This is a genomic window from Nonomuraea sp. NPDC050227 (genome assembly GCF_044459705.1).
Lineage (GTDB): Bacteria > Actinomycetota > Actinomycetes > Streptosporangiales > Streptosporangiaceae > Nonomuraea.
In genome coordinates this window covers 1-54,033 of record NZ_JBITJF010000001.1, presented here as the reverse complement: position 1 = coordinate 54,033, position 54,033 = coordinate 1, and the positions used below count along the sequence as shown (strand labels likewise).

Below are 54,033 nucleotides of genomic sequence, written 5' to 3'. Positions count from 1 at the left end.
GTCGCGGCTACGCTGGACGGATGCCGATAATTCAAGATATTTCGGCATCCATCGGGCAGTGGGCGGCGGCGCTCGCCCTGCCCGTCGTGGCACTCGCGGTTCTGGGGCTCTCATGGTGAACTCTCTGGAGGTCAGTGACCTGGCCTACGCCTACCCCGACGGCACTCAGGCGCTGTTCGGCGTGAATCTGGCGATCGGCCGCGGTGAGCGGGTGGCGCTGCTCGGCCCCAACGGCGCCGGCAAGACGACCCTCGTCATGCACCTCAACGGCATCCTCACCGCCGGGCACGGCAGCGTGGCCGTGGGCGGCGTCCCGGTGCGCAAGGACACGCTCAAGGAGATCAGGCAGCGCGTCGGCCTGGTCTTCCAGGACCCCGACGACCAGCTCTTCATGCCCACGGTCCGGGACGACGTCGCCTTCGGCCCGGCCAACGCCGGCCTCAAGGGCGCCGAGCTCGACCGGGTGGTCCGCGACGCGCTCGACCGGGTCGGCATGCTGGAGGCCGCCGACCGGCCGCCGCACCACCTGTCGTTCGGCCAGCGGCGCCGGGTGGCGGTGGCCACGGTGCTGGCGATGCGGCCGGAGATCCTGGTGCTCGACGAGCCGTCCTCCAACCTCGACCCGGCCGCGCGCAGGGAGCTGGCCGAGATCCTGCGTTCGCTGGACGTGACGGTGCTCATGGTCACCCACGACCTGCCGTACGCGCTGGAGTTGTGCGAGCGCTCGCTGATCCTGTCGGGAGGCGTGATCGCCGCCGACGGGCCCACGCGCGAGCTGCTGGCCGACGCCGAGCTGCTGGCCGGGCACCGCCTGGAGCTCCCGTACGGCTTCGCCGTCCCGGCCGGATGAGGCAACCTGGTCCCCAGGTCGCGGGCCGGGCGGCCGGCTGGGTAAGAACCCTCAGCGCCGCGTCCAGCGCGTGATTAGTCCGGTCTAGTCCTTCTGTATCCGGCTCTTCGTAGTTTGTGCATGCCCGCTATCCGGGGATGTCGAAGTACAGTGGCTCATCGAGGAGGGGCCAAATGAAGCTGCGGCTTGCGCGACACGCCCTGGGTGACGCCGTGGTGGTGGCCGTTGAGGGAGAGCTCGATCTGTTCACCGCACCGTTCCTCCGCGACGAGGTCCGCGACGCCATCAAGCAGGACAGCGCCAGGCTCGTGCTCGACCTGCAGCAGCTGTCGTTCATGGACTCCAGCGGTCTTTCGGTGCTGATCGAGGCCTGGCGGCTGGCCACGGGAGAGGGAGGCGGGGTGTCCCTCGCCGCGCCCCAGGCGCCCGTGGCGCGTATCCTGCGGACCACGGGGCTCGACCGGCGGATCAAGGTGTACTCCGACGTCGACAGCGCCGTGGGCGGAATTTAACCGGCCCCGAGTAGAACTTCATTCGGTTGGCGCGTTAAGGTCCGGGATATGGACGTCAACGGATCTGCAGCAATCATCTCCGGCGGTGCCAGCGGCCTCGGTGAGGCGACGGCCCGCGAGCTCGCCCGCGCGGGCGCCACCGTGGTCATCGCCGACCTCAACGAGGAGCGCGGCAAGGCTGTCGCCGACGAGCTCGGCGGCGTCTTCGTCAGGACGGACGTGTCGGACGACGATCAGGTGCAGGCGGCCGTCGACGCGGCCGTGGCCACGGGCAAGCCGCTGCGCGTGGTGGTCAACAGCGCGGGCATCGGCTGGGCCGAGCGCACGGTCAACCGCGAGGGCAAGCCGCACAACCCGGCCACGTACCGCAAGGTGATCGAGGTCAACCTGATCGGCACCTTCAACCTCATGCGCATCGCCGCGGCCGCCATCGCCGCCACCGAGCCGGTCGACGCCGACGGCCAGCGCGGCGTGGTCATCAACACGGCCTCCGTCGCCGCCCTGGAGGGCCAGACGGGCCAGCTCGCCTACTCGGCCTCCAAGGGCGGCATCGTGGGCATGACCGTCCCCGCCGCGCGCGACCTGGCGGCCATCGGCGTACGCGTGAACACGATCTGCCCCGGCATCATCGACACCCCCATCTACGGCTTCTCCGGCAACGCCGAGGAGTTCAAGGCCAAGCTCGTGGCCCCCGTGGTCTTCCCCAAGCGCATGGGCCGGGCCGACGAGTTCGCCCACCTGGTGCACTCGCTCGTCCAGAACGACTACATGAACGCCGAGGTCGTGCGCTTCGACGGCGGCATCCGCTTCCAGCCCAAGTGAGGTCCCGTGTCTGACGAAGTGCTCGTCGAGGAGTCCGGCAACGTCGCGGTCATCACCATCAACCGGCCGAAGGCGCGTAACGCGATCAACGGCGCGGTGGCCCGGGGGATCGCCGAGGCGCTGGACACCTTCGACGCCCGCCCCGAGATCTCGGCGTACGTGCTGACCGGCGCCGGGGGCACGTTCTGCGCGGGCATGGACCTCAAGGGGTTCCTGTCCGGGGACGTCCCGGTGGTCGAGGGGCGCGGCTTCGGCGGCATCGCCGAGGCGCCGCCCAAGAAGCCGCTGGTGGCCGCGGTCGAGGGGTACGCCCTGGCGGGCGGCTTCGAGCTGGCCCTGTCCTGCGACGTCATCGTGGCCTCGTCGGAGTCCACGTTCGGGCTGCCCGAGCCGAAGCGCGGGCTGGTGGCGGGCGCGGGCGGGATCATGCGGCTGCCGCGGCGGATCCCGTACCACGTCGCCATGGAGATCGCCCTGACCGGCGACCACTACCCCGCCTCCCGCCTGTACGAGCTGGGCCTGGTCAACCGGATCACCGAGCCCGGGGCCGCCCTGGAGGGCGCGCTGGAGCTGGCCCGCAAGATCGCCGCCAACGCGCCCCTGGCGCTCGCGGCGACCAAGAAGGTGATCATCGAGTCCCAGGACTGGCCCCTGGAGGAGATGTTCAAGAGGCAGGGCGCGATCATCAACCCGGTGTTCGGCTCCAAGGACGCCATGGAGGGCGCGGCGGCCTTCGCCGAGAAGCGCGCCCCCCAGTGGAAGGGCGAGTAACCCTCACCCGTACGCCGGCCCCTTCCGCACGTCCGGAAGGGGCCGCGTCAACGCGCGTGCGTGACCTTTCCTGCGTACGGTAAAGGGAGGAGACCACCACCAGGAGAGCGCATGAGCGACCATTCGGGTTCCAGGTTCGAGTCGGCCAGGCGCGGCGCCGGCACCTTCCTGTCGAGCGCGATCAAGGCGATCGTCATCCTCGGGTCCATGCTCGCCGTGATGTGGGTCCTGGAAGGCGTCGACTACGTGATGGGCGGCGCGCTCGACTCCTACGGCATCGCGGGCTGGGACGCCGACGGCCTGGTGGGCATCCTGTTCGCGCCGTTCCTGCACGGCGGCTTCGGCCACCTCATGGCCAACTCGCTGCCGCTGCTGGTGCTGGGCTTCCTGGCGGCGGTGCGCGACATCCGCAAGTTCCTCTGGGCCACGCTGCTGATCGTGCTGATCGGCGGCCTCGGCACATGGGTGTCCAGCCCCGGCGTGATCACCATCGGCGCGAGCGGCCTGGTCTTCGGCTACTTCGGCTTCGTCCTGGCCCGCGGCCTGTTCGACCGCCGCCTGGTGGACATCCTGATCGGCATCGGCGTGGGCGTGGCCTACTACTCGATCCTGTGGGGCCTGCTCCCCAACCAGCAGGGCATCTCGTGGCAGGGCCACCTGTTCGGGCTCCTGGGCGGCGTGGTGGCCGCCTGGGTGCTGCGCCGCAGGAAAGAGCTGCCGGCCCGCGTCTGAGCCCTACAGGTGCGGCTTGGTGTGCTCGGCCGGTGAGCTGGAGAGCATGCGGTCGATGAGCGCCAGGCCGATCGCCGAGGCCACGAACGCCAGGTGGATGATCGTCTGCCACATGATCTTGTCGTTGGGCACGTCACGGGCCCGGATGAACGTCTGCAGCAGGTGCACCGACGAGATGCCCACGATGGCCGTGGCCAGCTTGACCTTCAGCACGTTGGCGTTGACGTGGGAGAGCCATTCGGGCTCGTCGGGATGGTCGTTGAGGTTGATGCGCGAGACGAACGTCTCGTAGCCGCCGATGATCACCATGATCAGCAGGTTGGAGATCATCACGACGTCGATCAGCGCCAGGACCGTCAGCATGACGACGACCTCGGCCGACGTGCCGTCGCCGGTCGCCGGGTGCAGGAAGACGCTGCTGAGCAGGTGCCACAGCTCGGTCATGAACTGCCAGACGTACACCGCCTGCGCCACGATGAGGCCCAGGTAGAGCGGGACCTGCAGCCAGCGGCTGGCGAACATGAGGTAGCCGAGGCTGCGGGGCAGCGCTCGCCCCTGGCCGATCGGGGGTTGTTCGGGCAAGAATGTTTCCTACTGATCGAGCCGGAGGACTGGTTGAGTTGGCGAACCTGGGATCCCTGGAACGCGCGATCATGAACGTGCTGTGGGATGCCGGCAGGGCCATGCGCGTGCGGGAGCTCCTGGGCAGCCTCAACGAAGACCGCGACCTGGCGTACACGACCGTGCAGACCGTCGCCGAGCGGCTGGTGCGCAAGGGCCTGCTGGTGCGCACGCCCTCGCGCAACGCCTTCCGCTACGCGGCCGCCTGCTCAAGGGCCGAGCACGTCAGCCGCCTGATGCTGGAGGCCCTCGCCGTCAGCACCGACAGGCTGCCGGTGCTGACGAGGTTCGCGCAGAGCGTCGAGGAGGCGGACGCCCTGGCGCTCCTGGACGAGCTGACCCGCCGGACGGGCCGGCGCGCGATGGGCTAGAGGCGCTCGACCACGTGGTCGACGCAGACCGTCAGCGCCTCGACGTCGGACGGCTCGATGGCCGGGAACATCGCGATGCGGAGCTGGTTGCGGCCCAGCTTGCGGTAGGGCTCGGTGTCGACGATGCCGTTGGCGCGCAGCACCTTGGCCACCTCGGCGGCGTCGACGTCGTCGTTGAAGTCGATCGTGCCGACCACCTGCGAGCGGAACTGCGGGGCGGCGAACGGCGTGGCGTAGGACGACTTCTCGGCCCAGGTGTACAGGCGCTGGCTGGACTCGGCGGTGCGGGCGGTGGTCCAGGCCAGGCCGCCGTTGCCGTTCATCCAGTCGAGCTGGTCGGCCAGCAGGAACAGCGTGGCCACGGCGGGCGTGTTGTAGGTCTGGTCCTTGCCGGAGTTGTCGATCGCGATCGGCAGGCTGAAGAACTCGGGCACGTACCGGCCGGAGGCGGCGATCTCCTCGACCCTGGCCAGGGCGCGCGGCGACATGATCGCGATCCACAGGCCGCCGTCGGAGGCGAAGCTCTTCTGCGGGGCGAAGTAGTAGACGTCGGTCTCGGCGATGTCGACCGGCAGGCCGCCCGCGCCGGAGGTGGCGTCGACCAGCACCAGCGAGTCGTCGCCGCCCACGCGGGAGATCGGCATGGCGACGCCGGTCGAGGTCTCGTTGTGGGTGAGGGCGTAGACGTCGACGCCGTCCTCGGCCACCGCGGTGGGGTGGGTGCCGACGTCGGACTTGATCACGCTCGGGTCGGCCAGCCAGGGCGCCTTCTTGGCGACGGCGGCGAACTTCGAGGAGAACTCGCCGAACGACAGGTGCTGGGACTTCTCCCTGATCAGCCCGAAGGCCGCGATGTCCCAGAACGCGGTGGTGCCGCCGTTGCCCAGCACGACCTGGTAGCCCTCGGGCAGCGAGAACAGGTCGGCGAGGCCGGAGCGCACGCGGCCGACCAGGTTCTTGACCGGCTTCTGGCGGTGGGAGGTGCCCATGAGGCTCGCGCCGGAGGCGGCGAGCGCGGCCAGTTGCTCGGTGCGAACCTTCGAGGGCCCGCAGCCGAAACGGCCGTCGGCGGGCTTGATGTCAGCGGGAATCACGATGTCAGCCACGTGCCAAGCGTACTGAGGCCGTCCGGGTGACGTCGCACGGGTCCGCCGAATGAGACGCGGAACGGCCCGCCCTTGAGCGGGCGGGCCGTTCATGACACGGGCGAAAACGTGTCAGATCGTGCCGACAACCTCGGAGGCGCCGGGGACGTCGCTCAGCGGGCGCGAGGCCGGGCCGATGTAGTTGGCGCTCGGACGCACCAGCCGGCCCGTGAGCTTCTGCTCCAGGATGTGCGCGGCCCAGCCGGCCGTGCGGGCGCAGGTGAACATCGAGGTGAACATGTGCGAGGGCACCTCGGCGAAGTCCAGCACCACGGCCGCCCAGTACTCGACGTTGGTGGCGAGCACCCGGTCGGGCTTGCGGGCGTGCAGCTCCTCCAGGGCGGCCTGCTCCAGCGCCGCCGCGACCTCGTAGCGGGGCGCGTCGAGCTCCTTGGCGGTGCGGCGCAGCACGCGGGCGCGCGGGTCCTCCGCGCGGTAGACGCGGTGGCCGAAGCCCATGAGCCGGTTGCCCTTGTCGAGCTCGCTCTGGACGTACTTCTTGGCGTCGCCCAGCTGCTCCACGCCTTCGATCATGTGGAGCACGCGGGCGGGGGCGCCGCCGTGCAGCGGGCCCGACATCGCGCCCACGGCGCCGGAGAGCGCCGCGGCCACGTCGGCGCCGGTGGAGGCGATGACGCGGGCGGTGAACGTGGACGCGTTCATGCCGTGCTCGGCGGCCGAGGTCCAGTAGGCGTCGATGGCCTTGACGTGCTTGGGATCAGGCTCACCGCGCCAGCGGATCATGAAGCGTTCGACGATGGTCTTCGCCTCGTCGACCCGGCTCTGCGGCACCATCGGCAGGCCGAGGCCGCGCGCGGACTGCGCGACGAAGGAGAGCGCCATCACGGAGGCGCGCGCGAGCTGGTCGCGGGCCTCCTCGTCACTGATGTCGAGCAGGGGCTTGAAGCCATAGGCCGGAGCCAGCATGGCCAGCGCGCTCTGCACGTCTACGCGGATGTCACCGGAGTGGACAGGGATGGGGTACGGCTCCGCCGGGGGCAGGCCCGGCTGGAACTTGTTGTCGACCAGCAGGCCCCAAACGTGCCCGAACGGGACACGGCCGACCAGCTCCTCGATGTCGACGCCCCGGTATCGAAGGGCGCCCCCTTCTTTGTCCGGTTCCGCGATCTCGGTCTCGAAAGCTACGACGCCTTCGAGGCCGGGTTTGAAGTCGGACATGCTCGGCCGCCTCCCTTTCTTGCCATGTAACGGCAATGCCTTGATGTCGAGATACCGGCGGGTCAATTTAACCCCCTCCCAGGTCATGGTCGGTCTCGGGACCCGCCGAAACGTCAAACCCGCTGGTAGGGAGCCTGCTGTGGGCACGTGTCCCGCGACCTGCGTCAGGCCGCCGAACGCGCCCTAGCGTGGGATCTGCCACATGAGCGCGCAAGAATACCGTCTCGTGGATGCCACCCCGCGCCCGCCCCTGCTGGCGGCGCTACGCCGAACGTACGAGGGCGAGCCGTTGCTCGAGACCGACCTCGCGTCCGACCCCGTCGCGCAGTTCACCGTCTGGTTCCAGGACGCGCTCGACGCCGGCCTGCCCGAACCCAACGCCATGGTCCTCGCCACCGCCTCCGCGGGCGGCCGGCCGAGCGCCAGGACGGTCCTGCTCAAGGGCTACGACGAGAACGGCTTCGTCTTCTACACCAACTACGAGTCCCGCAAAGGCCGCGACCTGGCCGAGAACGGACGCGCCTCGCTGCTGTTCCCCTGGCACGCCATCCGCCGCCAGATCCGCATCGAGGGCACCGTCGCCCGCATCTCCCACCAGGAGTCGGCCGACTACTACAACTCCCGCCCGTACGGCTCCCGCATCGGGGCCTGGGCCTCGCGGCAGTCGGCGGTCGTGCGCTCGCGCGAGGAGCTCGACGAGCGCTACGAGGAGCTGTCCGCCCGCTGGCCGGAGGATCCGCCGGTGCCCGACTTCTGGGGCGGCTTCCGGGTGACGCCGACCGAGGTGGAGTTCTGGCAGGGACAGCTCGACCGGATGCACGACAGGCTGCGCTACCGGCGCACCCGACCCGGTTGGGCTTTGGAGAGACTTGCACCTTAAATTGCCTTAGGTGGCATTCGGGGAACTGGTCAAACGTCATCTTGTGGACACAAGGCCGCTGGCCGTGCCCGCGTACCGGCGGATCTGGTCCGGCCAGGCCGTCTCGAACGTGGGCGTCGCCGTCACCGTGGTGGCGGTCGGCCAGCAGGTCTACGACCTGACCCACTCCTCGCTCTGGGTGGGCCTGCTCGGCATGGCCAACCTCGTCCCGCTGCTGGTCTTCGGGCTGTGGGGCGGGGCCGTCGCCGACGCCTTCGACCGGCGCAGGCTGCTCGTCATCGGCTCGCTCATCACCTGGGCGGCCACCCTGGTCATCCTGGCGCAGGCCCTGCTCGGGCTGGGCAACGTGTACCTGATCTTCGCGGCGACGGCGGTCAACGCCACCGGGTTCGCGATCACCGGCCCGACCAGGGGATCGGTGATCCCGCGCATCCTCGACCCCGAGCTGGTGCCGGCCGCCAACGCGCTCAACTCGCTGGTCTACAGCCTCGGCGCGGTCGTCGGCCCGATGCTCGGCGGCGTGCTGCTGGCCACCGGCGGCGACCACCCCAACTACGCCGCCGCGTACGCGGTGGACGCCCTGCTGTTCAGCGGTGGCCTCTACGCGGCCCTCAGGCTGCCCACCCTGCCCCCGCTGGGCGAGGTGACACGTCCGGGAGCCCGGGCGGTCTGGGAGGGCCTCAGCTTCATCGCCAGGAGCCCGGTGCTGCTGATGTCGTTCGTCGTGGACATCATCGCGATGGTGTTCGCCATGCCGCGCGCCCTCTACCCCGAGCTGGCCGCCGATCGGTTCGGCGGCTCGATGACCGCGCTCGGCTGGGTGACCTCCGCCATGGCGATCGGCTCGGTCGCCGGCGCGCTGTTCTCCGGCTGGGTGGGCCGGATCTCGCGGCAGGGCGTCGCGCTCGTGCTGGCCATCGCCATGTGGGGGCTCGCCGTCGCGGCCGCGGGGCTGGTGCGCGAACTGTGGCTGGTCGTGGCGTTCATGGCGGTCGGCGGCGTGGCCGACGTGATCTCGTCGGTGTGGCGGCAGTCGATCCTGCAGCTCTACGCCCCCGACGAGATGCGCGGGCGGATGCAGGGCGTGTTCATGGTGGTCGTGGCGGGCGGCCCGCGCCTCGGCGACCTGCGCGCCGGCGCGACCGCGACCGCCTTCGGGCTCACCGGCGCCTGGGTGGGCGGGGGACTGGCGTGCGCGGTCACCGTGCTCGTCGTCGGCCTGTCGGTGGCCGGGTTCCGCAACTACCGCTCCGACACCCGCGCCGCGGCCCTGAGGTCGGAGACGAAGCCCGCGTAGGCCGCGTCCCTGTCGGGCGCGCGCAGCACCGCCGAGGGGTGGATCGTGGCCACCGCGAGCGCGTCGCCGAGCGGCACCGGCTCGCCCCGGTGCTCGGTCATTCGGAACGCCCTGCCCAGCAGCGACCTGGCCGCCGTCGCGCCGAGCACCACGACCACGTCGGGACGCACCACCTCCAGCTCCGCGCCGAGCCACGGCCGGCACGCCTCGATCTCGGCGACCGTCGGCTTCTGATGAATCCTTCTCTTCCCTCTGGGAGTGAAGGAGAAATGTTTGACGGCGTTCGTCAGATAAACCGCGTCCCGTTCGATTCCGGCTTCCTCCAGACCCCGATCAAGCACGCGTCCGGAGGGCCCCACGAACGGATGACCCTCGCGGTCCTCGCGATCTCCCGGCTGCTCGCCCACCAGCATGAAACGGGCCTGCTCGGGGCCCTCGCCGAACACCGTCCGGGTGGCCTTCGCGTACAGGTCGCAGCCCTCGCAGCGGGCGGCCGCCGTGCGCAGGGAGCCGAGGTCGCGCCGGGCGGGAAGGAACTCGGCCGCTCCGTTGTTGCCGTCCTTAACCATCGTCGGTCGTTCTCCCAATAGGGTTCCTGATGACTTCTGTGCCCGTAGCGGACGGGCTCAGTCCCCGCCACGACCGGCGTAGCATTTCAGTTGGGAGGAGCCTTGACCGCACACGGCCTGATCGACACGACGGAGATGTATCTCCGTACGATTTATGAGCTCGAAGAGGAGGGCATCGTCCCCCTTCGCGCCCGCATCGCGGAGCGCCTCCAGCAGAGCGGCCCCACCGTGAGCCAGACCGTCGCCCGCATGGAGCGCGACGGCCTCGTCCGCGTCGAGGGCGACCGGCACCTGTCGATGACCGACCTGGGCCGCACGCTGGCCACCCGCGTGATGCGCAAGCACCGCCTGGCCGAATGCCTGCTCACCCAGGTCATCGGCCTTCCCTGGGAAGAGGTGCACATCGAGGCGTGCCGGTGGGAGCACGTCATGTCCGAGTCGGTCGAGGCGCGGCTGGTGACGCTGCTCGACAACCCCACGGTCTGCCCGCACGGAAACCCCATCCCGGGGCTGGCCGAGCTGGGGGCGCAGGAGGTCACCGAGGGCGCGGCCAACGTCCTGACCTCGATGTCCGAGGCCGCCGGGCCGCGTGACATCCCGGTCGTGGTGCGCCGGATCAGCGAACAAGTGCAAAGCGATCCTGCTGTGATGCTTAAACTCAAGCAAGTTGGGATACAACCCGGACGCGAGGTGACGCTCGCGGCGAGCGACGACGGTGTGCGGGTGACAGGTGACGGTGACGCGAACGACACTCCCGCGGAGCTTCCGCGTGACGTTGCCGCGCACGTTTTTGTCTCCAAGCGCTGACGCGCGCGCAGCCACTTGGTTGAATCCCTCTTGGGGGGCCCTCCACTCTCCCCTGGCCAAGACAGTTGCAGGAGCACCCGTGGTCCGCTGTGCGCACAAGCCACCCCAAGGAGTGGTCTCCGGATGAAGCGATGGGGGGATCTGTCACAAGAAACGGCTGATCACCTTGGTGCCGGGTCCGTTCTGGACCATGCCGAAATGGCAGTGGTCGTGACAGACCGCTTCAGCAATCTCCTCTACTGGAATCCCTTCGCCGAGCAGCTGTTCGGCCGTCCCGGCAACGCGCCGGCGCGTGACGCGTCCGTCCTGTCCCTCGGGATCATGGAGAAGGACCACCCGCTGGCGATCGAGCTGGCCAAGCACGTGCTCAAGGGCGGCGTGTGGGAGGGCACGTTCGACGTCAGGCGCGGCGACGGCACGATCGTCTACGTCCGCGCCCAGGCCGTGCCGCTGCGCCACCCGTCCGGGTCGGTCACCGGCATCGTCATCCTGGCCCGCGAGGCCCTGCGCAGCAACGAACGCGAGAAAGACCGTTTCGGGCTCCTCGAACGCATCGGCGAGCGGCTGGCCGGCTCCCTCTACGTCGAGGAGACGCTCAAGCGGGTGGCCGAGATGCTCGTGCCGCAGTTCGCCGACCACTGCTTCATCGAGCTCATGGAGGGCGACCGGCTGGTCCGCCGGGTCTCGGAGCACGTCCAGGGCTGGACCCCGCCCGCGGGCACGTGGAAGCCGGTGGGCGCGGAGATCCGCTACCCCTCCGGCCACTACGCCGACACCGCGCTGCGCCGCCAGGAGACCATCCTCGTCGAGGACTTCTCCACCACCAGCTATCCGTCGCCGCACGAGGGCAGCGCGCGCCTGGCCAGTGAGATCGGCATGACCTCGGCCATCGTCGCCCCCCTGCTGGTGCGCGGCGAGACGCTGGGCCTGATGTACCTCGGCCTGTCCAACCTGACCGACCGGCGCAGCCCCCACTACGACGCCTTCGACCGCGACTTCGTGGGCGCCATCGCCACCCGCGTGGCCCTCGCGATCGACAACGCGCTGCTGTTCGAGGAGGAGCGCCACACCGCCGAGTCGTTCCAGAAGCACCTGCTGCCCAGGGCGCTGCCCCAGCTCGACGGCCTCGACATCGCGGTGCGCTACTACCCGGCGGCCCCGCTCGCCTCCCACGGCCAGGGCATCCAGACCCAGGTCGGCGGCGACTGGTACGACGTGATCCCGCTCTCGGCCGGCCGGGTCGGCATCGTGATCGGCGACGTCGAGGGCAGGGGCGCCAAGGCCGCGGCCATCATGGGCCAGCTCAGGGCGGCGCTGCGGGCCTTCGCACAGGACGACAAGTCGCCCGCCGACATCCTGGCCAGGCTCGACGAGTGGACCCGCATCATCGCCACCCCCGAGCAGGACGACAACGGCGCCGACGTCAGCATCCCGCCCATCGTCACCTGCCAGTACCTCGTCTACGACGCCTGGTCCCGGCAGCTCTCCTTCGCCAACGCCGGGCACGCGCCGCCGCTGCTGGTGGTCGACGGCCAGTGCCTGGAGATGGACATCGAGGAGGTCGGCCAGCCGCTCGGCGTCCGGGCCAAGGGCCTGCACGCCGACCTGGTGTACAAGGAGGAGACCCGCACCCTCCCGCCGGGCGCGGCGCTGCTGCTCTACACCGACGGCCTGGTCGACCGGCGTCCGGGCCGCGACGGCAGGATGCCGAGCGAGGAGGAGACGCTCGGCGTGCTGTGCGAGAAGCTCGCCAAGATGGCCGACGCCGACGTCGAGCGCATCGCCGACGCCGCCACGATCGCGGTGCCCGGCGAGATCGACGACGACATGGCGATCCTGGTCGTCCGCTCCAGCGACGTCGACCTCGACGTCGAGGAGCGCACCTTCCCGGCCCAGCCGATCATGGTCGGCGAGGCGCGCCGCATGGCCTCCGAGGCGTTCTCCGGCTGGAACGTGCCCGAGGAACGCGCCGAGCTGGCCTGCCTGCTGGTCTCCGAGGTCGTCACCAACGTGGTGCTGCACGCCTCCACCGCCAACTCCCCGCGCCGGGAGCTGGTCGTCGAGGGGCCGCCGCTGCCGTTCGAGGAGTCCTGGGACATGCCGGGCTTCGAGGAGGAGCCGGTCGGCGACAAGGAGTTCACGCTGAGGCTGCGCAGGGGCGAGGAGTCGGTCTGGGTCGAGGTCTTCGACCAGGACCTCCGCCTGCCCCGCATCCGCAGCGCCGGGGAGAACGACGAGGGCGGCCGCGGCCTCTACCTGGTCGACCAGCTGGCCAAGCGCTGGGGATCCCGTCCCACCAGGGAAGGCAAAGCGGTCTGGTTCGAGATTCCCACCCGGAGCAGGTGAGTGGTTCACTGGGCCGCATGGAGCTGGCCTTCGAACGCCGGGGCAGCGGCGAGCCGCTGATCCTCGTCCACGGCATCGGGCACCACTGGCAGGCGTGGTTGCCGGTGATGGACCGGCTGGCCGCCGACCACACGGTGATCGCGATCGACCTGCCCGGTTTCGGGGTGTCGCCGCGGCTGCCCGCGGGCATCCCGTACACCGCGGAGTCGCTGGCGGACGCGGTCGAGTCGTTCTGCGCGCTGCTCGGCATCCGGGAGCCGCACGTGGTGGGCAACTCGCTCGGCGGCTACATCGCGCTCGAACTGGCCTCGCGCGGCGTCGTGCGCGCGGCGACCGCGTTGTCGCCGGCCGGCTTCTGGTCGCGCTCCGAGCTGCTCTACTGCCAGACGACGCTGAAGGCCCTGCGGAACTCGGCGCGCGCGATGTCGCCGGAGCAGGCGGTCAGGGCGGCCGGTAACCCGGTCATGCGGGCGGCGTCCAGCGGGGTGCTGGTGGCCCGTCCGAGCCAGCTCGACCCCGCCGGGCTGGTCGCGGCCACGCAGGCGCTGGCGGGGGCGGCGGGCTTCGACGAGACGCTGGAGTCGTTCGGCGGGCTGATGCCGCCCGCCCCGCCGAAGTCGCCCATCACGATCGCCTGGGGCGAGCGCGACCGGTTGCTGCCGCGCCGCCAGGCCGTGCGCGCGGCGCGCTGGTCGGGGCAGCGGGTCAAGCTGCTCAAGGGCTGCGGGCACGTGCCGATGAGCGACGATCCGGAGCTGGTGGCCCGGGTCGTGCTGGAGGCGGACCGGGCGGCCTCCTAGCGTTCGGCGTTGGCCGCCATGCGGCGCAGCACCTCGACGGCGGTCCGGTACTCCTGCGGGCTCACGCCCTGCGTGACCTGCTGCCGGAAGCGGGTGACCCGCTCGGAGACGGCCGTGTGCACGGCCCGGCCCTCGTCGGTCAGCCGCCCGTCCGTCAGCCATCCCCTCGACGTCAGGCTCTGTACGGCCTCCTCCACCCCCTCGAACGGCGCCAGCGCGGCGGCGTTCTCCTCTTGGGCGGTGGCGTGGAGAAGCTGCCACTCCCTGCGCGAGGCGCCGTGGGTGGCCAGGGCCTGGCCCATCGCGTTCTCCAGCAGGTTGTCGAGGTGCTTCACCCAATATCCGATAGGTCTGTCCATGCATGTACAATAGCAACTACATGTATGAAGACAAGGAAATTGCCGCGATCGAGCGGGCGATGGTCGCGATCAGGCGCAGGCAGAGCAGGCGGGCGCTGGCCCGGCAGCACGGCGCGGCGGGCCCCGAGTTCGAGGTGCTCGACGTGATCGAGGCCGCCGGCGGGCGGCTCACCGTGTCGGCGGTCGCCGAGGCGCTCAACGTCGACCAGCCGCGGGCCAGCCGGCTCGTGACGGCCGCCGTGACGGCGGGGCTGGTACGGCGGGAGGCCGACCAAGCCGACGGGCGGCGGGCGTGGCTGGTGCTGACCGACGCGGGCGCCGCCGCGCTCACGCAGGCCCGGCAGGCCCGGCAGGCGGCCTTCGCGTCGGCCACCGCCGGCTGGTCGGCGGCCGAGCGGGCCGAGTTCGCCCGGCTGCTGACCCGGTTCGTGCAGGGGATGCCGGGGTGAGCCTTCCCGGCCTCAGCGCATCGTCTGGCCCCAGACGAGCAGCATGGCGATGATGAACACGATCATCACGCCCGCGTAGCCGACGGGGCCGAGCCGGAAGGCCCTGCGCACGCGGTTGAGCCCCCAGGCGAACAGTAACGCCAGGAAAACGAGGAGGATCAGGCCGCCGTCCATGCTGACAGTATGCGGCGCGGCCCGGCCGGGCGCGCGCCCGCCGTCAGAATCCGAAGGACCGGCCGATGATCTCCTTCATGATCTCGGTGGTGCCGCCGTAGATGGTCTGGACGCGGCTGTCCAGCCACGCCTTGGCGACCGGGTACTCCATCATGTAGCCGTAGCCGCCGTGGAGCTGGAGGCAGCGGTCGATGACCTTGTTCTGCAGCTCGGTGGTCCACCACTTGGCCTTGGCGGCGTCCACGACGGTGAGCTGCCGGGCGTTGAGCGCCAGGATGCACTTGTCCACGTAGTGGCGGGCGATCTCCGTCTCGGTCGCCAGCTCGGCCAGGACGAACCGGGTGTTCTGGAACGAGCCGATGTTGCGGCCGAACGCCTGGCGGGTCTTGCAGTACTCGATCGTCTGCTCCAGCACCGTCTCCGCCGCGGCCACCGCCGCCACGGCGATCGACAGGCGCTCCTGGGGCAGGTTGTTCATCAGGTGGAAGAAGCCCTCGCCCTCGTTCGGGCCGAGGCGGTTGGCGACGGGCACGCGCACGTTCTCGAAGAACAGCTCGGCGGTGTCCTGGGCCTTCATGCCCACCTTGTCCAGGTTCCGGCCGCGGTTGAAGCCCTCCATGCCGCGCTCGACCACGATCAGCGTCGTTCCCCTGGCCCCCGCCTCGGGGTCGGTCTTGGCGACCACGACCACGAGGTCGGCGTTGACGCCGTTCGTGATGAACGTCTTCTGGCCGTTGACCACGTAGTGGTCGCCCTCGCGGACGGCGGTGGTCCTGATGCCCTGCAGGTCGCTGCCGGCGCCCGGCTCGGTCATCGCGATCGCGGTGATGAGCTCGCCGGAGGCGAAGCCGGGCAGCCAGCGCTGCTTCTGCTCGTCGTCGGTGAGCTCGACGACGTACGGGGCCATGACGTCGTTGTGCAGCGAGAAGCCCAGGCCGGAGGCGCCGGTCCTGATGATCTCCTCGACGATCACCGCGTTGTAGCGGAAGTCGGTGATGCCGGATCCGCCGTACTCCTCGGGGACGCCGAAGCCGAACATGCCGATCTCGCCGGCCTTCTTCCAGACCTCGCGGGGCACGATGCCGTCCTTCTCCCACTGGCCGTGGTGCGGCACGACCTCGCGGGCCATGAACTCGCGCACGGTTTCCCTGAAGAGCAGGTGCTCCTCGTCGAAGAGGTCTCGCTGCATCGATTCGCCTCCCAGCAGGTGTCGTGCACGACAGAATACGATTCTGTTACCCGGAGGTATACCCGCTTTCGCGGCAGGGGAGGCGGCGGGGGACCCAGCAGGGGACACGGCTTCATCACAAGTGCTGGAACTTGGGGGAAACCGCCTGCGTTGCGGGTGTTTTCGACTCTAAGATCTACCCTCGGTCTATTTGTGATGATCGGAGTGTCCCGTGAGTCGGTGGCGCAAGTCGTTGCTCGCCGCGTCGATCGCATCGGTGGCGGCCGTCGGGGTCGTCGCGTTGCCCGGCGTCCCGGCCTCGGCCGCACCGGCCGACCTGGACGTGCAGTACGAATGCGTTCCCTCCGGCGCCGACAGCATCGTGCGGCACGCACCGGTACGCCTGAACACCCATCTCACCTTCGCCACCGACCTGGTGGTCGGTGACCCGCTCAACTTCACCTGGAAGCTCGACTACGCCGACCACGGACGGCTCCAGTCGCCCGGCTACTTCGCTCCGGGCGCCAACGTGCACGCCACCGGCAACGTCGAGCTGAGCAGCAGCTGGCAGGGCATCCTGCAGCCGAAGGGCTCGGTCGAGCAGAAGGGCAAGCTGCGCCCCGACGGCGAGCTGTCGCTGCCCGAGTCCCTGAACGACCCCGGCCTGATCGACAAGGTCGGGAACATCAGAGTCACGCCGAAGGACATCGAGCTCGACTTCACCCCGCCGGACGGCACGGTCGTCGCCAACGACGGCAACGAGACCGACAACCCGACCGACATGAAGATCACCTACGGCCCCGGCTGGACCTCGATCGACGACCGTCCGGGCTCCGAGAACCACGTGCACAACGACCTGCACGAGACCAACGACCTCGGGGCCTGGGCCGAGCTGAGCTTCACCGGCACCGGCGTGGAGTACATCGGGCCGCACGACAAGGACGCCGGCCCCGTGGACATCTACATCGACGGCGGCAAGGTGGCCACTGAGGACCCCTCGCGCTCCGACGACGACCTGCCCGTCAACGACGACCTCGACGGCGGCTTCACGATCTGGAAGTCGCCGGAGCTGAAGTACGGCAAGCACACCATCAGGATCGTGAACGCCTCCAGCAAGCCTGCCTGGCTCGACGCGTTCAAGGTGTCCACCAACACCGCCAAGATCCCGACGGGCTACCACGGCGCGAAGTGCAAGCTCGTCGGCGGGCCGGTCTCGGTGACGGTGACCGTACGGGAGAAGTCGGGACCGACCAACAGCCAGACCCCCGACCCGTCGCAGACCCCCACCACGACCCCCACCACGACGACCACACCGACGACCACCCCCACCAACACCAGCACGTCCACCGCGACCAGCACCCCCACGCGGAACCACTCGCGGCCCACGCCGAGCGGCGGGCTCGGGCACGTGGTCGTGGTGCCGGCGGTCACGGGGACGAGCACGGCCACGCCCACCGCGACCGGCCCGACGGCGACCACGTACGTCAGGGCGCAGGTGGCCAAGGTCCCCAAGGGCGGGGTGGACACCGGTGAGGCGCCCGACGAGCCGGACCGGCCGTACGGGCTGATGGCCAGTGGGGCGATGTTGCTCATGGGCAGCGCGGGCGGCGGGCTCGCCCTGCGCCGCCGCAGGGCCGCGCACGCGGGAGGAACGAAGTGATGGCCGAGCAGAAGACTCCGATGCAGCGGGCGATGCCCGGGCTGCTGATCGCCGGTTCGCTGGCCGGCGTCGGCGCGATCATGGTGGGCCTGCTCTCCGTGGCGCCCAAGGTGGACGACGGCTCCGGCACGCTGGCCGCCGCCGACCGGCCGACCGCCGTGCAGATCGAGAACGCGGGCGCGTTCGTGCTGCCCGCGACCGTGGGACCGGGCGGCAAGGGTGCGACGCTGACCCCGGCCCGGCCGGACGCGCCGCCGCCGCTGGCCGCGGCCCCGACCGTGCCGCCGATCCCCAAGGCCAGGACGAAGGCCGCCAAGGCCAAGGCGAAGCCCAGCCGGATCAAGATCCCCAAGATCAAGGTGAACGCCCCCATCGGCGGCGTCACCGTGGACATCAAGGGCAACCTGGGCACTCCGCCGCTGACCCGGCCCAACCAGACCGGCTGGTACCGCTTCTCGCCGGTGCCTGGCGAGCTCGGGCCCGCGATCATCAACGGCCACGTCAGCACCCGCAAGGGCCCCGCCGTCTTCGACCGTCTGCGCGAGCTGGCCAAGGGCGACCAGATCTACGTGTACCGGTCGGACGGGAAGGTCACTCGGTTCACGGTGAGCGGGATCGAGCAGGTCAGCAAGTCGGCGTTCCCGACGTCCCGGGTGTACGGGAACACCAAGGACTCGCAGCTCCGGCTGATCACGTGTGGCGGTGTCTTCAACAAGGAGGCGCACAGCTACACGGACAACATCGTGGTGTACGCGACGTTGTCGAAGAAGAAGGGCTGATGGGGTTTTTGGGGCGGATTTTGGGTTTTACGGGAAGTTGACAGGGACAGTTCGTAGGATCTCAACCGAACCGTGACCATCGGCTGGAATTCTGGCACGACTGTTGACACTGCGCTGAAACGGAGATGGACCCGTGCTTACGTCCCAGGCGTGGCGCCGCCTCGCCCACAAGACCTCCGCCTTGGGATTGATGGGCACACTCGCCGCCTTCTCCGGCTCGCTGGTCGGCTTGTCCTCGCCGGCCCAGGCCGCGGCCCCGAAGCAGTTCAGCTACACGTGCGCCGGAGGGCCGTTCACCTTTGGAGCCACTCCGCTCAGCGTGACGCTCACTGGTCCCGAATCGGTCACAGCAGGCGGTAGCTTCGACCTGTCGGTTGGGATTCCGGCGTTGACACAGACAACTCCGGCCACGCAAGCCACGTATGTGCAGGCCACGGTCGCGCTGACGCCGACCGGTGGGTCAGTCACTGACCCTGGTGCGAAGCAGGGAGCGGCTGTCGCGGCGAACACCGCTGCCATTCCTGCGGGCGAAGTGAAGTACAAGGTGTCTGTGGGCGCCACCACGACGGGCAAGGTGAGCATCAAGCCCGGAGAGATCCGTCTCGGGCTCCTGTCCAGCCCGAGCAGCGTGGCGACCTGCACTCCCTCCTCCACCACCGAGGTCCTCGACATCCCTATCGGGACTGGCGGTGGCACCGGGACCGACGTGGTCTCCTACAACTGCAAGCTCCCCAGCGGGACGGACGCCCTGTACCCCGCCACTGTCGACATCAAGGTCGCGATGACGACGCCCACCAATGCCAAGGCCAACGAGGATGCCTCCATCACCTGGACAGGCACCATCGAGACCACGAATGACCCGCTCACCGCGCCCACCGGGTTCCCCGTGAGCAGCAAGCTCTTTGCCACCATCAAGGCGACCGGCGCAGGCGCGCCCGCCACCGCCACCGGCGAGGCGACCCTCACCGGCGCCGTGGCCGGTCAGGACATCACGACGCTTCCCAGCGTCACCATCAAGATCAAGCCCACCACCGCCGGCACTGTGCAACTGACGGCGGGGGATCTGGCTCTGGGCACCTCCTCGACTGCCCCTGCGATCAAGTGCGAGCCCCCCACGACCGGGCTCAAGACCTTCAGCTTCCAGGTGGTGGCCGGCACGGGGACGACCCCGACGCCCACGCCGACCCCCACTCCCACGCCCACGCCGACCCCCACCCCCAAGCCGACCAAGACCAGCACCGCGACCGTGACCGTCACTCCGCCGGACAAGTCCAAGACGCCCAAGGCGGGGGCCGACACCGGGGCCGGGGGGATGGCGGGGCCTGACGGGCGGCTGTTCGTGCTGACCGGAGCCGTTCTGATCGCGGCCGCGGCGGCCGGTGGGCTGGTGCTGCGCCGGCGTACCGCCGGCAGGGGCTGAGCGGCGTGGCCGGGCAGTATCCGTACGGCGGCCCGCCACCGCGGGACCGGGGGAGCACCGCGCTCAGGACCGTGCTGATCGGCGCGGCCATCGCCGGGGTCGTCACGGTCGTGGCGGGCATGCTGATGGTGCTGCAGTCGCCCGAGGAGTACGGCATGGACAGGGACGCCCTGCCCGTGGCCGTGCAGACGCAGGCGTCCGGCCAGCCGCAGCAGGCGTTGTTCCAGGCCCCGCCGGACCAGCCGCCGCCGCTGCCGGAGATCACGCCGGCGCCGCCGATGCTGCCCTCGACGCCGATCCGGATCGTGATCAAGCGGCTCGGCGTCAACGCGCCGATCAGGTCGGTGGGGCTGGCCAAGGACGGGACGATCGAGGTGCCGCCGTCCGACAATCCCAACCTGGTCGGGTGGTACCGGAACATGTCCACGCCGGGCCAGGAGGGCCCGGCGGTGCTGCTCGGTCACAAGGACACCCGGACGCGCAGCGCCGTGTTCAGCCGCCTCGGCGAGCTCAAGCACGGCGACACCATCGAGGTCAAGCGCCAGGACAAGACGACCGCCGTGTTCACGGTCGGCGGCGTGGAGCAGGCGAGCAAGAAGACGTTCCCGACCGAGCGCGTCTACGGGAGCCGGGAGAACGCCCAGCTCCACCTCATCACCTGCGGTGGTGCCTACGATCGCACCATCGGCCACTACAACGACAACATCATCGTCTACGCGACGATGACGAGCTCCTATCGAAGCTGATTGGCGGAGGCGGGCATGGGCTGGCTGGCGAAGCGGAAACTGCGTACTGGCCCGACGGCGGCCCTGCCCGCCAAACCGGACCCCGCCGAATTGTTGCGGATCGTCCAGCTGGCCGACCCGGACGCCCGGCGCGAGGGCGACGACATCGTGGCGGCCGACGTGCGGGTGTACGCGCCGGTCGAGGCCGACGCCGAGCTGACCGGCGGGGTGCTGGAGAAGGCGTGGGCCTGCCGGGTCACCGCCGAGGGGCCGCTGCCGTTCGACTTCTTCGACCGCTACCTGGCCGAGGGGCTGGCCTTCCGGCTCAAGGGGCTCGCGGTGTGCCGGGGCGAGGTGAGCGATCCGGCCGACGGCGAGGAGGGCGGTCCCGCCGTCATCCTGCCGGTACGCCCGTCCGCCGACGATCTGGCGCCGCTGCTGGAGCAGGGGGAGGACGAGTTCACGTACACGTCGGGCGACATCCGGGCCGCGCTCGTGCCGCAGAAGGGGCAGCCGCCGGCGGTGCGGGAGCTGCTGCCCTTCGCCACCGAGCTGACCGCGATCGAGCTGCGCGGCGAGGAGCCCGTCAAGCTCGGAAGCCTGGCGCTGGAGCTGGCAGAATCGCTGAACGGCCTGGTGGTGGACCGGTGGCGGTTCAGGATCGACGCCGCGGAGGACCTTCTGGCCCCGGAGTGACGAGCCACAGAACGTCGTTCTGTTGTAGTCTCTCCTCAATAACCGAATAATGCTCGGTTTCCAGGAGGCACTGTGGCAGAGGCGTACATCGTCGGAGCGGTCCGTACCCCGGTCGGCAAGAAGAAGGGCGGGCTTTCCACCGTCCATCCCACCGACCTGGCCGCCCACACGCTGAAGGCGCTCATCGACCGCACCGGCGTCGATCCGGCGGCGGTCGAGGACGTCATCATGGGGTGCGTCATGCAGTTCGGCCCCCAGAGCATGGACATTGCGCGAAACGCCTGGCTGTCGGCGGGTCTGCCCGAGACGACGGCCGGCGTCACGATCGACCGGCAGTGCGGGTCGTCCCAGCAGTCGATCCACTTCGCCGCCCAGGGCGTCCTGTCGGGCACCCAGGACCTGGTGGTGGCCGCGGGCGTGGAGTCGATGAGCATCGTCCCGATGGGCGCGTCGATCACCGCCGCGCTGGAGAAGGGCATGCCGTTCCCGTTCGGCGACAAGTGGGTCGAGCGCTACGGCAAGCAGGAGATCTCGCAGTTCCGCGGCGCCGAGCTGATGTGCGAGAAGTGGGGCCTCCAGCGCGACGTGCTGGAGCAGTTCGCCTACGAGTCCCACCAGCGGGCCGCCAAGGCCGTCGCGAACGGCTACTTCAAGGACCAGATCGCCCCCGTCAACGGCGTCGAGGACGACGAGGGCCCGCGGCCCGACACGACGCTGGAGAAGATGGCCGGGCTCAAGACCCTCAAGGAGGGCGGCCGGATCACCGCCGCCACCTCCTCGCAGATCTCCGACGGCTCCGGCGCCGTGCTGATCGCCTCCGAGCAGGCCGTGCGCGAGCACAACCTGACCCCGCGGGCCCGCATCCACCAGCTCGCGCTCATGGGCGACGACCCGGTCTACATGCTGACCGCGCCGATCCCGGCCACGCAGCGGGCGCTGCGCAAGGCGGGCATGTCGATCGACGAGATCGACGTCGTGGAGATCAACGAGGCGTTCGCCCCGGTGCCGCTGGCCTGGATCAAGGAGCTGGACGCCGACCCGGCCAAGGTCAACCCCAACGGCGGCGCCATCGCGCTCGGCCACCCGCTGGGCGGCACGGGAGCGATCCTGATGACCAAGCTGCTGCACGAGCTGGAGCGCACGGGCGGCCGCTACGGCCTGCAGACGATGTGCGAGGGCGGCGGCCAGGCCAACGTCACCATCATCGAGCGGCTCTAGCGGAACCGGACCGGAAAAGGGTGAGCGCCGCCTCCCGGGCGTAAGAGGGGAGGCGGCGCTCGCTAACTACCATCCCGGTAGTTGTCTAGCGGCCCTTGGGCGGGATGATCCGCCGGGGCGGCACGACCGGGCGCTGCGGCATCTTGGGCAGTTGCCGGGGCGGCACGGGCGTGGCGGTCTTCTTCTTGGCTGAGCGAACTCGCATGCGAAGCTCCTTTACGCGAACTCAGGACGCGGCTCGGTGAGGGCCGGGCGTCGACGAGCACAGCGTGGCCGCGTCTGTCGGACGATGGACTGAGGTGGCTGCTGTCACAGGTAAAGGCGCATGTCCGACAAGCTACGGCCTGTCCGTGACGCCGGGCAACCGAATTAACGCGGCGCCGCGAGCTGCTGCTCGAAGCCCGACACCATGGCCCGCAGGCCCGCGTCGAACCACTGGTCGTAGAAGCGCAGCGCGTCCGGGTCGTGGGTCTCGGCGGTCGAGCCGACCTGGGCCAGGGCGTGGCCGAGCACGTAGACGGCCACCGACTGCACCGCATTGACGGTGTCGCCGGACGGCACGCCCGCCGCCTCGAAGCGGGCCAGCAGGCCGGAGATCAGCTCGGTGCCGAGCCGTACGTCCACCGGGTGGGTGGCCAGCAGCGGGACGGCGCGCGGGTGGGCGAGCAGGAAGCGGCGGTAGGCCACGGCGAACCCGGTCAGCGCCCGCGGCCAGTCGGGGACCGGCGTGTAACCGGCCATGGCCGCGGTGAACAGCCGGTCGACGACCAGGGACACGAGCGTGTCCCGGTTGGGGACGTGGCGGTAGAGCGACATGGCGGCCACTCCGAGGTCGGCGCCCAGGCGGCGCATGGTCAGCGCGTCGGGGCCCTCGGCGTCGAGGATGCCGACGGCCGCGGCCACGATGCGCTCGACGGTGAGCACGGCCGGACGCCCCGCCCGCCTGGGTGCCTGAGTCATGCGGTCAGCGTAACGACGATCGTGGCCGCCAGCATGAGCAGGGACAGCACGCCCACCACCATGTGCTGGACGTCGATGACCACGTCGTGGCCCGCGGTGGGCAGGACCTTCCAGGTGCGGCTGTACTCGCGCCGGTAGAGCTCGCGCTGCTCGGCCGTGGCCGGGCCGAAGTAGGGCAGCCACCAGCTCCGCACGTGCCCGGCCACGACCAGGACGCACAGGACGGTCGCGGCGATGAGCGACCACGTGCGGTGCAGCGCGATGCCGACCGCGATGAGCAGCGGGAACGGGTAGTTGATCGCGGCGGCCAGGGCCCGGCCTCTGACGTTCGCGCCGTTGAGGTCGTTGAGCGGGAACATGGGCACCCAGTTGGTGAGGACGAGCCAGGCGAGCCACACGAGCGGGACGGTGACGGCGACCGCGATCATCGGGTACTCCTCGAATTTGCTTACTTGGTAAGCTTACACAGTACACAAATTCGGACGACGGCGGTCGCGAGCCCGGCGAGAGCCGCGGCGAGCAGGGTGATCGACAACGACGCCGGGAAGTAGGTGAGCTGCTCCCAGGTCACGTACCGCCCATTGAGCAGCACGGAGACCCAGTTCGGGTAGAACGCGAACAGCAGGACCGGCAGCAGCACCGGCACCAGCCGCAGGGCGATCCGCCACCACGGCCGCCCCGACCGCCGGGACGCCCACCGCCGCGCCCGCAGCACGCCCATGACCCCGAGGCCGGCCGCCACCACGGCGAGCAGCCCCAGCACCAGGTCGTAGAGCTGCCGGTCGCCGCCCAGGGTCGCCGGCGCGCGGCCCTCGCTCATCGCGGCCAGGCCCCGCATGATGTCGTAGGTCGGGTCGTAGAGCGAGGCGCCGTTGGTCATGACGGCGAAGCCGTAGCCGGTCTTCGGCGAGACGGCCTCGACGGCGTTGTAGGTGAACAGGTTGCCGGAGTGCACCAGCAGGCCGGACTCCTCCTCCAGGCTCCAGCCCATGCCGTAGCCGTGCACGCCGGGCTTGTGCATGGCCTCCAGGCTCTGCTTCTTGACCAGCGGGCGGCCGGCGTCGTTCTGGGCGATCAGCCACTTGCCCATGTCCGCGGCGGTGGTGATGACCGCGCCCGAGCCGCTGCCGTCGAGGAACCCGGACGCCTCCGGCCGGGGCAGCCACATGCCGTAGACCGAGACGAATCCGTCCGCCGGCCGGACGGCCTGGGCGCTCACGGCGCTGCCGGTCATGCCGAGCGGGCCGAAGACGCGGTCCTTCATGTAGGCGTCGAACGGGCGGCCGCTCGCGGTCTCGACCAGGCGGGCGGCCAGGTCGTAGTTGACGTTGCAGTAGGCGTACCGGCTGCCCGGGTCGGCGGCCAGACGGCCCTCGGCCAGGCGGGCGGTGTAGTCGGCCAGCGAGCTCGCGGACTCCAGGTCGCCGATGTCCAGCGAGCTGTCGGACAGCCCGGAGGTCTGGTTCAGCAACTGGCGCACGGTGATCTCGGTGTGGCGCGGGTCGGCCATCCGGAAACCGGGCAGCTGCCCGGCCACCGGCTCGTCCAGCGCGATCTTCCCCTGCTCCACCAGGGTCATCACGGCCATCGCGGTGAACGACTTGCTCACCGAGGCCACCCGCATCGGCGTGGCCGCGGTGACCGGACGCCCTTCGGAGTCCTCGCCGTACCCGGCGGCGTGCACGACCTTGTCGCCGCGGGTCACCACGACGGACAGGCCCGGCACGCCGGTGGCCTCCAGCGCCTCGCGCAGGTAGGCGTCCACGGCGGCGGGGGTCGGCTCGGCGGGGGCCGAGGCGAGGGCCGGGGCCGCGGCGGGGGTGAGGGTCAGGGCCGCGGCCAGCCCGGCGAGGGCGATCTTCAAGCTCATGCAGGCAAACGTAGGGAGAACGCCCCCACCGCCGAATCTGCCGACGGTCTAGTGGCACCCCCGACGAAAGTCAGGTCTCCGTGGCGGACGGCAGCCGTTCCGGCACCGCGTCGTGCACCTGCTGGAAGATCACCGAGGTGCGGAAGCCGACGATCTCCTTGCGCTTGCTGAGCCGGTCGAGCAGGAAGGAGTGGAGGTGGTCGAGGTCCTGGACCGCGACGTGCAGCAGGAAGTCGTCGCCGCCGGCCAGCACGAACACGCTCAGCACCTCGGGCAGCTCGGCGGCCGACTGCTTGAAGGCGTTGATCACGGCCCGGCTCAGCGGGCGGACCTGGACCGAGACCATCGCCTGCGTGCTCCGGTTGAGCGCGGCGGGGTCGATGTCGGCGTGGTAGCCGCGGATCACGCCGCGCCGGGTGAGCGCCCTGACCCGTTCCAGGCAGGTCGAGGGGGCGATGCCGAGCCGGCGGGCCAGCTCCCGGTTGGACTGCCGCGCATCCGTTTGGAGCAGGCGGATGATCGCCGAATCAAGTTCGTCCATGACGCGATTCTGCTCCTTTCTCCGATCGAGCGTTCGGTGGAGCCGGGTTGGGGCCGAACGATCGGGCTACTTTCGCGGGCATGACTGAACAGGGCCGGATGGGTGTGGGGCAGGGCGCGGCGTTGCTGGTGGGCGCGGTGCTGGGGCCGGGGATGCTGGTGCTGCCGCAGCTGGCCGCCGCGGCGGCGGGGCCGGCCTCCGTGCTGGCCTGGGCGGGGCTGCTCGCGCTGAGCGTGCCGGTGGCGCTGACGTTCGCGGCGCTCGGCGTCCGGCATCCCGGCGGGGGCGGGGTGGCGAGCTTCGTGGGGCTGGCCTTCGGGCCGCGGGCCGCCGCCGTGGTCGGCTGGTGGTTCTACGGGGCCGTGCCGGTCGGGACCGTGGCGGGCGCGCTCGTGGGCGGCCGGTACGTCGAGGCGTGCCTGGGCGTGGACGGCACCCTGGCCGGCGTGCTGATCCTGGCCGCGGCATTCGCCGCCAACGCCGCCGGGCTGCGTACCTCGGGGCGGTTGCAGCTCGTCTCCGTCGCGCTGCTCGTCGCCCTGCTGGCGGTCGCCGTGGTCACCGCCGCCCCGCGGGCCGACCTCGACCACTTCACCCCCTTCGCCCCGTACGGGCTCGCCGGGGTGGCCGGCGCGGCCGGGGTGCTCATGTTCGCCTTCGTGGGCTGGGAGGCGGCCAGCCACCTGTCGGCCGAGTTCGCCGTAGGGAGGCGCGGGAGGCGCGGGAGGCACGGCCTGACCAGGGCCACCGTGGTCACCCTCGTCGTGGTCGGCCTGCTGTACCTGGGCGTCAGCGTCACCTCGGTCGGCGTGCTCGGCGCGGACATGCCGGGCGTGCCGCTGAGCGCGCTGCTGGAGGCCGGCCTCGGGGGAGTGGCGCGGCCGGTGACCGGGGTGCTGGCGGTGCTGCTGACGTTCGGGGCGGTCAACACGTACCTGGCGGGGGCGGCGCGGCTGGGGGTGGCGCTGGCCAGGGACGGGGCCATGCCCGCCTGGCTCGCCGGGGGACGGTCGCCGTACCGGAGCCTCGGGGCGCTGGCCGTGCTGACGGTGCCGGTCGTGGTGTGGGCGGTGGACCTGGACCTGCTGATGCGGGCGACCTCGGCGTGCCTGGCGGCCGTCACGGCGGCGGGCGTGGCGGCGGCGGTGCGGGTGCTGCCCGCCGGACGGCCGCGGGTCACCGCCGTCGTGGCGACCGGCATGTCGGCGGTCGCGCTGGCGTGCTGCGGAGCCTTCCTGGCGGTGCCGGCCGTGCTGGCCGTCGTCGCGCTGGGCGTGCTTAAAGCCCTCAGGCGGGCAGTACTCCCTGCACATGACGGCGCACCGTCGGGAGGGTGCCATGACTGAGCAGACCACGTACGCGGAGAGCAGGCAGGTCGGCGAGCAGGCCAGGGAGCGGGAATGGAGGCTCCCCAGCTTCGCCAAGCAGCTGTTCCTCGGCGATCTCCGGCTGGACCTGGTGCATCCGGCGCCCGGGCTGCCGGCCGAGGCCGCCGAGCGGGGCGAGGAGTTCGTCCGGGCGGTGCGGCGCTTCCTGGAGACCCAGGTCGACCCGGCCCTCATCGAGCGCACCGCGCAGGTGCCGGACGAGGTGGTCAAGGGCCTGGCCGCCCTCGGGGCGTTCGGCATCACGATCGGCACCGAGTACGGCGGCCTCGGCCTGCCCTACCTGTACTACTGCCGCACCCTCACGCTGGTCGGCTCCTACTGCCCCGCGCTGGCCACGCTGCTGTCGGCGCACCAGTCGATCGGCGTGCCGCAGCCGCTCAAGCAGTTCGGCACCGAGGAGCAGAAGCGGGAGTTCCTGCCCAGGTGCGCGGCCGGTGAGATCTCCGCCTTCCTGCTCACCGAGCCGGACGTGGGCTCCGACCCCGCCCGCCTGTCCACGACCGCCGTGCGCGACGGCGACGACTACGTGCTGAACGGCGTCAAGCTCTGGACGACGAACGGCGTCGTCGCCGACCTGCTGGTGGTCATGGCCAGGACCGGCGAGAAGATCAGCGCGTTCGTGGTCGAGGGGAACAGTCCGGGCATCACGGTCAGGCGTCGCAACAGCTTCATGGGCCTGCGCGGCATCGAGAACGGCGTCACCGAGCTCTCCCAGGTCAGGGTGCCGGCCAAGAACCTGATCGGGAAGGAGGGCCAAGGGCTGCGGATCGCGCTCACCACCCTCAACACCGGCCGGCTGTCCCTCCCGGCGACCTGCGCGGGCAGCGTCAAGTGGGCCGTGAAGATCGCCCGTGAGTGGGGCAACGCCCGCGAGCAGTGGGGTCGCAAGGTCGGCCGGCACGAGGCCGTGGCGACCAAGATCGCCTTCATCGCGGCCACCGCGTACGCGCTGGAGGCCGTCAGCGAGCTCACCGCCCGCCTGGCCGACGACCGGCGCAACGACATCAGGATCGAAGCCGCCCTCGCCAAGCTGTACGCCACCGAGCTGTCGTACCGGGCGCTGGACGAACTGGTCCAGATCAGGGGCGGCCGCGGCTACGAGACCGCCGAGTCGCTGGCCGCCCGCGGCGAGCGCGGCGTGCCCGCCGAGCAGATGCTGCGCGACTCCCGCATCAACCGCATCTTCGAGGGCTCCTCCGAGATCATGCGCCTGATGATCACCCGCGAGGCCGTGGACGCGCACCTGACCGCGGCCGGCGAGCTGATCAACCCCGAGGCGTCCCCTCAGGAACGTGCCCGCGCGCTCGGCCGGGCGAGCCGCTTCTACGCCGGGTGGCTGCCGACCCTGGTGGCCGGCTCGGGCAGCCTGCCCACGGGCTACACCGCCTTCGGCCCGCTGGCCCAGCACCTGCGGTTCGTGGAGCGGACCAGCAGGAAGCTGGCCCGGTCCACCTTCTACGGCATGTCCCGCTGGCAGGGGAGGCTGGAGCACAAGCAGTCCTTCCTCGGGCGGATCGTCGACATCGGGGCCGAGCTGTTCGCCATGACGGCCGTCTGCGTGAAGGCCGAGGAGGACGCCGACGACCTCGGGCGCAGGCCGTACGAGCTGGCCGACACCTTCTGCCGCCAGGCCCGGCGCCGCGTCCGCACGCTGTTCGACGAGCTCTGGGACAACAGCGACGAGCAGGACGCGCGCCTGGCCCGGTACGTGCTCGACGGCCGCTACGAGTTCCTGGAGGAGGGCATCCTCGACCCGTCCATCGAGGGCCCGTGGATCGGCACGCCGGACGGCGGCGAGAACGTGCGGAGAAAGATCCTGTGACGCCCGGTCTAGACCGGTTGTGAGCTTTTTCTGCCCTGAGTGTTTTCAAACCGATACCAGCCGGTATAGACCGGCTGCTGAACACGGGCTTACTCTGGCGCAAACGCGTTGAGCTGTGGCTCTCGCACCCCTAATCCCTTTGGACGGGGTCAGGTGGCTGGTACGGACCAGCGGCCCGTCCGACGAGAAGGCGGTATCACCAGTGAACATGAAGCTTGTGGGCGGCGCCGCTCTCGGCCTTGCCACGATGCTGGTCCTGTCCAGCTGCGGCTCCGACGGCGGTTCGGGTGGCGGCGGGAACAACACCCAGGCCTCGGGCGGCGGCCAGGTCACCCTCAAGATGGTCGCCGCCGACTACGGCGACGGCCCCGGTAAGCCGAACTCGGGCGAGACGTTCTGGAAGGGCGTCGTGGACGAGTTCCAGGCGGCCAACCCCAACATCAAGGTCGACGTCCAGGTCATCAACTGGAACGACATCGACAAGCAGGTCGCCACCATGGTCCAGAACGGACAGGTGCCCGACATCCTGCAGACCGGCGACTACTCCGGCTTCGTCAAGGACGGCCTGCTCTACAAGGTCGACGAGGTCCTGTCCCCGAACGTCTCCGGCGACATGCTGCAGAAGTTCGCCGACTTCGGCAAGGTGGACGGCACCGGCTACGGCATCCCGTTCGTCTCCTCCGCCCGCGCGCTGTTCTACAACAAGGACCTGTTCACCAAGGCCGGCATCGCCGAGCCGCCCAAGACCTGGGACGAGCTCAAGGCCGCCGCCGAGAAGCTGAAGAAGGCCGGCGTGAGCCAGCCGTTCGGCCTCCCGCTGGGCCAGGAAGAGGCTCAGGGCGAGTCGTTCCTGTGGATGCTGGGCAACGGCGGCGGCTACAAGGACGCCTCCGGCAAGTGGGCCATCAACTCCCCGCAGAACGTCGAGACCTTCACCTACATGAAGGGCCTGGTCGACGCCGGCCTCACCACCCCGAACCCGGGCACCAAGGACCGCAAGACGGTCTGGGAGGACTTCGGCGCGGGCAAGGTCGGCATGGTCAACGGCGGACCCATGTCCATCCCGATCTTCGACGCGGCCGGCCTGAAGAACTACGGCGTCACGGCGATCCCCGGCAAGTCCGGCCCGCTCGACACCACCCTCGGCGTCATGGACTGGATCATGGCGTTCAACAAGAACGGCCACGCCGCCGAGATCAAGAAGTTCTTCGACTTCTTCTACACCGGCAACGCGGCGCAGAAGATCTCCGACACCTACAAGCTGCTGCCCGTCACCAACGGCGGCATCCAGAAGCTGTCGGGTGACGAGAAGCTCAAGCCGTTCCTCGACGCGCTGCCCAACGCCAGCTTCTACCCGTTCCAGGACCCGAAGTGGGCCGAGGTGAACCCGGCGATCAAGCAGACCATCGGCGGCGCCGTCAAGGACGACCCGGCCAAGGTCCTCGGCGAGCTGCAGAAGACCGCCGAAGCCAGCTGATCCAGCGGGTGTCTGTGGAGCCGGCGCGCGGGTCGCGTCCCCGCGCCGGCTCCACCGTCATGGAAGGTTCCTCATGAGAAGCTTGCGCGCCTTCGAACCCCTGGCCTGGATCGGGCCGGCCGTGGTGCTGATCGCGCTGGTCGTGCTCTGGCCCGTGATCGAGATGATCCGGTCGTCGTTCCTCAAGATCAGCCGGTTCGGAGTGGTCCAGGGAAACAACTTCCCGGACAACTACACGAAGCTGTTCGGTGAGAAGGACTTCGCCGACATCATGATCCGCAGCGTGATCTGGGTGGTCGCGGTCGTCGCGCTCACCGTGCTGATCTCGCTCGCCCTCGCCCAGCTGTTCAACCAGCGCTTCCCCGGCCGCAAGATCGCCCGCTGGGCGCTCATCGCGCCCTGGGCGGCCTCGGTGCTGATGACGGCGATCATCTTCAAGTGGATGCTCGACCCCGAGGTCGGCGTGATCAACCAGATCAGGGTCAAGCTCGGGTTCATCGACGCGATGGGCGGCGCCTCCGCCGACCAGCTCGGCGACGCCTCCAGCGCGATGCCGTGGCTGGTGTTCGTGGCGGTCTTCGTCTCGGTGCCGTTCACGACGTACGCGCTGCTGGCCGGGCTCGCGACCATCCCCGCCGACGTCTACGAGGCGGCCAAGATGGACGGCGCCACCAAGCTCAGGACGTACTGGTCGATCACGCTGCCGCTGCTGCGCCCCGCGCTCACCGTCGCCGCGCTGATCAACGTGATGAACGTCTTCAACAGCTTCCCGATCATCTGGGCGATGACCCACGGCCAGCCGGGCTACTCGACGGCCACCTCGACCATCCTCATGTTCATCCTCAAGGGCTCGAACATCGGTGAGTCGGCCGCGATGTCCGTGGTGAACTTCGGCATGGTCATCGTGCTAACCATGATCTTCCTCAAGGTGTCGCGCTGGAACAAGGAGGTGGCGTGATGGCCGTGCAGACCATGTCCAAGGCCGGCGCGCGCCACCAGCCCGGCCACCGCGGACGGGCGCAGCGCCGCATGCCCAGGCTCAAGACCGTGATCGTGGCGGCCGCGGCCTACCTCGTCGCGTTCGTCTTCCTGTTCCCGTACCTCGTCATGCTGCTGACCTCGCTGCGGTCGCAGGACTCGCTGCGCGAGGTGACGTTCTGGCCCGACGAGTGGGTGTGGTCGAACCTCGCCAACTTCTGGACCAGCGGCCTGGCCGGGAACCTGTGGGTGACGCTCAAGGTCGCCGGCGGCTCGACGATCCTGGTGCTGCTCGTGGCGCTGCCGGCCGCGTACTACTCGGCCCGGCACAAGTTCCGGGGGCGCACGGCGTTCCTGATCCTGGTGCTGATCACCCAGATGTTCCAGCCCACGGCCATGCTCGTCGGCATCTACCGCGAGTTCTACCAGTTCGGCCTGGTGGACTCGATCTGGTCGCTGATCCTGGTCAACGGCGGGTTCAACCTGGCGTTCGCGGTGTGGATCCTGAACGCCTACTTCGCCTCGATCCCGCGTGAGCTGGAGGAGGCCGCCTTCATCGACGGCAACGGCCGCTTCGGCGCGCTGTTCCGGATCACGCTGCCGCTGGCCATGCCGGGCGTGATCACCGCGCTGATCTTCACGTTCATCGCGGCGTGGAACGAGTTCGTGGTCGCCCTGACCCTGACCACGACCCCGGCCAACCAGCCGCTCACGGTCGCGCTGAACTCGTTCATCGGCCAGTACCAGGTGGACTGGCAGAACCTCTTCGCGGGCTCGGTGATCGCCACCATCCCGGTGATCATCCTGTTCGCGCTGATCGAGCGGAAGGTCGTCGGCGGACTGACCGCCGGCTCGATCAAGTAGAAAAACGTCCGGCCGCCACCAACCCACCGGGTGGCGGCCGGGCCCACTGCTGCGGGCTACTGCTGCGGGACGCGGGCCACGCAGAACACCGTCTGGCCGAACGGCGGGGTGATGAACCGCTCGATCAGCCGCGTGGCCGGGACCACCGTGCGGTCGTAGATCTTGACCAGGCGCGGGTCGGGGTAGCCCACGCCGCCCCGCCGGACTGCCGCCCACCAGGCGATGCCGCCCAGGAAGTTGATCGGCTTGAGCACGTCGATGTCGAGCCCAGCCTTGGCCACCGTGGCGCGCAGGGTCTTGGGCGTGTAGCGCTGGACGTGCCCGACCTTGCGGTCGAAGTCTCCGTAAAGCTGCATGTAGCCGGGCACCCAGATGATGATCCGGCCGCCGGGCAGCGTGACGCGGGCCAGCGAGCGCAGCGCCTCGGCGTCGTCCTCGATGTGCTCCAGCACGTTCATCATGACGACGGTGTCGACCTTGTCCTTCAGCGGGATCTCGGTCGGCAGGCCGAACTGCAGGACGTCGATGTCGTCGCGACCCTCGAAGCGCTTCTCCAGCTGCTCGACGCAGTAGGGGTCGAAGTCGCTGACGACCAGGCGGTCGAGCCGCGGCAGGAACTGCTCGGCGAAGTGGCCCAGCCCGGAGCCGATCTCCAGCATCGAACGGCCGACGTGCGGGGCGACCATGTCGAACTCGTACTGCCGATAGTTCTTGGCCTCGTCCCCACCCAGGTGGTTCTCCAGGGCCTCGTCACCGGCCGCCGGTTGCACTACACGGTCATACCCAGAAGACATAGTCCCGTTCCTTTGAGGGGCAGACGGATTGCACGAGTCTAATGCCCCTGAGGATGACCTGATGCGTGAAACACCCTTCCCCGGGCGCGGGCGGATGCGATGGAATCTGACACGCCATGGACGACGACGAGGCGATCACCCGCTCGCTCGACGGTGACCTGGGGGCCTACGAGGTCCTGGTCGCCAGGTACAGCGCGCTCGCCCATCGCACCGCCGCCATGCTCGGCGCGGGCGACGAGGCCGAGGACGTCGTGCAGGAGGCGTTTGTCAAGGCTTTCCGCCATCTGCCCAAGTTCCGGCGGGACGCGCCCTTCCGTCCCTGGTTGCTGCGGATCGTGGCCAACGAGACGCACAACCTGACCCGGGCCCGCGGGCGCCGCTCCGACCTGGCCGTACGGCTCACCGCCGCCGACCCGGCAGGTCCGGTGGCCCCCGACGACCCGGCGGGCGCGGCCGTCGCCACCGACCGGCGGGCCCGGCTGCTGGCGGCCGTGCGCGGCCTGCCCGAGCGGGAACGCCAGGCGGTCGTGTGCCGGTACTTCCTGCAACTGTCGGAGGCAGAGACGGCCCAGGTGCTCGGCTGGCCGGTCGGTACCGTCAAGTCCAGCACCCATCGGGGGCTGGCCCGGCTGAGGGAGGAGGTGGGCGGTGAGCTCGCATGACCCCTTCGACGACCTGGAAGCCGAACTGACCGCCCTCGGCCCCCTCCTCGACACCCCGTCCCCGCCGCCGGGCGACGTCGCCGCCGCCGTCCGGGCCCGCCTGGAGGTCCAGCCTCAGAAGCGCGGGCGGCCGACACGGCCGACACGGCGGACTCGGCGGGCTCGGTGGCGGATCGTGGCGGCCGTCGTGCTGGCCGTCGTCGCCGTCACGGCCGCCACCCCCCAGGGCCGCGCCGCCGTGGCCCGGGTCCTCCGCCTGGCCGGCATCGAGCTGCAGCTCGGCGACACACCACCCACCCCGGTACGGACCACCGCGAACCTCCCCGGCGAGCACCCGGTGGCCCCGGACGACCTGCCCGGCCTGGTGAGGTTCCAGGTCAGAACCCCGGCCGAGCTCGGGCCCCCCGCCCGCGCCACCGTCGCCGACCAGGGCCGGCTGGTGTCGATGTTCTGGCCGGACGGCGTCCGGCTCGACCAGTTCCAGGGCGGCGTGGACCCGTTCTTCTTCAAGAAGCTCGGCCCGCCCTGGCCCGACTACGTCGAGATGGCCGGGACCACGGCCTGGTGGATCCCCGGCGCGCACCCGCTCGGCTACATCCGCCGCCAGGACGGCACCGAGATCCCCCTGCGCCAGGCCGCCCCCACCCTCGTCTGGCAGCGGGACGCGCTCACCTACCGCCTGGAGGGCGCGGGCACCAGGGAACGGGCGGTGCGGATCGCCGGGTCACTCCGGTGAGCCGGTCAGCCAGTCGTCCACGCCCTTGAGCAGCTCCTTGCGCACCGCCTCCGGCGCGGTCGAGGACCGGATCGACTGCCGGGCCAGCTCGGCGATCTCGGCGTCGGAGAACTCGTAGACCTCCCTGGCCAGCTCGTACTGGCGCAGCAGCCGGGTGCCGAACAGCAGCGGGTCGTCGGCGCCCAGCGCGATCGGCACCCCGGCGTCGAACAGCCGCCGCAGCGGCACGTCCGCCGCCCGCTCGGCCACGCCCAGCCCCACATTGGACGTCGGGCACACCTCGCAGCAGATCTGCCGGTCGGCCAGCCGCTGCATCAGCCACGGGTCCTCGGCCGCCCGCACGCCGTGCCCGACCCGGTCGGCGCCCAGGTCGTCGATGCACTGGCTCACGCTGCGCGGCCCGAGCAGCTCGCCGCCGTGCGGCACGGCCAGCAGCCCGCCGCGCTTGGCGATGCGGAAGGCCCGCTCGAAGTCGCGCGCCGCGCCGCGCCGCTCGTCGTTGGACAGGCCGAAGCCCACCACGCCCCGGTCGGCGTACTGGGTTGCGAGCCTGGCCAGGGTGTTCGCGTCGAGCGGATGCCTGGTCCTGTTGGCCGCCACGATCACCGGCATGTGCACCCCGGCGTGCTCGGCGGCCTGCCGCGCGGCGTCGAGCATCAGCTCCAGCGTGGCCGTGAGCCCGCCGAACCGCGCGGCGAACCCGGACGGGTCCACCTGGATCTCCAGCCACCGGGAACCGGCCGCCGCCTCGTCCTCGGCCGTCTCGCGCAGCAGCCGGTAGACGTGCTCGGGACGGCTCAGCACGGACCTGGCGATGTCGTACAGCCGCTGGAACCTGAACCAGCCGCGCTCGTCGGTGGCCCGCAGCCGCGGCGGCCAGTCCTGCTCCAGCGCGTCGGGCAGGTGCAGCCCCTGCTCCCTGGCCAGCTCGATCAGCGTCGAGTGCCGCATGGAGCCGGTGAAGTGCAGGTGGAGATGGGCTTTGGGCAGCGTGTGCAGGGGCCGGTGCATTTCCATATTTTGCCACTGGCCCCAGGTGCGGATTCGCATGTCGCCCGAGGCTGCGGGTCCGGCATCGGCACGGTAGAGATCGGCCGGATCGGGGGATCAACCGTCCATGATCCCTGAGGGTGCCGGCGTCGCGGGGCAGGGCCGGCGCGCGCTGCTCGCCGGCCTGGCGTTCGCGGTGACCGCTCTCGCCATCTATGCCCTGTTCCATTCGGGTTTCGGCCGTCCGCACCCGCCTTCTGCGGGCTCGTCGTACGTGCCCCCGCCGCCCCTGAAGGCGCCGTCCCGCCCCGGCGCGGCGGCGGCGCGGCCCGAGCTCCCGCTCGCGGTCGTCTCCGACGACCTCTGGCTCACCTACCTGCCCCGCGGCCTGCGCCGCAGCGGCGGCGGCCCGATCGCCCCCGACGGCGTCCGGGCCAGGTACGGCACCGCGAAGCGCTACGTGGAGGCCCAGGTCGAGCACGGCACGGTGGCCGCCGACTGGGACGCCTACCGCGCGCACGCCGGCGTGCTGGACCCCCGCGAGACCACGATCAGGGGTCGGCCCGCGGTCGTGGGCGCGCATCCGCGCGGCGGCAGGGTGATCGCCTGGCTGGAACGCCCCGGCACGGGCGCCTGGATCCGGGTGAGCGACTCACTCGGCGGCGAGCTGCTGGCTATTGCCGCCTCGGCCCGCGCTCCTGTAGGAGACTAGGAGCCTTTTCCCTGGTTGATCCCACGAGTCATGGGGGGACGATGCGGCGCCCGGCAGCGGTGTTCATCACGTTCGCGCTGGCCGCGGGCACGGGCGGGTGCGGCGGCGACACGCCGCGACCGCCCAGCACCACCCCGCCGCCGCCGTCGGCGAGCGAGCCGGCGACCGGGAAACCCGTCACGCTGGCCTGCGGATCGACCAGGCTGGAGATCCCCGGCGCGCCCCCGCCCCTGGCCCGCGCCGGCACCTTCGGCCGTCTGGGCGCGCTCGCCAGGCGGCTCACGGTCAGGGGCGTGACGTGGCGCGACGACGAGGACGAGCAGCTACGGGTGGGCGTGGTGTGCGGCGTGCGGACGGCCGAGCAGTTCGCCACGCTGGTGGCCCGCTCGACCCTGACCGCCTACCGCGGCAAACCCGCGCTGCGCTGGACGAGCCGCGACGGCCTGCGCAACTTCATGTGGCTGGAGAGCCCCGGCACGGCCGTCTACCTCGCCGCCACGCCCGGCATGACCGCCCAGCTCCGCCAGACCGCCGCCGCCGTCAGACCCACCGCCTCCTGAGCCGCTTCCCGAGCCGCTTCCCCGAGCTGGCGTCAGGCGCCCCGCCGCGGCCCCGGAAGGCCGGCGGGGGCGCCCCGTAAGCCGCTCAGTGAGCCTCGGACAGCAGCTTGGCCATCCGGCTGACGCCCTCGACCAGATCGTCGTCACCGAGGGCGTAGGACAGCCGGAAGTAGCCGGGGGTGCCGAACGCCTCGCCCGGCACGACCGCCACCTCGGCCTCCTCCAGGATCAGCTCGGCCAGCTCCGCCGACGACCCGGGCCGCCGGCCGCGCAGCTCCTTGCCCAGCAGCTCCTTGACCGACGGGTACGCGTAGAACGCCCCCTTCGGCTCCGGGCAGAACACGCCCGGGATCTCGTTGAGCATCCGCACCATGGTCTGGCGCCGCCGGTCGAAGGCCGACCGCATCTCCGCCACGGCCGACAGGTCGCCGGAGACCGCGGCCAGCGCGGCCCTCTGCGACACGTTGGCCACGTTGGAGGTGGCGTGCGACTGCAGGTTGGCGGCGGCCTTGACCACGTCGGACGGGCCGATCAGCCAGCCCACCCGCCAGCCGGTCATCGCGTACGTCTTGGCCACGCCGTTGAGGATCACGACCCGGTCGCCCAGCTCCGGCACGGCCGTGGCGATGCTGGTGAACTCGGCGCCGCCGTAGACCAGGTGCTCGTAGATCTCGTCGGTGACCACCCACAGCCCGTGCCCGGCCGCCCACCGGCCGATCGCCACGGTCTCCTCGCGCGAGTAGACCGCGCCCGTCGGGTTGGACGGCGAGACGAACAGCAGCACCTTCGTGCGCTCGGTACGGGCCGCTTCGAGCTGCTCGACGCCGGCCAGGTAGCCCGTGGACTCGTCGGTCACCACGTCGACCTGCACGCCCCCGGCCAGCTTGATCGCCTCGGGGTAGGTCGTCCAGTAGGGGGCGACCACGATGACCTCGTCGCCCGGGTCGAGCAGCGTGGCGAACGCCTCGTAGACGGCCTGCTTGCCGCCGTTGGTGACGAGCACCTGGGACGGCTCGACGGAGTAGCCGGAGTCGCGCCGCGTCTTGTCGGCGATGGCCTGCTTCAGCTCGGGAAGGCCGCCCGCCGGCGTGTACTTGTGGTTGCGCGGGTCGCGGGCCGCCTCGACCGCCGCCTCGACGATGTAGCCGGGCGTCGGGAAGTCGGGCTCGCCGGCGCCGAAGCCGATGACCGGGCGGCCGGCGGCCTTCATCGCCTTCGCCTTGGCGTCCACCGCGAGCGTGGCGGACTCGGAAATCGCGGAGATTCTTGCGGAGATACGGGGTCGCGTGGACATGCCTCCCATGCTCCCACGCGGGCGTGACCTGGGCGATCAGGTTTGGGTTCGACGTACCGGGCAATCCCCCGTATGCTTTCGCCTGGTCCTTCCGCCGCATGTCGGCGAGCGGTTCGGTCCAGGCAGTGAGTCAATCAGGGTAGTGTGGTTGACGACATAGGGCACTGGCGCAATTGGTAGCGCACCGGTCTCCAAAACCGGCGGTTGGGGGTTCGAGTCCCTCGTGCCCTGCGAGTGCGGTCCGCGCAATAATGGCGTGTAAGCGCGCCGCAAAACTGCGTTGGATACGACAGATTCAGGTGAGGACTGTGGCGATCGACACGCGCGGCGAGACCGCAGGCAAGCCCAGTGGCGAGAAGAAGACACGCACTTCACCTGCCCTTTTCTACCGGCAGGTCGTCAACGAGCTCCGCAAGGTCATCTGGCCGACACGCAAGGATCTCATCACCTACACCACGGTCGTTCTGGTATTCGTTCTGATCATGGTGGCGATCGTTTATGGGCTCGACGCCGCTCTGGGCTGGGCCGTCCTCCGCGTCTTCGGCGGGGAGTGATCCCGCCTAGCTCGACACCGTGTGGTGTCGGCTGACGGCGACACCATTCGATTCGAGGAAATGAGGAAAGGTCACGTGTCCGAGTCTTCTGTTCCGGCCGAGGAACCCCGCGACGAGCGGGGCGACGACGAGCTGGGAGAGGCCACCGACGAATGGGGCGACGAGCTGGGTGAGGCTCGCGACGAAGGCGTCGAGGCGGCTCTCCAGGAGGCCGACGAGACCGACGAGGTCGAAGAGTCGGAGGAGGCCCCCGCCGACGCGGAGGCCGAGATCCTGCCCGACGTCGACCCGGTCGAGGAGTTCAAGAGCTCCCTGCGCGGGCTCCCCGGCGAGTGGTACGTGATCCACTCCTACGCCGGCTACGAGAACCGCGTGAAGTCCAACATCGAGAGCCGCAACGTGTCGCTCAACATGGAGGACTACATCTACCAGGTCGAGGTGCCCACGCACACCGTCCAGGAGTTCAAGAGCGGCAAGAAGGTCCCGGTCAAGGAGCGCGTGCTGCCCGGCTACGTCCTGGTGCGCATGGAGCTGACCGACGAGTCCTGGGCCGCCGTGCGCAACACGCCCGGCGTGACCGGTTTCGTCGGCCTGTCCAACAAGCCGAGCCCGCTCAGCCTCGACGAGGTCGCCAAGCTGCTGGCGCCCGAGCCGACCGAGGAGGCCAAGAAGGCCACCACCAAGGCGGCCAGCGGCCCCACGGTCGAGTTCGAGATCGGCGAGTCCGTCACGGTCATGGACGGCCCCTTCGCCACCCTGCCCGCCTCGGTCAGCGAGATCAGCCCCGAGTCGCAGAAGCTCAAGGTGCTCGTCTCGATCTTCGGTCGTGAGACCCCGGTCGAGCTCTCGTTCAACCAGGTCTCGAAGATCTAAGACGATCACCTACACTTAGACGTTCGGTCGGCCGCCTTTCGCGAAGGGTGGCCTTCCGACATGTCCGGGCGCATCCGCGTCCGGACAGCATCACGATCAGGACCCGGAGAAGGACTCATGCCTCCGAAGAAGAAGATCGCGGCGCTCGTCAAGGTCCAGCTCCCCGCTGGCCAGGCCACGCCCGCTCCGCCGGTCGGTACCGCCCTCGGTCCCCACGGCGTCAACATCATGGACTTCGTCAAGCAGTACAACGCTGCTACGGAGTCCCAGCGGGGCAACATCATCCCCGTTGAGATCACCATTTTCGAGGACCGCAGCTTCACCTTCATCACGAAGACGCCCCCGGCGCCTGAGCTGATCAAGAAGGCCCTGGGTCTCGACAAGGGCAGCGCCGTCCCCCACAAGGACAAGGTCGGCCGGCTGACGCGCGAGCAGCTGCGCAGCATCGCCGAGACCAAGATGCCCGACCTCAACGCCAACGACGTCGAGGCTGCAGAGAAGATCATCGCCGGCACCGCCCGGTCGATGGGCATCACGATCGCCGACTAAGACCTTTCCCAGATCCGTGGGAGGGCCGGGTCCCGGCCCGCGTACCACAAGGAGACAGACATGAAGCGCAGCAAGGCGCACAAGGACGCGGCGGCCAAGGTCGACCGCGACAAGCTCTACACGCCCGCCGACGCCGCGAAGCTGGCCAAGGAGACGTCGACCACCAAGTTCGACGCCACCGTGGAAGTGGCGCTGCGGCTGGGTGTCGACCCTCGCAAGGCCGACCAGATCGTGCGCGGCACGGTCAACCTCCCGCACGGCACCGGTAAGACCGCCCGGGTCCTGGTCTTCGCGACCGGTGACCGTGCCGAGGCAGCCCGCGAGGCGGGCGCCGACATCGTCGGCGCCGACGAGCTGATCGACGAGATCGCCAAGGGCAACCGGCTCAACGAGTTCGACGCCGTGGTCGCCACCCCTGACCTCATGGGCAAGGTCGGCCGTCTGGGCCGCGTGCTCGGCCCGCGCGGTCTCATGCCCAACCCCAAGACCGGCACCGTGACGCCCGACGTCGCCAAGGCCGTGACGGAGATCAAGGGCGGCAAGATCGAGTTCCGCACCGACCGGCAGGCCAACCTGCACTTCATCATCGGCAAGACGTCGTTCCCCGAGCGTCAGCTCATCGAGAACTACGCCGCCGCCCTTGACGAGGTGCTGCGTCTCAAGCCGTCGGCGGCCAAGGGGCGTTACCTGAAGAAGGTCACCTTCTCCACCACCATGGGCCCCGGCGTCCCCGTCGACCCCAACCTCACCCGTGGCCTGACCGCCGAGCTCGACGCGTAACGGCCGCACGTTCTTCGAAAGGCCCCCGCCTGTCTCAGGCGGGGGCCTTTCGCTTTGTCCGGGTGCCGCCAGGCACTGGGGCGGAGCTGTTTCGTCCGGGTTTTTCGGCCCGGACGATCTCTCCAGGTGAGCGGGGTTGTGCAGAAATCGTGCACAGCCTGTGGGGGAGAACCCTGGGTTTTCCCCGATTTATGCGGGGAAGTCGCCACGATGGGACAAGCCAACCGTAGGGTCAAAACATGCTGAAGCGCAGGATAAGTCTCGCCACCGCCGTGGCCGGAGCTGCTCTCATCGCGGCCTCGGTCGCCGGGTGCGGTACGAACGTGCAGCCCATCCAGGTCAACCTGGCCGCCTCAGAGGTGCTCGCGCAGGCCGCGCAGAAGACCGCAGAGGTCACCAGCTACACGGTGGACGCCGTCGCGAACGTGACGCACCCCCAAGAAGGCAACGGCAAGGTGCAGGGACGCATGCTCTACCAGAGCAAGCCCCAGCTCGCCGTCGACCTGACCCTCGACACCGTCGACATGGGCGGCCGGAACCTGCCGGGCGGCGTGCGCGCCGTCCTCCAGGGCGACACCGTCTATGTGAAGGTCGAGGCGCTCAAGCAGCTCGTCGGCGCCACCAAGCCGTGGATCAAGGTCGCGCTCAACGAAGTGGGCGACCAGAACCAGGTCAACCAGTACCTCAGCCAGATCCAGCAGTTCGACCTCGCCAACGTGACCAAGCTGGTCACCGTGTCCAAGGACGTGAAGCAGGTCGGCACCGAGAGCGTCAACGGCGCGGACACCACCCACTACAGCGGCACGTTCCCCGTGGACGCCGCCGTCGGCCAGCTGCCCGCCGACAAGCAGCAGCAGGCCAGGACGAACCTCGCCGAGCTCAAGGACGTCAAGTTCGACATCTGGGTGGCCGGCGACGGCCTGCCCCGCAAGCTCACCCTGAACGGCTCCAAGGAGGGCGCGACGCTGGACGCCACCCTGCTGTTCAAGGGCTTCAACGAGCCCGTGAAGGTCGAGGCCCCGCCCGCGGACCAGGTCGGTGAGCTGCCGAAGACGACCGTCAGCTGAGAACCGATTTGGAAACTCGGCGACCAGCACGTACTCTGGTCGTTGCCGAAGACCGCCGGTCGTCGTCAGGTGCATCAGTCCTGGCGACCGAAGGATCCACGTTCTGTGGACGGCCCGCGCAGGTGTGATGCGAGTTTCCCATATGGTGCAGTTCCATATGTGAGCCCCGTGCGCCCCTGCGCCCGGGGCTGTTCTCATTTCCAGGGGCCTTCGCCGGCGGCACACCTGGAAGGAGGCCCATGGCGAGGGCGGATAAGGCGACAGCCGTTGCCGAGCTCAAGAGCGAGTTCGAAGGCAGCAGCGCCGCCGTTCTGACCGAGTACCGCGGTCTCACCGTCGCTCAGCTCAAGCAGCTGCGCGTTGCTCTTGGTGAGAATGCGAAGTTCGCCGTGGCGAAGAACACCCTGACCAAGATCGCGGCCAACGAAGCCGGTCTGTCGTTCCCCGACGACCTGCTCACGGGCCCGACCGCGATCGCCTTCGTCAACGGCGACGTTGTCGAGGCGGCCAAGGGTCTGCGTGACTTCGCCAAGGCCAATCCCCTTCTGGTGATCAAGGGTGGTGTGCTCGACGGTAAGACGCTCGACGCCACCGAGATCACCAAGCTCGCCGACCTCGAGTCCCGCGAGGTCCTCCTCGCTAAGCTCGCCGGTGCTCTCAAGGCGAAGCAGAGCGCTGCCGCCGCGGTTTTCGCCGCGCTGCCCACGCAGATGGCTCAGCTGGCCGACGCCCTTCGTGCCAAGCGCGAAGAAGCGGGCGAGTAACACGGGGGTTGCCGCAACTTCCGCGGTCCCGTTCCTAGTTTTCTGCAAGTCCTAAACGTAAGGAAAAGCATCATGGCGAAGCTCAGCAACGACGAGCTGCTCGACGCGTTCAAGGAGATGACCCTCCTCGAGCTGTCCGAGTTCGTGAAGAACTTCGAAGAGGTCTTCGACGTCAAGGCCGCCGCCCCCGTCGCGGTCGCCGCCGCCCCCGCCGCCGGTGGCGGTGGCGAGGCCGCCGCCGTTGAGGAGCAGGACGAGTTCGACGTCATCCTCGAGGCCGCCGGCGACAAGAAGATCCAGGTCATCAAGGAGATCCGCGCCCTCACGTCCCTGGGCCTCAAGGAGGCCAAGGACCTGGTGGACGGCGCTCCCAAGCCGGTCTTCGACGGCAAGGTCAACAAGGAGCAGGCGGAGAAGGCCAAGGCTGCCCTCGAGGGCGCCGGCGCCACCGTGACCGTGAAGTAACTTCCCACTTCACACAGCTCTTCGGAAGAGGCGGACACACCCTGGTGCCGGGTGTGACCGCCTCTTTTCGCATGTAACGGGACATTCTCCTCCGCGTCTCATCGCCCGGCCAACCGGCGGCTCATCGCGGTTCTCGACCTCACCCCGAAGTGATCCCGTGGGCGGCCTCGCGGACCTTGGCGATGGCGCTCGCGTCCATGAAGTCCTTGCAGTGGACGATCCGGCCATCCCTGATCCGCAGCATCAGCAGCCCCGGGACGGTGATCGCCCGCTCACCCACCTTGACGTGCGCGTTCTGCTCGACGACCACCACCTCGGGATCGTCCGTACGGTGCAACGCGACCCGCTCCACCTCCTGCGGCACGGCGGGGGAGACACCCCAGGACGCCCGGTACCCCGCCCGCACCGCCTCCCGCCCCTCGTACGGCGGCAGCCCGCCGAACGGGAACTCGTGCCTGCCGTCCTCCGCGTACAGGTCGGCCAGTTCGTCGGCCGACTTGCGCAGCATCGCGCCGTGGAAGGCGCCGACGATCTCCTCGACGGTCATGACCACAACCCCTCACATCTCGCTCAACACTCGTTGACTCAACGAGCGTAGAGCGAATCCGGGCGAACGGTCAACACAGGTAGAGTCGGACCGTGAGCGAGCGAGTGCTTCCCCGTGCCGAACGGCGGCGCAGAACCGAGGGAAGGATCCTCGACGCGGCCAGGGCGCTGTTCGCCGAAGTCGGCTACGAGCGCGCCACCATCAGGGCGGTCGCGAAGTCCGCCGAGGTCGACCCGGCCCTGGTCATGCAGTACTTCGGCAACAAGCAGGAGCTCTTCAGGGCCGCCGTGCGCGCCACGCCCGCCCCCGAGGCCGCCGCCACCCCCGAGGAGCTGGTCGAGCACCTGCTCGGCACCCTCGACGTGAAGATGGGCGAGCTGCCCCAGGGCTCGCTGGCGATGATGCGTTCGATGCTCACCCACCCCGAGGCGGGCACGGCGGCCCGCGAGGCGCTCGCCCGGCAGGTCGACAGGCTCGCCGCCTCGATCCCCGGCGAGGACGCCCGCCTGCGCGCGGCCCTGATGACCACGATCCTGCTCGGCGTGACCGTCGGCCACCAGCTGCTCGAACTGCCCGAACTGCGCGACGCCCCGCCGGAGCGCATCGCCCGGCTGCTGCGCCCGAGCCTGCGCGCTCTTACCGGACCCGACAGCACCGGGTAACAAGTTATTGGAACCGGCTCCAGTTCCTCGGAACGCCGCCACCGCGGGTCCATCCTGGAAGTAAAGTGTGCGGCACGTTATCCCCTGAGTGCTCCCTGTGATCGGGAAGGTGGCCAGTGGGCGTCGAGGTCGTGGTCGAGGGGTTGACCAAGTCGTTCGGTCGGCAGGTCATCTGGGAGGATGTCTCGCTCACGCTGCCCGCGGGTGAGATCTCGGTGCTGCTCGGCCCGTCGGGCACCGGCAAGTCCGTCTTCCTCAAGACGCTGGTCGGCCTGCTGCGTCCCGACCGCGGCCACATCTGGATCGACGGCCACGACCTGGCGAGCTGCCCCGAACGCAAGCTCTACGAGCTGCGCCGGCTGTTCGGCGTGCTGTTCCAGGACGGCGCCCTGTTCGGCTCGCTCAACCTCTACGACAACATCGCCTTCCCGCTGCGCGAGCACACCAGGAAGACCGAGGCCGAGATCCGCCGGATCGTGATGGACAAGATCGACCTGGTCGGGCTGGCCGGCGCCGAGGGCAAGCTGCCCGGCGAGATCTCCGGCGGCATGCGCAAACGCGCCGGCCTGGCCAGGGCGCTGGTGCTCGACCCCGAGATCATCCTGTTCGACGAGCCCGACTCCGGCCTCGACCCGGTCCGCACCGCCTTCCTCAACCAGACGATCGTCGACATCAACGCCGACATCGAGGCCACGTTCCTGATCGTCACTCACGACATCAACACCGCCCGCACGGTCCCCGACAACATCGGGCTGCTGTTCCGCCGCGAGCTGGTCATGTTCGGGCCGCGCGAGATGCTGCTGTCCAGCGACGAGCCGGTGGTGCGGCAGTTCCTCAACGCCCGCAGGCACGGCCCGATCGGCATGTCGGAGGAGAAGGACGTCTCCGAGCTGGAGGCCGAGGCCAGGATGGGCCACGACCCCGGCGGGCTGCCGCCGATCCCGCCGCAGCTCATGCCGAGCGGCAACGTGCTGCGCCGGTCGCAGCAGCCGCCCGGCCGGTGGCTGGCGGCCCACGGCGTGATCCCGCCGCAGGGCTCGTTCGTGGACGAACGCGGCCGCAACTGGCTGGAGGAGTACCCCAGGCTGGTCGCCGCGCACGCGGACGGCGTCGCCTAGATCATGAATCCGACCGAGAAGCACTTCCACGCGGCCCATGACGGTGACCGCATGCGTTCGATCGGCCGCACATGGTGACGGCTGAGGTCGGGCGGTTCGTCGCCATGTCGCTCGACACCGCCAGGGCCGCCGCGCGACGGCCGTTCCAGGTGCGCGAGCTCGTCCGGCAGGCGTGGTTCATCGTCAGCGTGAGCGCCCTGCCCACCGCCCTGGTCGCCATCCCCTTCGGGGCCGTGCTCGCCATGCAGACCGGCAACCTGATCCGCCAGTTCGGCGCCCAGTCCTTCACCGGGGCCACCGCCGTGCTCGGCATCGTCCGCGAGGCGGGCCCGGTGGTGACCGCGCTGATGATCGCGGGCGCGGCCGGCAGCGCGATCTGCGCCGACCTCGGCGCCCGCCGGATCAGAGACGAGATCGACGCCATGGAGGTGCTCGCGGTCGACCCGCTCCACCGGCTCGTCGTGCCCAGGGTCGCCGCGTGCGCGCTGGTGGCGCCGCTGCTCAACGGCCTGGTCGTCACGGTCGGGCTGGTCGCCGGCTACCTGTTCAACGTGGTCGTCCAGGGCGGCTCGCCCGGCGCCTACCTGCAGTCGTTCAACGCCCTGGCCGAGGTCTCCGACCTGTGGGTGTCGGAGGGCAAGGCGCTGGTCTTCGGGGTCACGACGGGGCTCGTCGCCGCGTACAAGGGGCTGGGCGCGGCGGGCGGCCCCAAGGGCGTCGGCGAGGCGGTCAACCAGGCCGTGGTGTTCGCCGCCCTGCTGCTGTTCGCCGAGAACTTCCTGATCAGCGCGGTCCACAACGAGCTGGTGCGGTCATGAGGGCGCTCGACCGGCAGGGCGAGTTCTACGCCAGGGCGATCAGGGCCCTCCCGGCCGGCGCGCGCCACCGGCGCGAGGTGCTCAGGCTGCTGGCCGAGGTCGGGCTGGGCAGCGGCGGCCTGGCGGTGATCGGCGGCACGATGACGATCGTCGCCTTCATGACCTTCTTCACCGGCACCGAGGTCGGCCTGCAGGGCTACACCGGCCTCGACCGCATCGGCGGCTCGGCCTTCACCGGCTTCCTGTCCAGCTACGTCAACACCCGCGAGATCGCCCCGCTGGTGTCCGCCATCGGCCTGTCGGCCACCGTGGGCTGCGGGTTCACCGCCCAGCTCGGCGCGATGCGGGTCGGCGAGGAGGTCGACGCGCTGGAGGTCATGGCGGTCCCGCCGGTGCGGTTCCTGGTCACCACGCGGCTGATCGCCGGCTTCGCCGCCGTCATGCCCCTGTACGTGCTCGGCCTGCTCGCCTCCTACGTCGCCACCCGCCTGATCGTGACCGTGCTGCACGACCAGTCCACGGGCACCTACGACCACTACTTCGAGCTGTTCCTGTCGCCCTACGACGTGTTGTGGTCCTTCGGCAAGGCGATGGTCTTCGCCGTCCTGGTGATCCTCATCCACTGCTACCACGGCTTCCACGCCACCGGCGGGCCGGCCGGGGTCGGGGTGGCGGTCGGGCGGGCCGTGCGCGCGGTGCTGGTGACGGTCAACGTCGCCAACCTCCTGCTCGGCCTGGCCATCTGGGGCACGACCACGACGGTGAGGCTGGCCGGATGAGACACGGCGCCGCGCTCCTGGCGATCATCGCCGCCTTCACGGCTCTGACGCTGGCCGTCTACACGAAGGCGTTCTCCACCGCCCGGCATGTCACGCTGCTGCTGCCGGCCGCCGGGCTGCAGCTCGACCGCCGGGCCGACGTCAAGGTCAACGGGGTCGTGGTCGGCGAGGTGGCCGACCTGGCGCCCGCCGACCACGGCGCCCGCCTCACCCTGGCCCTCGACCACGACGTCGACCGCGCCTCCACCGCCGAGCTGCGCGCCAAGACCCTGTTCGGCGAGAAGTACGTCGCCCTGATCCCGCCCAGCTCGCCGCGCGGCCCGCTGCGCGACGGCGACGTGATCAGGTCATCGGCCGCCGCCGTCGAGATCACCGAGATCCTCGACCGCCTGCTGGCCCACCTGCGCGCCGTCCACCCCGAACGCCTGAACGCCGTCCTGAACGCCCTGGCCACCGCCCTGGACGGCCGCGGCGCCCGGCTCGGCACGACCCTGGACGGAACCGACGCCTACCTGCGCCGCCTCCAGCCCCACCTGCCCGCGCTGAAACGGGACATCGCCAAGCTCGCCGACGTCACCGCCCGGTACGGCCAGGCCGCCCCCGACCTGCTGCGCACCCTCGCCAACAGCGCCGCGATCAGCCGCACCCTCACCGCCGCCCCCATCGGCCCGGCCGGCGCGGCCGTCACCCGGGCCGCCACCGCCGCCGACCGCCTGCTGACCGCGGACGAGCCGGGCATCGTCGGCCTGTCGCACGTCGTCCGCCCGGCCCTCGACGTGGCCGCCCATCACGCGCCCGTCATCCCGTGCGTGCTGCGCGGCCTGGACCGCCTCCGGCCGCTGCTGGACAACGCCTTCGGCCACGGCAGCGCGAAGGCGGTGCTGGAGATCGTCCGGCCGGCGCACCCGTACGAACCGGGCAAGGACAGCCCGCGTTACGCCGACCGCAGGGGCCCGGCCTGCTACGGCCTGCCCGACCACGCGCCCGTGCCCTTCCCGGGGGTGCGCTTCGACGACGGCACGGCCGACCTGGCGAGGCTGATGCTGCGATGACCACGCTCGGGCCGGCGCTCAAGCTGGCCGTCTTCGCCCTCGTCACCACCCTGTGCGTGGCCACCCTCGCGATCACGATCTCGGGCGCCCGCTTCACCGCCGCGGTCGTCTACCACGCCCTGTTCACCGACGCCTCGGGGCTGCGCGAGGGCGACGAGGTGCGCATCGCCGGCGTGCGGGTCGGCCGGGTCGAGAGCGTCACGCTGGCGGGCGTCCAGGCCGAGGTCGCCTTCTCGGTACGGCGCACCACCGCGCTGCCCCGCTCGGTCGTGGCCGCCGTCCGGTGGCGCAACCTCGTCGGCGACCGCTACCTGACGCTGTCCACCGGCGCCGGCGGCCCCGGCCTGCTGCCGCCGGGCGCCCGCGTGAGCAGCACCCGCCCGGCCCTCGACGTCACGGCCCTGTTCAACGGCTTCAGGCCGCTGCTCAACGCCATCCGCCCCCAGGACGTCAACAAGCTGAGCTGGCAGATCGTCCAGGTGCTCCAGGGCGAGGGCGGCACGGTCGAGGCCCTGCTCGGCCACATCGCCTCCCTCACCGGCACGCTCGCCGACCGCGACGCCGTGATCGGCCGCGTGATCACCAACCTCGGCACGGTGCTCGGCGAGATCGCCGGCCGGGAGCACGACTACGACCGCCTGCTGATCGACCTGCGCGCCCTGATCGGCGGCCTGGCCGGCGACCGCGAGGCCATCGGCGACTCGCTGGCCACCCTCGACCGTCTCACCGCCGTCACCGGCGACCTCGTCCGCAGGGCCCGGCCCGACCTGCGGGCGAGCGTCCGGCACGCGGACGGGCTGCTCAAGGCGCTCAACGCCAGGAGCGCCCTGGTCGAGGACACCCTCGCCCGCGCCCCCGACCGTCTCGGCCGGCTCGTCCGGGCCTCCTCCTACGGATCCTGGTTCAACTTCTACCTCTGCTCGCTCACGGTCAGGAGCGGCGGCGTGCGCACTCCGAAGATCGTCAACGGGAGCCCGCGATGCCACTGACCCCCTTCAGGAGACGCGATCCCGTGCCGCTGGGCGTCGGCGGCATCGTCGTGGCCCTCGCGCTGGTCGTGGCGGCCCTGGCGGTCGGCGGCCTGCCGCGCGGCAGCTCGTACTCGGCCGCGTTCGCCGACTCGGCGGGCCTGCGCGAGCACGACGACGTGATGATCGCCGGGGTCAAGGTCGGGGAGGTCACCGGCGTCGATCTCGAAGGCGACCACGTCCGCGTCGATCTACGGGTGGCCGACGACGTCCGGCTCGGCTCGCTGACCAGGGCGGACATCCGGATCAAGACGCTGCTCGGCGCCCACTTCGTCATGCTCGTCCCCGAGGGCGGCGGCCGGCTCCAGGGGCAGATCCCGCTGTCGCGCACCAGCGTCCCCTATGAGGTCGCGCCCGCCGTCGCCGACCTGGGCGCGGCCGCGGGACGCGTCGACGAGCGGGCCCTGGCCGCGGCCATGACCGTGTTGTCGCAGACCATGGAAGGCTCCTCGACGGAGATCCGGGCCTCCCTCCGGGGGCTCGGCAGGCTCTCGCGCACTGTCGCCGCCCGCGACGCCCGCCTCCACGACCTGGTCGGCCACGCCCGTACCGTCACCGGCCTGCTGGCCCGCCGCAACGCCGACCTGCACGGCCTGGTCACCGACGGCGACCTGCTGCTGCGCGAGGTCTCCGCGCGGCGGGCGGTCGTCCACGGGCTGCTGGTCAACACGGTGGTGCTGGCCGGGCAGATCGACGGGCTGGTCGCCGACAACAGGACCACGTTGCGACCCGCGCTCGAACGGCTGCGCTCGTTCGTCGCCGTGCTGCGCCGCCAGGAGGAGAGCCTCGACCGGTCGCTGGCCCTGCTCGGGCCGTTCACCCGGCAGCTCGCCGACGCGACCGGCAACGGGCGCTGGTTCGACACGATCATCCAGAACCTGGTCCCGCTGCCCGCCTCGATCCGGCCGCCCGACCCCCTGCCGGAAGGACCCGTGCGATGAGAGGCCCGCTCGTCCTGGCGCTGCTGCTCGCGACCCTGGCCGGCTGCGGCTTCGAGGGGGTGGCCTCGCTGCCGCTGCCCGGCGGCGCCGACCTGGGCGCGCGGCCGTACGCGGTGACCATCCGGTTCGCCGACGCGCTGGACCTGGTGCCGCGCTCGCCGTGCAAGGTCGACGACGTCACCGTGGGCGAGGTCACCGGCGTGGAGCTGGGCGACGACTGGCGGGCCGACGTGGTCTGCCAAGTACGCGGCGACGTCGCCCTGCCCGACCGCACCTCGGCGGCGATCTCGCAGACGAGCCTGCTGGGGGAGAAGTTCGTCGAACTGCTGCCCGCCGGGCACGGGCGGTTGAGCGGCCCGATCCCGGTGGCCCGGACGAGCACGACCGCCGAGGTCGAGGAGGTGTTGTCGGCCGCCTCGCTGCTGGTCGACGGCGGTGGCCTCGACCAGCTCGCGACCGTCAACCGCGAGCTGGCCGACGTGCTCGACGGCCGCTCGGCCCGGCTGAAGGACCTGCTGCGCAGGCTCGGCGCGTTCGCCGCGGGGCTCGACGGCTCCAGGAAGCAGATCGTCCGGCTGATCGACGCCCTCGACGGCCTCACCGGCACCCTGGCCGCCCAGCGCGCCACGATCAGGGCCACCGCCACCGAGATCGGCCCGGCCGTCGCCCTGCTCAAGGGCCAGCGCGCGGGCCTGACCGCGATGCTCGCCGCCCTCGACCGGCTCGGCCGCACCGCCACCCGCGTCGTCGAGCGTTCCCAGGCCGACGCCCTCGCCGACCTGCGCCACCTGCGCGAGCTCCTGCTCAACCTCGACCGGGCGCGCGACAGCGTCGCGTCGGGGCTGGCGACCGCGATCACGTTCCCGTTCCCGGGGTCGGCCTCGTCCATGCTGCGCGGCGACTACGCCAACACCGACCTGACCGTCGACGCCTCGCCCGGCGCCACGCTGCGCAACCTGCTCGGCGGTGCGCGATGACCGTCAGGCTGGTGGCGTTCGCGCTGATCGGGGTGGTGGCGGTGGCGTACACGCTGGTCAGGTACGCCCGGGTGGGCGCCGACCTGTTCGACCCCGCCTACCGGGTCACGGTCGAGCTGGCCGACGCGGGCGGGCTGTTCGACGGCTCGGAGGTGACCTACCGAGGGGTGCCGATCGGCCGGGTGGAGTCGCTGGCGGTGGCGGGCGACGGCGCTCGGGCCGTGGTCAGGCTCGGGTCCGGCGCCCCGGTCCCGGCCCGCGGCCTGCTGGCGGTGGCGGCCAACCGGTCGGGGGTGGGGGAGCAGTACCTGGACCTGCGGCCCGCCGGGGGCGCGGGGCCGTACCTGCGGGAGGGGGACGTGATCGACCGCGCGCACACGCGGCTGCCGGTCCCCACGTCCAAGCTGCTCGGCGACACCGACCGCCTGCTGGCCTCGATCGACCCGCGCGACCTGGAGACGGTCGTGACCGAGCTGGACAAGGGGCTCGGCGGCAACGGGCCGGCCCTGCGACGGCTGGCCGACGCGGGCGAGAAGCTGCTCGGACAGGCCGAGAGCGTCCTTCCCGAGACGGTCGCGGTGCTGCACGACGGGGAGACCGTGCTCGACGCTCAGCGGGCCTCTGGGAGCCATCTGAAGGCATTCGCCGGGAATCTGGCGAGCCTGACCGATTCGCTCCGCGACGGTCGCGGCGACCTCGCTCACGTGATCGGCCGCACCCCGCGCGCGGCCGAGTCCCTTGAACGCCTGACCGACGGCGTCGCGCCCCACCTGCGCCCGCTGCTGACCCACCTGGTGATCGGCGGCCGGACGGTCTCCGCCCGGGTCACCGCCCTCCGGCAGCTCCTGATCGGCTACCCGGCCGCCGTCGCGGGCGCCTTCTCCGTGGTCGACCGGGACGGCCTGCACTTCGGCCTCGACCTCGACCTCAACGTCCCCAGGCCGTGCACCCGCGGCTACGAGGGCGTACGCAGGCGCCAGCCCCACGACGTCGGCACCCGGCCGCCCGACCCGGAGGCGTTCTGCAGGGAGCCGCGCGGCAGCGCGACCGGCGTGCGCGGCGCCCGCAACGCCCCGGCTCCCCAACCGCCTCCGTCGATTCCAGGGCTTCAGGACTGGCTCGCGGGTTATGATCCGGCGACCGGCCGGAAGGGGTGAGCACAGGTGGGAGCACTTCCCGCGCGCCCGGCACGCATCCTCGTGGCCGCCCTCAGCGTGACCCTGGCGGCGCTCGTCGCCGCCGGCGTGTGGATCTCCCTCCAGGCGCGTGACGCGCAGGCCCTGGCCGACGACCGGCAGGCCGCGCTGCTCGCGGCCGGCACCCACGCCAAGAACCTGGTCTCGCTCGACTACAGGACCGTCGACGCCGACGTGCAGCGCATCCTCGACACCTGCACGGGCGGGGCCAGAACCGGCTACCAGGCCATCGCGGGCAAGCTCAAGAGCACCACGGTCGCCAACAAGGTCGTCCAGCACGGCGTCCTGCGCGCGACCGGCCTGGTGTCGATGTCCGGCGGCACGGCGAAGGTGCTGGTGGTGGCCGACGCCGAGATCCGCTGGGACGGCTCCAAGAGCCCGCCCCAGGAGCGCTTCTACCGCTGGACGATGGACGTGACCAAGGCCGGCGGCGTGTGGCTGGTGTCGAAGGTGGTGCAGGTGGTGTGAGAACCGTCACTGTGGTGCTGCTCGGCGTCCTGGTGATCGTCGCGGGCGTGCTGGTGCCCAGGATGTGGTTCGACCTGCGTGACCTGCGGGGGGCCGAAGGAGCCGGAGCCGAGGCGATGGCGACGGCCCGCCAGGTCGCCCCCGACATGTTCTCCTACGACTACCGCTCGGTGGAGGCCGACCTGGCCAGGGCCGGGGCGTACACGACGGGCGAGCTGACCAGGCACTACAAGGAGCTCACCACGTCGCTGGTGTCCAAGGCCAAGGCCGAGAAGACCGTGCGCACGGCGGCCGTGGTGGACGCCGGCGTCGAGCGCGCCACGCCCGACAGGGTCGAGGTCCTGTTGTTCGTGAACATGGTTACGGTAAAAGTAGTGCCGAACCAGGACAGGCCCCAGCAACAGGTGACCCAGAACCGAGCCCGGTTCGTCATGGTCAGGCAAGACGGGCGATGGCTGGTCGAGGGGCTGTCCACGCTGCTGGGAACGGCTTGAGCCGCCGGGCGTGCCGCTACGTTCAATTGTTACCAAAAATCAGGTTTGGTGAAGCCCTTGATAGGGGTACTCCAGTCACAGCTACACCGGCGGTCGGCATGGGTTCGACCCCCGGGGTGACGGAGCGTTAACCGCCCACGATCGCGGGTATCGTCTTGGGCCTGGCGGTAGGCGCCCGATCACACTGGGGAGAAAACCCAGCGTCCGGGCCCCTAGGCGGCTAAAAGTCGGGCTCGCGGGCTTGACGTTTGCGGCTGAACGGGCGATGCTGCGACCAACGTGGAGCATGCAGCGAGAGCGAAGTGGACAGGCGTGTGCCGTTCGGCTACACTGCCCCTTTGCGCTGCCCTTTGACGACCCGTGATGCTTGCTCACGTTGCGAGGTTGTCTGGCGTGCGTGTAGTCAGTCCGCCGCGAGCCCTCGGAAGGACATCTGTTGGCAGCCTCGCGCAACGCCTCCGCCGTACCCGCTGGTCCCCGTCGCGTCTCTTTCGCGCGCATCCAGGAGCCCCTCGAAGTTCCTGATCTTCTCGCTCTGCAGACCGAGTCGTTCGACTGGTTGCTGGGCAACGAGAAGTGGAAGGGCCGGGTAGAGGCGGCTCGTCAGGCCGGGCGCAGGGACGTCCCGACCCAGTCGGGCCTCGAAGAGATCTTCGAAGAGATCAGTCCCATCGAGGACTTCTCGGGGACCATGTCCTTGTCGTTCCGCGACCACCGGTTCGAGCCGCCCAAGTACTCAGTCGATGAGTGCAAAGACAAGGACATGACCTTCTCCGCCCCGATGTTCGTGACGGCGGAGTTCATCAATAACACCACCGGTGAGATCAAGAGCCAGACGGTGTTCATGGGCGATTTCCCGCTCATGACGCCGAAGGGCACGTTCATCATCAACGGCACCGAGCG

The 54,033-nt window shown here is 70.4% G+C and carries 61 protein-coding genes, 1 tRNA gene and 1 pseudogene (1 of these 63 only partly in view); 48 read left to right on the top strand and 15 right to left on the bottom strand.

Annotated features, from left to right (window positions below; translation table 11 throughout):
* The 6 genes from cbiQ to ACIBK9_RS00290 form a co-directional block, all read left to right on the top strand.
* Positions 1–119: the 3' end of a cobalt ECF transporter T component CbiQ gene (gene cbiQ, locus ACIBK9_RS00315; RefSeq protein ID WP_358289233.1), read on the top strand. Its footprint begins 637 nt before the window's first position; the window shows 119 of its 756 coding nt (coding positions 638–756); its start codon lies beyond the left edge, outside the window; the stop codon is at positions 117–119.
* Positions 113–850 (top strand): ABC transporter ATP-binding protein, encoded by a 738-nt coding sequence (locus tag ACIBK9_RS00310; RefSeq protein ID WP_358289230.1) that lies wholly within the window; start codon positions 113–115, stop codon positions 848–850. Before cbiQ ends, ACIBK9_RS00310 begins: the two co-directional genes overlap by 7 nt.
* 173 nt (positions 851–1,023) lie before the next feature.
* Positions 1,024–1,362, top strand: a complete 339-nt coding sequence (locus ACIBK9_RS00305; protein ID WP_138689510.1) for an STAS domain-containing protein — start codon at positions 1,024–1,026, stop codon at positions 1,360–1,362.
* Positions 1,363–1,410: 48 nt separating this feature from the next.
* Positions 1,411–2,184 carry an SDR family NAD(P)-dependent oxidoreductase gene (locus ACIBK9_RS00300; protein WP_352322296.1) on the top strand — a complete coding sequence of 258 codons (774 nt, stop codon included), beginning with the start codon at positions 1,411–1,413 and terminating at the stop codon, positions 2,182–2,184.
* A 6-nt stretch (positions 2,185–2,190) separates the two neighbouring features.
* Positions 2,191–2,955: a crotonase/enoyl-CoA hydratase family protein gene (locus ACIBK9_RS00295; RefSeq protein WP_397153998.1), complete on the top strand. Its 765-nt coding sequence runs from the start codon at positions 2,191–2,193 to the stop codon at positions 2,953–2,955.
* A 111-nt stretch (positions 2,956–3,066) separates the two neighbouring features.
* Positions 3,067–3,687, top strand: coding sequence for a rhomboid family intramembrane serine protease (locus tag ACIBK9_RS00290; RefSeq protein WP_352355384.1), 621 nt, complete (start codon positions 3,067–3,069; stop codon positions 3,685–3,687).
* A 3-nt stretch (positions 3,688–3,690) separates the two neighbouring features.
* Here ACIBK9_RS00290 and ACIBK9_RS00285 read toward each other — a convergent pair whose 3' ends face one another.
* A complete protein-coding gene (locus ACIBK9_RS00285) occupies positions 3,691–4,269 on the bottom strand; it encodes a TIGR00645 family protein (protein WP_352355382.1) in 579 nt (192 codons plus the stop codon).
* Positions 4,270–4,307: 38 nt separating this feature from the next.
* On the opposite strand from ACIBK9_RS00285, the gene ACIBK9_RS00280 reads away from it, so the two are divergent.
* A complete protein-coding gene (locus tag ACIBK9_RS00280; RefSeq protein WP_397153995.1) occupies positions 4,308–4,679 on the top strand; it encodes a BlaI/MecI/CopY family transcriptional regulator in 372 nt (123 codons plus the stop codon).
* On the opposite strand, the gene serC is transcribed toward ACIBK9_RS00280, so the two are convergent.
* Together serC and ACIBK9_RS00270 are read right to left on the bottom strand one after the other, a co-directional pair.
* The gene (gene serC / locus ACIBK9_RS00275) at positions 4,676–5,785 is read right to left on the bottom strand and encodes a phosphoserine transaminase (RefSeq protein ID WP_352322287.1); all 1,110 of its coding nucleotides are present in this window, start codon (positions 5,783–5,785) and stop codon (positions 4,676–4,678) included. The genes ACIBK9_RS00280 and serC overlap by 4 nt on opposite strands.
* A gap of 111 nt (positions 5,786–5,896) precedes the next feature.
* Complete coding sequence (locus ACIBK9_RS00270; RefSeq protein ID WP_352322285.1) at positions 5,897–7,003, bottom strand: citrate synthase 2; 1,107 nt, start codon at positions 7,001–7,003, stop codon at positions 5,897–5,899.
* A 202-nt stretch (positions 7,004–7,205) separates the two neighbouring features.
* On the opposite strand from ACIBK9_RS00270, the gene pdxH reads away from it, so the two are divergent.
* On the top strand, positions 7,206–7,883 hold the full coding sequence (pdxH, locus tag ACIBK9_RS00265) for a pyridoxamine 5'-phosphate oxidase (RefSeq protein ID WP_358289213.1): 678 nt from the start codon (positions 7,206–7,208) through the stop codon (positions 7,881–7,883).
* Between the two features lie 10 nt (positions 7,884–7,893).
* On the top strand, positions 7,894–9,180 hold the full coding sequence (locus tag ACIBK9_RS00260; protein WP_397153993.1) for an MFS transporter: 1,287 nt from the start codon (positions 7,894–7,896) through the stop codon (positions 9,178–9,180).
* Here ACIBK9_RS00260 and ACIBK9_RS00255 read toward each other — a convergent pair.
* Entirely contained in the window at positions 9,126–9,749 is a 624-nt protein-coding gene (locus tag ACIBK9_RS00255) for a UdgX family uracil-DNA binding protein (protein WP_397153991.1), read from the bottom strand. The genes ACIBK9_RS00260 and ACIBK9_RS00255 overlap by 55 nt on opposite strands.
* Positions 9,750–9,851: 102 nt before the next feature.
* On the opposite strand from ACIBK9_RS00255, the gene ACIBK9_RS00250 reads away from it, so the two are divergent.
* The 3 genes from ACIBK9_RS00250 (at position 9,852) to ACIBK9_RS00240 (ending at position 13,702) form a co-directional block, all read left to right on the top strand.
* Positions 9,852–10,556, top strand: a complete 705-nt coding sequence (locus ACIBK9_RS00250) for a metal-dependent transcriptional regulator (protein ID WP_352322278.1) — start codon at positions 9,852–9,854, stop codon at positions 10,554–10,556.
* Between the two features lie 123 nt (positions 10,557–10,679).
* On the top strand, positions 10,680–12,902 hold the full coding sequence (locus ACIBK9_RS00245) for a SpoIIE family protein phosphatase (protein WP_364326275.1): 2,223 nt from the start codon (positions 10,680–10,682) through the stop codon (positions 12,900–12,902).
* Positions 12,899–13,702, top strand: coding sequence for an alpha/beta fold hydrolase (locus ACIBK9_RS00240; RefSeq protein ID WP_397153989.1), 804 nt, complete (start codon positions 12,899–12,901; stop codon positions 13,700–13,702). The genes ACIBK9_RS00245 and ACIBK9_RS00240 overlap by 4 nt, the downstream gene beginning before the upstream one ends.
* Here ACIBK9_RS00240 and ACIBK9_RS00235 read toward each other — a convergent pair.
* Positions 13,699–14,061, bottom strand: a complete 363-nt coding sequence (locus ACIBK9_RS00235) for a MarR family winged helix-turn-helix transcriptional regulator (RefSeq protein WP_397153987.1) — start codon at positions 14,059–14,061, stop codon at positions 13,699–13,701. The genes ACIBK9_RS00240 and ACIBK9_RS00235 overlap by 4 nt on opposite strands.
* Before the next feature lie 20 nt (positions 14,062–14,081).
* On the opposite strand from ACIBK9_RS00235, the gene ACIBK9_RS00230 reads away from it, so the two are divergent.
* Positions 14,082–14,510 carry a MarR family winged helix-turn-helix transcriptional regulator gene (locus tag ACIBK9_RS00230; protein ID WP_358289195.1) on the top strand — a complete coding sequence of 143 codons (429 nt, stop codon included), beginning with the start codon at positions 14,082–14,084 and terminating at the stop codon, positions 14,508–14,510.
* Positions 14,511–14,522: 12 nt separating this feature from the next.
* On the opposite strand, the gene ACIBK9_RS00225 is transcribed toward ACIBK9_RS00230, so the two are convergent.
* Both ACIBK9_RS00225 and ACIBK9_RS00220 read right to left on the bottom strand, forming a co-directional pair.
* Complete coding sequence (locus tag ACIBK9_RS00225; protein ID WP_352322270.1) at positions 14,523–14,684, bottom strand: hypothetical protein; 162 nt, start codon at positions 14,682–14,684, stop codon at positions 14,523–14,525.
* Between the two features lie 43 nt (positions 14,685–14,727).
* Positions 14,728–15,873 carry an acyl-CoA dehydrogenase family protein gene (locus ACIBK9_RS00220; protein WP_387679237.1) on the bottom strand — a complete coding sequence of 382 codons (1,146 nt, stop codon included), beginning with the start codon at positions 15,871–15,873 and terminating at the stop codon, positions 14,728–14,730.
* 211 nt (positions 15,874–16,084) lie between these two features.
* Here ACIBK9_RS00220 and ACIBK9_RS00215 point away from each other — a divergent pair, with 211 nt between their 5' ends.
* The 6 genes from ACIBK9_RS00215 (at position 16,085) to ACIBK9_RS00190 (ending at position 22,350) form a co-directional block, all read left to right on the top strand.
* A complete protein-coding gene (locus ACIBK9_RS00215; protein WP_397153984.1) occupies positions 16,085–17,512 on the top strand; it encodes a hypothetical protein in 1,428 nt (475 codons plus the stop codon).
* Positions 17,512–18,291: a class F sortase gene (locus tag ACIBK9_RS00210; protein ID WP_352322264.1), complete on the top strand. Its 780-nt coding sequence runs from the start codon at positions 17,512–17,514 to the stop codon at positions 18,289–18,291. The genes ACIBK9_RS00215 and ACIBK9_RS00210 overlap by 1 nt, the downstream gene beginning before the upstream one ends.
* 133 nt (positions 18,292–18,424) lie before the next feature.
* Positions 18,425–19,711: a hypothetical protein gene (locus ACIBK9_RS00205; protein ID WP_397153982.1), complete on the top strand. Its 1,287-nt coding sequence runs from the start codon at positions 18,425–18,427 to the stop codon at positions 19,709–19,711.
* 5 nt (positions 19,712–19,716) lie between these two features.
* Entirely contained in the window at positions 19,717–20,457 is a 741-nt protein-coding gene (locus tag ACIBK9_RS00200) for a class F sortase (protein WP_397153981.1), read from the top strand.
* Between the two features lie 15 nt (positions 20,458–20,472).
* Complete coding sequence (locus ACIBK9_RS00195; protein ID WP_397153979.1) at positions 20,473–21,132, top strand: hypothetical protein; 660 nt, start codon at positions 20,473–20,475, stop codon at positions 21,130–21,132.
* A 72-nt stretch (positions 21,133–21,204) separates the two neighbouring features.
* A complete protein-coding gene (locus ACIBK9_RS00190) occupies positions 21,205–22,350 on the top strand; it encodes an acetyl-CoA C-acetyltransferase (RefSeq protein ID WP_397153977.1) in 1,146 nt (381 codons plus the stop codon).
* Positions 22,351–22,719: 369 nt separating this feature from the next.
* Here the strand turns inward: ACIBK9_RS00190 and ACIBK9_RS00185 are convergent, their stop codons facing one another.
* The 4 genes from ACIBK9_RS00185 to ACIBK9_RS00170 all read right to left on the bottom strand — a co-directional run bounded on the left by ACIBK9_RS00185 (position 22,720) and on the right by ACIBK9_RS00170 (position 25,721).
* Positions 22,720–23,310: a TetR/AcrR family transcriptional regulator gene (locus ACIBK9_RS00185; protein WP_397153976.1), complete on the bottom strand. Its 591-nt coding sequence runs from the start codon at positions 23,308–23,310 to the stop codon at positions 22,720–22,722.
* Positions 23,307–23,738: a hypothetical protein gene (locus ACIBK9_RS00180; protein ID WP_397153974.1), complete on the bottom strand. Its 432-nt coding sequence runs from the start codon at positions 23,736–23,738 to the stop codon at positions 23,307–23,309. The genes ACIBK9_RS00185 and ACIBK9_RS00180 overlap by 4 nt, the downstream gene beginning before the upstream one ends.
* 20 nt (positions 23,739–23,758) lie before the next feature.
* On the bottom strand, positions 23,759–25,180 hold the full coding sequence (locus ACIBK9_RS00175; protein WP_397153973.1) for a serine hydrolase domain-containing protein: 1,422 nt from the start codon (positions 25,178–25,180) through the stop codon (positions 23,759–23,761).
* Positions 25,181–25,250: 70 nt separating this feature from the next.
* The gene (locus ACIBK9_RS00170; RefSeq protein ID WP_387679217.1) at positions 25,251–25,721 is read right to left on the bottom strand and encodes an Lrp/AsnC family transcriptional regulator; all 471 of its coding nucleotides are present in this window, start codon (positions 25,719–25,721) and stop codon (positions 25,251–25,253) included.
* A gap of 80 nt (positions 25,722–25,801) precedes the next feature.
* Between ACIBK9_RS00170 and ACIBK9_RS00165 the strand changes: the two genes are divergently transcribed.
* The 5 genes from ACIBK9_RS00165 to ACIBK9_RS00145 all read left to right on the top strand — a co-directional run bounded on the left by ACIBK9_RS00165 (position 25,802) and on the right by ACIBK9_RS00145 (position 32,250).
* Entirely contained in the window at positions 25,802–27,067 is a 1,266-nt protein-coding gene (locus tag ACIBK9_RS00165) for an APC family permease (protein ID WP_397153971.1), read from the top strand.
* A complete protein-coding gene (locus ACIBK9_RS00160; RefSeq protein WP_397153969.1) occupies positions 27,060–28,931 on the top strand; it encodes an acyl-CoA dehydrogenase family protein in 1,872 nt (623 codons plus the stop codon). Before ACIBK9_RS00165 ends, ACIBK9_RS00160 begins: the two co-directional genes overlap by 8 nt.
* Before the next feature lie 208 nt (positions 28,932–29,139).
* Complete coding sequence (locus ACIBK9_RS00155) at positions 29,140–30,408, top strand: extracellular solute-binding protein (protein WP_387679208.1); 1,269 nt, start codon at positions 29,140–29,142, stop codon at positions 30,406–30,408.
* Between the two features lie 73 nt (positions 30,409–30,481).
* Positions 30,482–31,366 (top strand): carbohydrate ABC transporter permease, encoded by an 885-nt coding sequence (locus ACIBK9_RS00150; RefSeq protein WP_397153968.1) that lies wholly within the window; start codon positions 30,482–30,484, stop codon positions 31,364–31,366.
* Positions 31,366–32,250, top strand: coding sequence for a carbohydrate ABC transporter permease (locus tag ACIBK9_RS00145; protein ID WP_397153966.1), 885 nt, complete (start codon positions 31,366–31,368; stop codon positions 32,248–32,250). Before ACIBK9_RS00150 ends, ACIBK9_RS00145 begins: the two co-directional genes overlap by 1 nt.
* Positions 32,251–32,306: 56 nt before the next feature.
* On the opposite strand, the gene ACIBK9_RS00140 is transcribed toward ACIBK9_RS00145, so the two are convergent.
* Entirely contained in the window at positions 32,307–33,044 is a 738-nt protein-coding gene (locus ACIBK9_RS00140; RefSeq protein ID WP_397153964.1) for a class I SAM-dependent methyltransferase, read from the bottom strand.
* 116 nt (positions 33,045–33,160) lie between these two features.
* Here ACIBK9_RS00140 and ACIBK9_RS00135 point away from each other — a divergent pair, with 116 nt between their 5' ends.
* Positions 33,161–33,706, top strand: coding sequence for an RNA polymerase sigma factor (locus ACIBK9_RS00135; RefSeq protein ID WP_352355329.1), 546 nt, complete (start codon positions 33,161–33,163; stop codon positions 33,704–33,706).
* On the top strand, positions 33,693–34,442 hold the full coding sequence (locus ACIBK9_RS00130) for a hypothetical protein (protein WP_397153961.1): 750 nt from the start codon (positions 33,693–33,695) through the stop codon (positions 34,440–34,442). Before ACIBK9_RS00135 ends, ACIBK9_RS00130 begins: the two co-directional genes overlap by 14 nt.
* On the opposite strand, the gene ACIBK9_RS00125 is transcribed toward ACIBK9_RS00130, so the two are convergent.
* Complete coding sequence (locus ACIBK9_RS00125; protein WP_358289143.1) at positions 34,431–35,453, bottom strand: adenosine deaminase; 1,023 nt, start codon at positions 35,451–35,453, stop codon at positions 34,431–34,433. The genes ACIBK9_RS00130 and ACIBK9_RS00125 overlap by 12 nt on opposite strands.
* A 106-nt stretch (positions 35,454–35,559) precedes the next feature.
* Here ACIBK9_RS00125 and ACIBK9_RS00120 point away from each other — a divergent pair, with 106 nt between their 5' ends.
* Together ACIBK9_RS00120 and ACIBK9_RS00115 are read left to right on the top strand one after the other, a co-directional pair.
* Entirely contained in the window at positions 35,560–36,144 is a 585-nt protein-coding gene (locus tag ACIBK9_RS00120) for a hypothetical protein (RefSeq protein WP_397153959.1), read from the top strand.
* A gap of 41 nt (positions 36,145–36,185) precedes the next feature.
* Positions 36,186–36,704 carry a hypothetical protein gene (locus ACIBK9_RS00115; RefSeq protein ID WP_397153957.1) on the top strand — a complete coding sequence of 173 codons (519 nt, stop codon included), beginning with the start codon at positions 36,186–36,188 and terminating at the stop codon, positions 36,702–36,704.
* Positions 36,705–36,789: 85 nt separating this feature from the next.
* Here the strand turns inward: ACIBK9_RS00115 and ACIBK9_RS00110 are convergent, their stop codons facing one another.
* Complete coding sequence (locus tag ACIBK9_RS00110; protein WP_397153955.1) at positions 36,790–37,998, bottom strand: pyridoxal phosphate-dependent aminotransferase; 1,209 nt, start codon at positions 37,996–37,998, stop codon at positions 36,790–36,792.
* A 158-nt stretch (positions 37,999–38,156) separates the two neighbouring features.
* Here ACIBK9_RS00110 and ACIBK9_RS00105 point away from each other — a divergent pair.
* From ACIBK9_RS00105 to rplL, 8 genes are all read left to right on the top strand, one after another.
* Positions 38,157–38,229 (top strand) — tRNA-Trp (locus ACIBK9_RS00105).
* 77 nt (positions 38,230–38,306) lie between these two features.
* Positions 38,307–38,552, top strand: coding sequence for a preprotein translocase subunit SecE (gene secE / locus ACIBK9_RS00100; protein WP_125642950.1), 246 nt, complete (start codon positions 38,307–38,309; stop codon positions 38,550–38,552).
* A 60-nt stretch (positions 38,553–38,612) separates the two neighbouring features.
* Positions 38,613–39,425, top strand: coding sequence for a transcription termination/antitermination protein NusG (gene nusG / locus ACIBK9_RS00095; RefSeq protein WP_397153953.1), 813 nt, complete (start codon positions 38,613–38,615; stop codon positions 39,423–39,425).
* A 117-nt stretch (positions 39,426–39,542) separates the two neighbouring features.
* Positions 39,543–39,974: a 50S ribosomal protein L11 gene (rplK, locus tag ACIBK9_RS00090; RefSeq protein ID WP_125642947.1), complete on the top strand. Its 432-nt coding sequence runs from the start codon at positions 39,543–39,545 to the stop codon at positions 39,972–39,974.
* A 60-nt stretch (positions 39,975–40,034) separates the two neighbouring features.
* Positions 40,035–40,754, top strand: a complete 720-nt coding sequence (gene rplA / locus ACIBK9_RS00085) for a 50S ribosomal protein L1 (protein WP_352325431.1) — start codon at positions 40,035–40,037, stop codon at positions 40,752–40,754.
* 239 nt (positions 40,755–40,993) lie between these two features.
* Positions 40,994–41,821, top strand: a complete 828-nt coding sequence (locus ACIBK9_RS00080) for a DUF1396 domain-containing protein (protein WP_397153951.1) — start codon at positions 40,994–40,996, stop codon at positions 41,819–41,821.
* A 239-nt stretch (positions 41,822–42,060) separates the two neighbouring features.
* A complete protein-coding gene (rplJ, locus tag ACIBK9_RS00075; RefSeq protein WP_125642941.1) occupies positions 42,061–42,585 on the top strand; it encodes a 50S ribosomal protein L10 in 525 nt (174 codons plus the stop codon).
* 72 nt (positions 42,586–42,657) lie between these two features.
* The gene (gene rplL / locus ACIBK9_RS00070; protein ID WP_357967396.1) at positions 42,658–43,050 is read left to right on the top strand and encodes a 50S ribosomal protein L7/L12; all 393 of its coding nucleotides are present in this window, start codon (positions 42,658–42,660) and stop codon (positions 43,048–43,050) included.
* Between the two features lie 139 nt (positions 43,051–43,189).
* Here the strand turns inward: rplL and ACIBK9_RS00065 are convergent, their stop codons facing one another.
* A complete protein-coding gene (locus ACIBK9_RS00065) occupies positions 43,190–43,597 on the bottom strand; it encodes a nuclear transport factor 2 family protein (RefSeq protein WP_397153949.1) in 408 nt (135 codons plus the stop codon).
* 92 nt (positions 43,598–43,689) lie between these two features.
* Here ACIBK9_RS00065 and ACIBK9_RS00060 point away from each other — a divergent pair, with 92 nt between their 5' ends.
* From ACIBK9_RS00060 to ACIBK9_RS00005, 12 genes and pseudogenes are all read left to right on the top strand, one after another.
* A complete protein-coding gene (locus ACIBK9_RS00060) occupies positions 43,690–44,259 on the top strand; it encodes a TetR family transcriptional regulator (protein WP_397153947.1) in 570 nt (189 codons plus the stop codon).
* A gap of 116 nt (positions 44,260–44,375) precedes the next feature.
* Complete coding sequence (locus ACIBK9_RS00055) at positions 44,376–45,377, top strand: ABC transporter ATP-binding protein (RefSeq protein WP_397153945.1); 1,002 nt, start codon at positions 44,376–44,378, stop codon at positions 45,375–45,377.
* A gap of 71 nt (positions 45,378–45,448) precedes the next feature.
* Positions 45,449–46,195, top strand: a complete 747-nt coding sequence (locus ACIBK9_RS00050; RefSeq protein WP_387660460.1) for an MlaE family ABC transporter permease — start codon at positions 45,449–45,451, stop codon at positions 46,193–46,195.
* Positions 46,192–46,974 carry an MlaE family ABC transporter permease gene (locus ACIBK9_RS00045; RefSeq protein WP_397153942.1) on the top strand — a complete coding sequence of 261 codons (783 nt, stop codon included), beginning with the start codon at positions 46,192–46,194 and terminating at the stop codon, positions 46,972–46,974. Before ACIBK9_RS00050 ends, ACIBK9_RS00045 begins: the two co-directional genes overlap by 4 nt.
* Positions 46,971–48,026 (top strand): MCE family protein, encoded by a 1,056-nt coding sequence (locus tag ACIBK9_RS00040; RefSeq protein ID WP_397153940.1) that lies wholly within the window; start codon positions 46,971–46,973, stop codon positions 48,024–48,026. The genes ACIBK9_RS00045 and ACIBK9_RS00040 overlap by 4 nt, the downstream gene beginning before the upstream one ends.
* On the top strand, positions 48,023–49,015 hold the full coding sequence (locus tag ACIBK9_RS00035) for an MCE family protein (RefSeq protein ID WP_397153938.1): 993 nt from the start codon (positions 48,023–48,025) through the stop codon (positions 49,013–49,015). The genes ACIBK9_RS00040 and ACIBK9_RS00035 overlap by 4 nt, the downstream gene beginning before the upstream one ends.
* Complete coding sequence (locus ACIBK9_RS00030; protein WP_397153936.1) at positions 49,006–49,995, top strand: MCE family protein; 990 nt, start codon at positions 49,006–49,008, stop codon at positions 49,993–49,995. The genes ACIBK9_RS00035 and ACIBK9_RS00030 overlap by 10 nt, the downstream gene beginning before the upstream one ends.
* Positions 49,992–50,972 (top strand): MCE family protein, encoded by a 981-nt coding sequence (locus ACIBK9_RS00025; protein WP_397153934.1) that lies wholly within the window; start codon positions 49,992–49,994, stop codon positions 50,970–50,972. The genes ACIBK9_RS00030 and ACIBK9_RS00025 overlap by 4 nt, the downstream gene beginning before the upstream one ends.
* On the top strand, positions 50,969–52,129 hold the full coding sequence (locus ACIBK9_RS00020; RefSeq protein ID WP_397153932.1) for an MlaD family protein: 1,161 nt from the start codon (positions 50,969–50,971) through the stop codon (positions 52,127–52,129). Before ACIBK9_RS00025 ends, ACIBK9_RS00020 begins: the two co-directional genes overlap by 4 nt.
* A gap of 6 nt (positions 52,130–52,135) precedes the next feature.
* Complete coding sequence (locus ACIBK9_RS00015; RefSeq protein WP_358289098.1) at positions 52,136–52,636, top strand: hypothetical protein; 501 nt, start codon at positions 52,136–52,138, stop codon at positions 52,634–52,636.
* The gene (locus ACIBK9_RS00010) at positions 52,633–53,130 is read left to right on the top strand and encodes a hypothetical protein (protein WP_352325416.1); all 498 of its coding nucleotides are present in this window, start codon (positions 52,633–52,635) and stop codon (positions 53,128–53,130) included. The genes ACIBK9_RS00015 and ACIBK9_RS00010 overlap by 4 nt, the downstream gene beginning before the upstream one ends.
* Before the next feature lie 436 nt (positions 53,131–53,566).
* Positions 53,567–54,033: pseudogene (locus tag ACIBK9_RS00005) on the top strand (DNA-directed RNA polymerase subunit beta); the annotation flags it as partial.

Coding starts and splice junctions, on each gene's coding strand:
- ACIBK9_RS00310 (WP_358289230.1), top strand. CDS start 113: ATGGTGAACTCTCTGGAGGTCAGTGACCTGGCCTACGCCTACCCCGAC.
- ACIBK9_RS00305 (WP_138689510.1), top strand. CDS start 1,024: ATGAAGCTGCGGCTTGCGCGACACGCCCTGGGTGACGCCGTGGTGGTG.
- ACIBK9_RS00300 (WP_352322296.1), top strand. CDS start 1,411: ATGGACGTCAACGGATCTGCAGCAATCATCTCCGGCGGTGCCAGCGGC.
- ACIBK9_RS00290 (WP_352355384.1), top strand. CDS start 3,067: ATGAGCGACCATTCGGGTTCCAGGTTCGAGTCGGCCAGGCGCGGCGCC.
- ACIBK9_RS00270 (WP_352322285.1), bottom strand. CDS start 7,003: ATGTCCGACTTCAAACCCGGCCTCGAAGGCGTCGTAGCTTTCGAGACC.
- pdxH (WP_358289213.1), top strand. CDS start 7,206: ATGAGCGCGCAAGAATACCGTCTCGTGGATGCCACCCCGCGCCCGCCC.
- ACIBK9_RS00255 (WP_397153991.1), bottom strand. CDS start 9,749: ATGGTTAAGGACGGCAACAACGGAGCGGCCGAGTTCCTTCCCGCCCGG.
- ACIBK9_RS00245 (WP_364326275.1), top strand. CDS start 10,680: ATGAAGCGATGGGGGGATCTGTCACAAGAAACGGCTGATCACCTTGGT.
- ACIBK9_RS00235 (WP_397153987.1), bottom strand. CDS start 14,061: ATGGACAGACCTATCGGATATTGGGTGAAGCACCTCGACAACCTGCTG.
- ACIBK9_RS00230 (WP_358289195.1), top strand. CDS start 14,082: ATGTATGAAGACAAGGAAATTGCCGCGATCGAGCGGGCGATGGTCGCG.
- ACIBK9_RS00225 (WP_352322270.1), bottom strand. CDS start 14,684: ATGGACGGCGGCCTGATCCTCCTCGTTTTCCTGGCGTTACTGTTCGCC.
- ACIBK9_RS00220 (WP_387679237.1), bottom strand. CDS start 15,873: ATGCAGCGAGACCTCTTCGACGAGGAGCACCTGCTCTTCAGGGAAACC.
- ACIBK9_RS00210 (WP_352322264.1), top strand. CDS start 17,512: ATGGCCGAGCAGAAGACTCCGATGCAGCGGGCGATGCCCGGGCTGCTG.
- ACIBK9_RS00195 (WP_397153979.1), top strand. CDS start 20,473: ATGGGCTGGCTGGCGAAGCGGAAACTGCGTACTGGCCCGACGGCGGCC.
- ACIBK9_RS00185 (WP_397153976.1), bottom strand. CDS start 23,310: ATGACTCAGGCACCCAGGCGGGCGGGGCGTCCGGCCGTGCTCACCGTC.
- ACIBK9_RS00180 (WP_397153974.1), bottom strand. CDS start 23,738: ATGATCGCGGTCGCCGTCACCGTCCCGCTCGTGTGGCTCGCCTGGCTC.
- ACIBK9_RS00175 (WP_397153973.1), bottom strand. CDS start 25,180: ATGAGCTTGAAGATCGCCCTCGCCGGGCTGGCCGCGGCCCTGACCCTC.
- ACIBK9_RS00170 (WP_387679217.1), bottom strand. CDS start 25,721: ATGGACGAACTTGATTCGGCGATCATCCGCCTGCTCCAAACGGATGCG.
- ACIBK9_RS00165 (WP_397153971.1), top strand. CDS start 25,802: ATGACTGAACAGGGCCGGATGGGTGTGGGGCAGGGCGCGGCGTTGCTG.
- ACIBK9_RS00160 (WP_397153969.1), top strand. CDS start 27,060: ATGACTGAGCAGACCACGTACGCGGAGAGCAGGCAGGTCGGCGAGCAG.
- ACIBK9_RS00155 (WP_387679208.1), top strand. CDS start 29,140: ATGAAGCTTGTGGGCGGCGCCGCTCTCGGCCTTGCCACGATGCTGGTC.
- ACIBK9_RS00150 (WP_397153968.1), top strand. CDS start 30,482: ATGAGAAGCTTGCGCGCCTTCGAACCCCTGGCCTGGATCGGGCCGGCC.
- ACIBK9_RS00145 (WP_397153966.1), top strand. CDS start 31,366: ATGGCCGTGCAGACCATGTCCAAGGCCGGCGCGCGCCACCAGCCCGGC.
- ACIBK9_RS00140 (WP_397153964.1), bottom strand. CDS start 33,044: ATGTCTTCTGGGTATGACCGTGTAGTGCAACCGGCGGCCGGTGACGAG.
- ACIBK9_RS00135 (WP_352355329.1), top strand. CDS start 33,161: ATGGACGACGACGAGGCGATCACCCGCTCGCTCGACGGTGACCTGGGG.
- ACIBK9_RS00125 (WP_358289143.1), bottom strand. CDS start 35,453: ATGCACCGGCCCCTGCACACGCTGCCCAAAGCCCATCTCCACCTGCAC.
- ACIBK9_RS00120 (WP_397153959.1), top strand. CDS start 35,560: ATGATCCCTGAGGGTGCCGGCGTCGCGGGGCAGGGCCGGCGCGCGCTG.
- ACIBK9_RS00115 (WP_397153957.1), top strand. CDS start 36,186: ATGCGGCGCCCGGCAGCGGTGTTCATCACGTTCGCGCTGGCCGCGGGC.
- ACIBK9_RS00110 (WP_397153955.1), bottom strand. CDS start 37,998: ATGTCCACGCGACCCCGTATCTCCGCAAGAATCTCCGCGATTTCCGAG.
- nusG (WP_397153953.1), top strand. CDS start 38,613: ATGAGGAAAGGTCACGTGTCCGAGTCTTCTGTTCCGGCCGAGGAACCC.
- rplK (WP_125642947.1), top strand. CDS start 39,543: ATGCCTCCGAAGAAGAAGATCGCGGCGCTCGTCAAGGTCCAGCTCCCC.
- rplA (WP_352325431.1), top strand. CDS start 40,035: ATGAAGCGCAGCAAGGCGCACAAGGACGCGGCGGCCAAGGTCGACCGC.
- ACIBK9_RS00080 (WP_397153951.1), top strand. CDS start 40,994: ATGCTGAAGCGCAGGATAAGTCTCGCCACCGCCGTGGCCGGAGCTGCT.
- rplJ (WP_125642941.1), top strand. CDS start 42,061: ATGGCGAGGGCGGATAAGGCGACAGCCGTTGCCGAGCTCAAGAGCGAG.
- rplL (WP_357967396.1), top strand. CDS start 42,658: ATGGCGAAGCTCAGCAACGACGAGCTGCTCGACGCGTTCAAGGAGATG.
- ACIBK9_RS00065 (WP_397153949.1), bottom strand. CDS start 43,597: ATGACCGTCGAGGAGATCGTCGGCGCCTTCCACGGCGCGATGCTGCGC.
- ACIBK9_RS00050 (WP_387660460.1), top strand. CDS start 45,449: ATGGTGACGGCTGAGGTCGGGCGGTTCGTCGCCATGTCGCTCGACACC.
- ACIBK9_RS00045 (WP_397153942.1), top strand. CDS start 46,192: ATGAGGGCGCTCGACCGGCAGGGCGAGTTCTACGCCAGGGCGATCAGG.
- ACIBK9_RS00040 (WP_397153940.1), top strand. CDS start 46,971: ATGAGACACGGCGCCGCGCTCCTGGCGATCATCGCCGCCTTCACGGCT.
- ACIBK9_RS00035 (WP_397153938.1), top strand. CDS start 48,023: ATGACCACGCTCGGGCCGGCGCTCAAGCTGGCCGTCTTCGCCCTCGTC.
- ACIBK9_RS00030 (WP_397153936.1), top strand. CDS start 49,006: ATGCCACTGACCCCCTTCAGGAGACGCGATCCCGTGCCGCTGGGCGTC.
- ACIBK9_RS00025 (WP_397153934.1), top strand. CDS start 49,992: ATGAGAGGCCCGCTCGTCCTGGCGCTGCTGCTCGCGACCCTGGCCGGC.
- ACIBK9_RS00020 (WP_397153932.1), top strand. CDS start 50,969: ATGACCGTCAGGCTGGTGGCGTTCGCGCTGATCGGGGTGGTGGCGGTG.